Origin of the sequence: uncultured Paracoccus sp. (assembly GCF_937873615.1) — a bacterium.
Taxonomy (GTDB): Bacteria; Pseudomonadota; Alphaproteobacteria; order Rhodobacterales; family Rhodobacteraceae; genus Paracoccus.
On the sequence record NZ_CALMYP010000056.1, the window covers coordinates 1 to 56,597 of the forward strand.

51 protein-coding genes and 2 pseudogenes (1 of these 53 running past the window's edge) are annotated in these 56,597 nt (G+C 63.1%); 20 read left to right on the forward strand and 33 right to left on the reverse strand.

Annotated elements, in window-relative coordinates:
* The 6 genes from Q0330_RS12910 to Q0330_RS12935 all read left to right on the forward strand — a co-directional run.
* Positions 1-605, forward strand: a 605-nt coding sequence (locus tag Q0330_RS12910) for a TetR/AcrR family transcriptional regulator (RefSeq protein ID WP_299479872.1), incomplete at its 5' end; no start/stop codon positions are given.
* Between the two features lie 160 nt (positions 606-765).
* Entirely contained in the window at positions 766-1,731 is a 966-nt protein-coding gene (locus tag Q0330_RS12915; RefSeq protein ID WP_161905878.1) for an efflux RND transporter periplasmic adaptor subunit, read from the forward strand.
* Between the two features lie 84 nt (positions 1,732-1,815).
* The gene (locus Q0330_RS12920) at positions 1,816-4,893 is read left to right on the forward strand and encodes an efflux RND transporter permease subunit (RefSeq protein ID WP_299479881.1); all 3,078 of its coding nucleotides are present in this window, start codon (positions 1,816-1,818) and stop codon (positions 4,891-4,893) included.
* A 294-nt stretch (positions 4,894-5,187) separates the two neighbouring features.
* Positions 5,188-6,120, forward strand: a complete 933-nt coding sequence (locus tag Q0330_RS12925; protein WP_299479883.1) for a toll/interleukin-1 receptor domain-containing protein — start codon at positions 5,188-5,190, stop codon at positions 6,118-6,120.
* A gap of 53 nt (positions 6,121-6,173) precedes the next feature.
* Complete coding sequence (locus Q0330_RS12930) at positions 6,174-6,821, forward strand: hypothetical protein (RefSeq protein ID WP_299479886.1); 648 nt, start codon at positions 6,174-6,176, stop codon at positions 6,819-6,821.
* 184 nt (positions 6,822-7,005) lie between these two features.
* Positions 7,006-7,875, forward strand: coding sequence for a hypothetical protein (locus tag Q0330_RS12935; protein WP_299479889.1), 870 nt, complete (start codon positions 7,006-7,008; stop codon positions 7,873-7,875).
* 181 nt (positions 7,876-8,056) lie between these two features.
* Here Q0330_RS12935 and Q0330_RS12940 read toward each other — a convergent pair whose 3' ends face one another.
* Together Q0330_RS12940 and Q0330_RS12945 are read right to left on the reverse strand one after the other, a co-directional pair.
* On the reverse strand, positions 8,057-8,380 hold the full coding sequence (locus tag Q0330_RS12940; protein WP_299479892.1) for a DUF736 domain-containing protein: 324 nt from the start codon (positions 8,378-8,380) through the stop codon (positions 8,057-8,059).
* An 811-nt stretch (positions 8,381-9,191) separates the two neighbouring features.
* Positions 9,192-9,614, reverse strand: a complete 423-nt coding sequence (locus Q0330_RS12945) for an antirestriction protein (RefSeq protein WP_299479895.1) — start codon at positions 9,612-9,614, stop codon at positions 9,192-9,194.
* A 165-nt stretch (positions 9,615-9,779) separates the two neighbouring features.
* Between Q0330_RS12945 and Q0330_RS12950 the strand changes: the two are divergent.
* Positions 9,780-10,070 (forward strand): annotated as a pseudogene (locus tag Q0330_RS12950) (hypothetical protein).
* Positions 10,071-10,112: 42 nt separating this feature from the next.
* Here Q0330_RS12950 and Q0330_RS12955 read toward each other — a convergent pair.
* The 13 genes and pseudogenes from Q0330_RS12955 to Q0330_RS13015 form a co-directional block, all read right to left on the reverse strand.
* The gene (locus Q0330_RS12955; protein ID WP_299479898.1) at positions 10,113-10,757 is read right to left on the reverse strand and encodes an antitoxin of toxin-antitoxin stability system; all 645 of its coding nucleotides are present in this window, start codon (positions 10,755-10,757) and stop codon (positions 10,113-10,115) included.
* 61 nt (positions 10,758-10,818) lie between these two features.
* Positions 10,819-11,382 carry a hypothetical protein gene (locus Q0330_RS12960; RefSeq protein WP_299479901.1) on the reverse strand — a complete coding sequence of 188 codons (564 nt, stop codon included), beginning with the start codon at positions 11,380-11,382 and terminating at the stop codon, positions 10,819-10,821.
* A gap of 168 nt (positions 11,383-11,550) precedes the next feature.
* A complete protein-coding gene (locus tag Q0330_RS12965; RefSeq protein WP_299479904.1) occupies positions 11,551-12,384 on the reverse strand; it encodes a hypothetical protein in 834 nt (277 codons plus the stop codon).
* Positions 12,381-12,818, reverse strand: a complete 438-nt coding sequence (locus Q0330_RS12970) for a hypothetical protein (protein ID WP_299479907.1) — start codon at positions 12,816-12,818, stop codon at positions 12,381-12,383. Before Q0330_RS12970 ends, Q0330_RS12965 begins: the two co-directional genes overlap by 4 nt.
* Before the next feature lie 76 nt (positions 12,819-12,894).
* Complete coding sequence (locus Q0330_RS12975) at positions 12,895-13,101, reverse strand: hypothetical protein (protein ID WP_299479910.1); 207 nt, start codon at positions 13,099-13,101, stop codon at positions 12,895-12,897.
* Between the two features lies 1 nt (position 13,102).
* Positions 13,103-13,342 (reverse strand): annotated as a pseudogene (locus Q0330_RS12980) (hypothetical protein); the annotation flags it as partial.
* A 156-nt stretch (positions 13,343-13,498) separates the two neighbouring features.
* Entirely contained in the window at positions 13,499-13,936 is a 438-nt protein-coding gene (locus tag Q0330_RS12985; RefSeq protein WP_009179456.1) for a hypothetical protein, read from the reverse strand.
* On the reverse strand, positions 13,933-16,080 hold the full coding sequence (locus tag Q0330_RS12990; protein ID WP_245890327.1) for a hypothetical protein: 2,148 nt from the start codon (positions 16,078-16,080) through the stop codon (positions 13,933-13,935). The genes Q0330_RS12985 and Q0330_RS12990 overlap by 4 nt, the downstream gene beginning before the upstream one ends.
* Positions 16,077-17,903 carry a hypothetical protein gene (locus tag Q0330_RS12995; protein ID WP_299479926.1) on the reverse strand — a complete coding sequence of 609 codons (1,827 nt, stop codon included), beginning with the start codon at positions 17,901-17,903 and terminating at the stop codon, positions 16,077-16,079. Before Q0330_RS12995 ends, Q0330_RS12990 begins: the two co-directional genes overlap by 4 nt.
* Positions 17,900-19,321, reverse strand: coding sequence for a tyrosine-type recombinase/integrase (locus tag Q0330_RS13000; RefSeq protein ID WP_039983874.1), 1,422 nt, complete (start codon positions 19,319-19,321; stop codon positions 17,900-17,902). Before Q0330_RS13000 ends, Q0330_RS12995 begins: the two co-directional genes overlap by 4 nt.
* A 186-nt stretch (positions 19,322-19,507) precedes the next feature.
* Positions 19,508-19,660 (reverse strand): hypothetical protein, encoded by a 153-nt coding sequence (locus Q0330_RS13005; protein ID WP_299480047.1) that lies wholly within the window; start codon positions 19,658-19,660, stop codon positions 19,508-19,510.
* Positions 19,661-19,670: 10 nt separating this feature from the next.
* Entirely contained in the window at positions 19,671-20,099 is a 429-nt protein-coding gene (locus tag Q0330_RS13010; RefSeq protein ID WP_299480041.1) for a DUF6878 family protein, read from the reverse strand.
* Positions 20,100-20,324: 225 nt separating this feature from the next.
* Positions 20,325-20,489, reverse strand: a complete 165-nt coding sequence (locus Q0330_RS13015; RefSeq protein WP_299479935.1) for a hypothetical protein — start codon at positions 20,487-20,489, stop codon at positions 20,325-20,327.
* 537 nt (positions 20,490-21,026) lie between these two features.
* Here Q0330_RS13015 and Q0330_RS13020 point away from each other — a divergent pair.
* The gene (locus Q0330_RS13020; RefSeq protein WP_299480044.1) at positions 21,027-21,401 is read left to right on the forward strand and encodes a helix-turn-helix transcriptional regulator; all 375 of its coding nucleotides are present in this window, start codon (positions 21,027-21,029) and stop codon (positions 21,399-21,401) included.
* Positions 21,401-22,681, forward strand: a complete 1,281-nt coding sequence (locus Q0330_RS13025; RefSeq protein ID WP_299479938.1) for a HipA domain-containing protein — start codon at positions 21,401-21,403, stop codon at positions 22,679-22,681. Before Q0330_RS13020 ends, Q0330_RS13025 begins: the two co-directional genes overlap by 1 nt.
* Before the next feature lie 125 nt (positions 22,682-22,806).
* On the opposite strand, the gene Q0330_RS13030 is transcribed toward Q0330_RS13025, so the two are convergent.
* Both Q0330_RS13030 and Q0330_RS13035 read right to left on the reverse strand, forming a co-directional pair.
* Positions 22,807-23,130, reverse strand: a complete 324-nt coding sequence (locus tag Q0330_RS13030; RefSeq protein ID WP_299479892.1) for a DUF736 domain-containing protein — start codon at positions 23,128-23,130, stop codon at positions 22,807-22,809.
* A gap of 773 nt (positions 23,131-23,903) precedes the next feature.
* Complete coding sequence (locus tag Q0330_RS13035; RefSeq protein WP_299479941.1) at positions 23,904-24,380, reverse strand: MarR family winged helix-turn-helix transcriptional regulator; 477 nt, start codon at positions 24,378-24,380, stop codon at positions 23,904-23,906.
* Positions 24,381-24,598: 218 nt separating this feature from the next.
* Here Q0330_RS13035 and Q0330_RS13040 point away from each other — a divergent pair, with 218 nt between their 5' ends.
* A complete protein-coding gene (locus Q0330_RS13040; protein ID WP_299479944.1) occupies positions 24,599-25,756 on the forward strand; it encodes an FAD-dependent oxidoreductase in 1,158 nt (385 codons plus the stop codon).
* 399 nt (positions 25,757-26,155) lie between these two features.
* Here the strand turns inward: Q0330_RS13040 and Q0330_RS13045 are convergent, their stop codons facing one another.
* From Q0330_RS13045 to Q0330_RS13055, 3 genes are all read right to left on the reverse strand, one after another.
* Positions 26,156-28,303 (reverse strand): ParB/RepB/Spo0J family partition protein, encoded by a 2,148-nt coding sequence (locus Q0330_RS13045; protein WP_299479947.1) that lies wholly within the window; start codon positions 28,301-28,303, stop codon positions 26,156-26,158.
* A gap of 112 nt (positions 28,304-28,415) precedes the next feature.
* The gene (gene radC, locus Q0330_RS13050; protein ID WP_299479950.1) at positions 28,416-28,859 is read right to left on the reverse strand and encodes a DNA repair protein RadC; all 444 of its coding nucleotides are present in this window, start codon (positions 28,857-28,859) and stop codon (positions 28,416-28,418) included.
* Positions 28,860-28,984: 125 nt separating this feature from the next.
* Entirely contained in the window at positions 28,985-30,184 is a 1,200-nt protein-coding gene (locus tag Q0330_RS13055; protein ID WP_299479953.1) for a DUF932 domain-containing protein, read from the reverse strand.
* A 235-nt stretch (positions 30,185-30,419) separates the two neighbouring features.
* On the opposite strand from Q0330_RS13055, the gene Q0330_RS13060 reads away from it, so the two are divergent.
* Positions 30,420-31,493, forward strand: a complete 1,074-nt coding sequence (locus Q0330_RS13060; RefSeq protein WP_299479955.1) for a hypothetical protein — start codon at positions 30,420-30,422, stop codon at positions 31,491-31,493.
* 90 nt (positions 31,494-31,583) lie between these two features.
* Here the strand turns inward: Q0330_RS13060 and Q0330_RS13065 are convergent, their stop codons facing one another.
* Entirely contained in the window at positions 31,584-31,988 is a 405-nt protein-coding gene (locus tag Q0330_RS13065) for a single-stranded DNA-binding protein (RefSeq protein WP_299479958.1), read from the reverse strand.
* 425 nt (positions 31,989-32,413) lie between these two features.
* Here Q0330_RS13065 and Q0330_RS13070 point away from each other — a divergent pair, with 425 nt between their 5' ends.
* From Q0330_RS13070 to Q0330_RS13080, 3 genes are all read left to right on the forward strand, one after another.
* Positions 32,414-32,734, forward strand: a complete 321-nt coding sequence (locus Q0330_RS13070) for an H-NS histone family protein (RefSeq protein WP_250045560.1) — start codon at positions 32,414-32,416, stop codon at positions 32,732-32,734.
* Positions 32,735-32,943: 209 nt separating this feature from the next.
* Positions 32,944-36,066, forward strand: a complete 3,123-nt coding sequence (locus tag Q0330_RS13075; protein WP_299479970.1) for a TrlF family AAA-like ATPase — start codon at positions 32,944-32,946, stop codon at positions 36,064-36,066.
* Positions 36,067-36,084: 18 nt separating this feature from the next.
* Complete coding sequence (locus Q0330_RS13080) at positions 36,085-37,023, forward strand: DUF2971 domain-containing protein (RefSeq protein ID WP_299479973.1); 939 nt, start codon at positions 36,085-36,087, stop codon at positions 37,021-37,023.
* Between the two features lie 214 nt (positions 37,024-37,237).
* Here the strand turns inward: Q0330_RS13080 and Q0330_RS13085 are convergent, their stop codons facing one another.
* From Q0330_RS13085 to repA, 6 genes are all read right to left on the reverse strand, one after another.
* The gene (locus tag Q0330_RS13085; RefSeq protein ID WP_007803240.1) at positions 37,238-37,402 is read right to left on the reverse strand and encodes a hypothetical protein; all 165 of its coding nucleotides are present in this window, start codon (positions 37,400-37,402) and stop codon (positions 37,238-37,240) included.
* 388 nt (positions 37,403-37,790) lie between these two features.
* Positions 37,791-38,264 carry a hypothetical protein gene (locus tag Q0330_RS13090; protein ID WP_299479986.1) on the reverse strand — a complete coding sequence of 158 codons (474 nt, stop codon included), beginning with the start codon at positions 38,262-38,264 and terminating at the stop codon, positions 37,791-37,793.
* A gap of 99 nt (positions 38,265-38,363) precedes the next feature.
* Positions 38,364-40,535 (reverse strand): ParB/RepB/Spo0J family partition protein, encoded by a 2,172-nt coding sequence (locus tag Q0330_RS13095; RefSeq protein WP_299479990.1) that lies wholly within the window; start codon positions 40,533-40,535, stop codon positions 38,364-38,366.
* A gap of 168 nt (positions 40,536-40,703) precedes the next feature.
* Entirely contained in the window at positions 40,704-41,915 is a 1,212-nt protein-coding gene (gene repC, locus Q0330_RS13100; RefSeq protein WP_299479993.1) for a plasmid replication protein RepC, read from the reverse strand.
* A gap of 212 nt (positions 41,916-42,127) precedes the next feature.
* Complete coding sequence (gene repB, locus Q0330_RS13105; RefSeq protein ID WP_366518334.1) at positions 42,128-43,060, reverse strand: plasmid partitioning protein RepB; 933 nt, start codon at positions 43,058-43,060, stop codon at positions 42,128-42,130.
* Positions 43,044-44,237 (reverse strand): plasmid partitioning protein RepA, encoded by a 1,194-nt coding sequence (repA, locus tag Q0330_RS13110; protein WP_299479999.1) that lies wholly within the window; start codon positions 44,235-44,237, stop codon positions 43,044-43,046. The genes repB and repA overlap by 17 nt, the downstream gene beginning before the upstream one ends.
* A gap of 209 nt (positions 44,238-44,446) precedes the next feature.
* Here repA and Q0330_RS13115 point away from each other — a divergent pair, with 209 nt between their 5' ends.
* Both Q0330_RS13115 and Q0330_RS13120 read left to right on the forward strand, forming a co-directional pair.
* Positions 44,447-44,674: an AbrB/MazE/SpoVT family DNA-binding domain-containing protein gene (locus Q0330_RS13115; protein ID WP_299480002.1), complete on the forward strand. Its 228-nt coding sequence runs from the start codon at positions 44,447-44,449 to the stop codon at positions 44,672-44,674.
* Positions 44,664-45,059 (forward strand): PIN domain-containing protein, encoded by a 396-nt coding sequence (locus Q0330_RS13120; protein ID WP_299480005.1) that lies wholly within the window; start codon positions 44,664-44,666, stop codon positions 45,057-45,059. The genes Q0330_RS13115 and Q0330_RS13120 overlap by 11 nt, the downstream gene beginning before the upstream one ends.
* A 20-nt stretch (positions 45,060-45,079) precedes the next feature.
* Here Q0330_RS13120 and Q0330_RS13125 read toward each other — a convergent pair whose 3' ends face one another.
* Positions 45,080-45,964, reverse strand: coding sequence for a recombinase family protein (locus tag Q0330_RS13125; protein WP_299480008.1), 885 nt, complete (start codon positions 45,962-45,964; stop codon positions 45,080-45,082).
* Positions 45,965-46,084: 120 nt separating this feature from the next.
* Here Q0330_RS13125 and Q0330_RS13130 point away from each other — a divergent pair, with 120 nt between their 5' ends.
* Together Q0330_RS13130 and Q0330_RS13135 are read left to right on the forward strand one after the other, a co-directional pair.
* On the forward strand, positions 46,085-46,330 hold the full coding sequence (locus Q0330_RS13130; protein WP_299480011.1) for a type II toxin-antitoxin system ParD family antitoxin: 246 nt from the start codon (positions 46,085-46,087) through the stop codon (positions 46,328-46,330).
* Entirely contained in the window at positions 46,317-46,625 is a 309-nt protein-coding gene (locus tag Q0330_RS13135) for a type II toxin-antitoxin system RelE/ParE family toxin (RefSeq protein ID WP_299480014.1), read from the forward strand. The genes Q0330_RS13130 and Q0330_RS13135 overlap by 14 nt, the downstream gene beginning before the upstream one ends.
* 20 nt (positions 46,626-46,645) lie before the next feature.
* Here the strand turns inward: Q0330_RS13135 and Q0330_RS13140 are convergent, their stop codons facing one another.
* Together Q0330_RS13140 and Q0330_RS13145 are read right to left on the reverse strand one after the other, a co-directional pair.
* Entirely contained in the window at positions 46,646-47,548 is a 903-nt protein-coding gene (locus Q0330_RS13140) for a tyrosine-type recombinase/integrase (protein WP_299480017.1), read from the reverse strand.
* A gap of 126 nt (positions 47,549-47,674) precedes the next feature.
* A complete protein-coding gene (locus tag Q0330_RS13145) occupies positions 47,675-48,802 on the reverse strand; it encodes a tyrosine-type recombinase/integrase (protein ID WP_299480020.1) in 1,128 nt (375 codons plus the stop codon).
* A 114-nt stretch (positions 48,803-48,916) separates the two neighbouring features.
* Here Q0330_RS13145 and Q0330_RS13150 point away from each other — a divergent pair, with 114 nt between their 5' ends.
* Together Q0330_RS13150 and Q0330_RS13155 are read left to right on the forward strand one after the other, a co-directional pair.
* Positions 48,917-49,834 carry a DUF1403 family protein gene (locus Q0330_RS13150; RefSeq protein WP_299480023.1) on the forward strand — a complete coding sequence of 306 codons (918 nt, stop codon included), beginning with the start codon at positions 48,917-48,919 and terminating at the stop codon, positions 49,832-49,834.
* A 2-nt stretch (positions 49,835-49,836) separates the two neighbouring features.
* Entirely contained in the window at positions 49,837-50,472 is a 636-nt protein-coding gene (locus tag Q0330_RS13155; RefSeq protein WP_299480026.1) for an SMC-Scp complex subunit ScpB, read from the forward strand.
* A gap of 27 nt (positions 50,473-50,499) precedes the next feature.
* Here the strand turns inward: Q0330_RS13155 and Q0330_RS13160 are convergent, their stop codons facing one another.
* The 3 genes in view from Q0330_RS13160 to Q0330_RS13170 are tightly spaced (each overlapping or abutting the next) and all read right to left on the reverse strand, a layout consistent with a single transcriptional unit that may run on beyond the window.
* Positions 50,500-53,628, reverse strand: coding sequence for a DEAD/DEAH box helicase (locus Q0330_RS13160; protein ID WP_299480029.1), 3,129 nt, complete (start codon positions 53,626-53,628; stop codon positions 50,500-50,502).
* On the reverse strand, positions 53,618-55,474 hold the full coding sequence (locus tag Q0330_RS13165) for a phospholipase D family protein (protein ID WP_299480032.1): 1,857 nt from the start codon (positions 55,472-55,474) through the stop codon (positions 53,618-53,620). The genes Q0330_RS13160 and Q0330_RS13165 overlap by 11 nt, the downstream gene beginning before the upstream one ends.
* Positions 55,464-56,597 carry the 3' portion of a DUF6361 family protein gene (locus Q0330_RS13170; RefSeq protein WP_299480035.1) on the reverse strand. Its footprint extends 51 nt past the window's final position, so the window shows 1,134 of its 1,185 coding nt (coding positions 52-1,185); the start codon falls outside the window, past its right edge — the gene reads right to left on this strand; the stop codon is at positions 55,464-55,466. Before Q0330_RS13170 ends, Q0330_RS13165 begins: the two co-directional genes overlap by 11 nt.

Consider the following 56,597-nt stretch of genomic DNA (forward strand, 5'->3'; position numbering starts at 1 on the left):
AGCAAAATCAGGCGATCTTGAAGTCAAGCGGCAGGCCACTTGGGGAATGTCGGTTGAAGAATGGATCGCAAAGCCGACGGAAAAACGCAAGTGCGCGCGTGTTAACGGCCGCGCGCGCAATCGCCGCGCGCGAGGGTGTTTCACATATCTCCTTCGATGCGATTGCGCGGGAAGCAGGACTGAGCAAAGGCGGTGTTCTTTACAACTTTCCGACCAAGCGCGACCTCATGGCGGCGCTGCTGAGGGACATGCTCTCCGAGCATGAGTCCCTAGAAGCGCGCCTGCCGCAGGACTCGCGACAACGCACCCTTCGTCGCCACCTTTGCTCGCTCCGCACCCTCGACGCAGCGGCTTCCGACGTTTCCATGGCGATCCTAGCCGTCGCGGCGGCCGAACCGGACCTTCTTGACCCGCTGCGTGACGCGCTTGAGGTCGATCTTTCCTGCATCGAGGCGGAAATGAAGGACACAAGCCTAGGGCGTCTGATCTTCTTCGCGCTGCAAGGACTACGTTTCCATTCGCTCTTGGCACTTCCAGATGGTGGGCCATCGGTTCGCAACGAGCTTGCACAGAAAATTGAGGAGATGATCGACAATGCCCATTGAAGGCAAAGCGAGAGCGCTGCTTGGACTTGGTGTCGCAGGCTGCGTCTGTGCGCTCCTGTTTGCCGTGCCGAGTTGGCAGATCCATGCGCAGGATCGGGAAGCGGCGAGCAGCAGTGACGTTGCCGGCCCTCCGTCAGGTGCTGAAGCGTCTGCGTTGCCCATGCCCGTCGAGATCACTCAGGCTGTCGCGTATTCCGAGGCCAGAACCCGATCCTTTGCCGGGACAGTAGAGGCGCTGAAAACGGTGGATCTCGCCTTCCAGGTTTCCGGGCAGCTTGTCGAGTTTCCAGTCATTGCCGGTGATCGGGTGACGACCGGCGACTTGATAGGACAGCTCGATAAGGCCGATTTCCAGCTTGCGCTGGACCGCGCGCGTGCCTCGTACGATCTGGCGCGCAGCGAGTTTACCCGCGCCTCCGCCCTGTCGGATCGCGGGGTCGCCACCGACGCGCAGCTCGACGCGGTGCGCGCGCAGCTTGCCCAGGCCGAGACGGCGCTGCGCGAGGCGGAACGGCGTCTGACCCAGACCGAGGTGCGCGCCCCCTTCGATGCCATCGTTGCCCGCACCTATGTTGAAGCCTATGCCAACGTGACGCCCGCCCAGCCGGTGGTGCGCCTTCAGGACGTCTCCGAACTCTTGATCCGCATTTCGCTGCCCGAGGATCTGGCCGCCGTGGCCCGCGTCCAGCCCGATCTGTTTTCGGTGACGGCCACCTTTCCGGCCGCGCCGGGCTATCGTCCGACGCTGGAGCCGCGCAGTTTCGCGGCCGAGGCCAATTCCTCGACCCGGACCTTCGATGTCGAGTTCAGGATCGCAGGCGATATCGACCCGCGCATCCTGCCGGGCATGACGGCGAACGTTGCGGTGGGCGAAATCGAAAGCAGCCGTCCTTCGCAGGCGGTGACGCTTCCCGTCTCGGCAGTGGACACGACCAGCCGGGCCAATCCGACGGTCTGGATCTACACTGCCGAGGACAGCACGGTCTCGCGCCGCGATGTCCGGCTGGGCCTGCCGCGCGACAACTGGATCGTCGTGCTGGAGGGGCTGGAGCCCGGCGAAACGGTGGTCGCAACCGGCTGGTGGCGCCTGCGCGACGGGGCACGAGTTGCGGTCGTCGGCCTTTGACGGCAGGCGCTTTGACCGCCGTCCAACACACTGCGGAACGGGAGAATGACCGCCATGGCATCTGAGACGGTTGATGCAGCACGCATGAGCATCGCGCGCGGCGCCATTCGCCGCCCCGTCGCCGTCTGGCTTGCGATCCTGTTCTGCCTGCTTGGCGGGCTCTGGGGGCTTGCCAATGTCGGCCGTCTCGAGGACCCGAGCTTCACGCTCAAGACCGCGCTTGTCTTCGTGCCCTATCCCGGCGCGACCGCCGAGGAGGTAGAGGAAGAAGTCGCCGATGTCATCGAAACCGCACTTCAGCAGATGCGGCAGCTTGATCGCGTGCAGTCGAAATCCATGCCCGGTATGGCGCAGATCACGGTCGAGATCGACATGCGCTACGGGCCCGACGAGATCCCGCAGATCTGGGACGAGATGCGCCGGCGCATCGGTGACGTGCGCGGCGAACTGCCCGCCGGCGCCCGCGCTCCGATCGTCAACGATGATTTCGGCGATGTTTACGGGCTGTTCTATGCCGTGACCACCCAGGGCCTGACGCCGACCGAACAACGCGATCTTGCCACGCTTTTGCGGCGCGGGCTGGTGACGGTGGACGGGGTGGCCAAGGTCGAGGTCCAGGGCCTGATCGAGGAAGAGATCACCATCGCGATCGACCCGGCCCGCTTGGCCGGTCTGGGCCTGCCGCCCGACCAGTTGATCGGCGTGATCGCCAGCGAGAACCAGGTTTTCGCCAATGGCGAGGTCACCGCCGACACCGCGCGCATCGCGCTATCCGTGCCGCAAGGCTATGCCACGGTTGAAGGGATCGAGACGCTGCGCCTCGGCGCAGCTGGCGAGGTCGGGCAGGCCACGGTTTTCGATATTGCCGCGGTCAGCCGCCACGAGGTGGAGCAACCCTCCCAGATCATTCGCCAGAATGGTGTCCGGGCCTTCACCATCGGCATTTCCGCACTGACCGACCGCAACGTCGTGGCTGTCGGCCAGGCGGTCGAGGCGCGCCTCGCCGAACTCGGCGAGCAGCTTCCCGAAGGAACAGAACTGGTTCCGATCTACGAACAGACCAAGGTCGTCGATGAAGCGGTGTCGAGTTTCCTTGTTGGTCTCTTGCAGTCGGTGGTTATCGTGGTCGGCGCGCTGATGCTTACGATGGGCTGGCGCGCGGGCCTTGTGGTGGGCGCCACTCTGGGCCTGACGGTGCTGGCCACCGTCTTCTTCATGGCGGTCCTCGGGATCGAGATGGAGCGTATCAGCCTGGGAGCGCTGATCATCGCCATGGGGATGCTGGTGGACAACGCCATCGTCATCGCCGAGGGCATGGTGATCGGCATGGCGCGCGGCCAGACGCCCGAGGACGCTGCCGCCGAGACCGAGAGCGCGACGAGCATTCCGCTGCTTGGCGCCACGGTCATCGGCATCATGGCCTTTTCGGGTATCGGCCTGTCGCCGGATGCGACGGGCGAGTTCCTTTTCTCGCTCTTTGCCGTCATCGGGATCTCGCTGTTGCTCAGCTGGGTTCTGGCAGTCACGGTCACGCCCTACCTGGGCAAGCTTCTGCTGAAGGCCCCGCGAGACATGTCGGCCGATCCCTATCGGGGGCTCATGTATCGGGCCTACCGCGGGATCCTGCACGGCTCGCTGCGCGCCCGCTGGCTGGTGATGCTGGTGATCGTGGGGATCACAGTCGCCTCAATCATGGCCTTCGGTCAGGTCAAGCAGGCCTTCTTCCCTGCCTCGAACACGCCGCTGTTCTACGTCCAGTTCCAGATGCCGCAGGGCACTGACATCCACACCACCGACCGCGCCATGCAGCGGCTGGAGCAGATTGTTATGGCCGAGCCCGATGTGGTGGCCGTGACGACGCTGGTCGGGCGCGGGGCCAGCCGCTTCATGCTGACCTACAACCCCGAACAGGCCGACCCCAGCTATGGCCAGCTGATCGTGCGAACGCGTGACGCCCTGGTGATCCCGGAACTGGCGGCCCGGCTGAACCGCGAGCTGGCGATGGAGTTCCCCCACGCGCTGGTGCGCACCGAGGAACTGGTCTTCGGCCCGCCGGCGGGGGCTGCGGTGGCGGTGCGCTTCTCGGGGCCCGATCCGCTGATCCTGCGCCAGCTGGCCGACGAGGCGCTGAAGATCTACGAGGCGGCCGGCACGATTATCGAGCCGCGCACCGACTGGCGCCAGCGCGAATTGCGCGTCGTGCCGATCGTCGATGAATCGCGCATGCGCCTGACCGGCGCCACCCGCCAGGCGATCGCCGACACGGTGCAGTTCGGCACCTCGGGCCTGCGCGTGGCCGCCCTGCGCGAAGGCGACGCCGAGGTGCCGATCTACCTGCGCCTGCCCGAACCCCAGCGCGACGGCATCGACCGCGTGCAGGACCTGCCGGTGTGGTCGCCGGGGGCCGGTGCCTATGTGCCGATGTCCAACATGGTGACCCGGATGGAGGTCGAGCTTGCCGAGGCGCTGATCCACCGGCGCGACCGCGAGCGCACGATCACCGCCCAGGGCGGCAAGCGGCCCGATCTGACGGCCGACCAGGCCTTCCGCAGCGTGCGGGCGCAGATCGAGGCGATGGAACTGCCCCCCGGCTACCGGATGGAATGGGGCGGCGAGTTCGAAAGCTCGCAGCAGGCTCAAGAATCGCTAGGCAAGCAGTTGCCGCTGGGCTTCCTCGTGATGCTGACGATCTCGATCCTGATGTTCAACAAGGTGCGCCAGCCGCTGATCCTGTGGCTTGTAGTGCCGATGTCGGTCACAGGGATGGTGCTGGGACTGCTTGCCAGTGGGATGCCGTTCACCTTCACGGCTCTGCTGGGCTTCCTGTCGCTGTCGGGGATGCTGATGAAGAACGCCATCGTTCTGGTCGAGGAGATCGACCTCAGGCGCGCGTCCGGGGCGGCGGATTACGACGCCGTGGTGGATGGCTCGGTCAGCCGTCTGCGCCCGGTGGTGCTGGCGGCGGGGACGACGATCTTCGGCATGCTGCCGCTGCTGCCGGACGCCTTCTTCGCCTCGATGGCGGTCACGATCATGGGGGGCCTTGCCTTCGCATCGGTTCTTACGCTGCTGGCAGTTCCAGTGCTCTATGCGATCTTGTTCCGCATCCGGCGACCCAACGCCGCTTCGGCACGGGAAATCCCCTCCGGTGCCACGACATGACCGCTTCGAAGCTGCCTTGCGGGGCGGCTTCGCCTGTCCGCATGATTGCGGACTTGTCGGACATCGAAGGGCCGCAACCTGACGCAAATCGGGGCAGGAGGACCGGATCGGCGATGACGGAGCTTTCGTCCCGGACGATCTGATGCCGTCAAACGTATTGCCGAGACCCGGTCGCGGGACGCATCACCGGCAAAGTCCCACGGAGTCGAGGCGGCAGGGCGGCGGGAAAGGTTCGGCGCAGGGGGCGGGCCGGGCATCGGGCGAAATCCCGGCTCCGAGCGCGATACATGAAGCTTGTCGCGATGCAGAAGGCGGCAAGGCTCGGGGCGCCGACGATCCGGGCCTTGCCTGCCAGCCCCTTTTTGGGGAACGTCCGTTGAAACGTGGTATGACCGCGACATCCTGGCAGGAAGTGACCTGAATGCCGAGATCGAACGGGAACTTGAGTCAGCAGACATTTTCCTGCTCTTGGTAAGTCCCGACTTCATCGCATCCGACTACTGCGTCGAACGTGAAATGGCACGGGCCCTGGAACGCCACGCCACCGGAAAGGCCCGTGTGGTGCCCATCATCGTGGAAGAATGCGACTGGAAGGCGATGGGCGAGTTGCGCCAGCTAAAAGCCGTGCCGACAGACGGAAAGGCGATCAGTGAATGGGCCAACGCCAACACAGCCTATCTGAATGTAGTGCAAGAGCTTCGCCGCATCATAGACGCTGAGGGCCAGCCAGCGGCCGCAGCGAAGGCAGCCCCTGAGCCAGCTGCCATGCGCCCCTCACTGCCGCGATATCGCGCAAAGCGGCAGTTCGACCAAATCGACCGAGCTGACTTCCGCGATGCTGCGTTTGCCACCATCAAGAATTACTTTCGACGCGCGGCCGAAGAAATCGACTCAATCGAAGGATTGCGAAGCCGCTTCGTTGAAAGGGGCACAACCTCGTTCGGTGCGACGGTGGTGAACGGCAGCCATCGGAACGGCACCGCCCACATCACGGTACACTGTCGAGATTCGCAGGTCGCTCTGGGTGACATTTACTACTCGTTCAGCGAAAACGCTGGCGCGAACACAGCAAACGGCGGCTTCAACGTATCGGCAGATGACTACGAGCAGTTCTTGGTCCAGACGATGAATATGTTCGGCAAAGCTGACGAGCGGCTGAAGCCCGATCGAGCGGCGGAAGTGCTCTGGAACGAGTTCATAGGCAATGCAGGCGTCACCTATGACTGAGCGCATTCGGTTCCGGTGCAGCAACTGCGGTCACCGCTTCGAAGCGGAGGTGCTTGACGAAGACGAGCGACGCGAGGCTCGGCGAGAAAACAGGCCGACCAACGCTTTGCATTGTCCTGAATGTCATCGAACGGAAATTCGGCGAGGGTGGGACTGATGATGATTCAGGGAGAACACATATGCGAAGCACATTGAAAGCCAGATCAGCGAATCTGGTCGATGAACCAAAAGGCGCACTGTTTCTCATCAAGAGATATGGCCATCAGCCCATCTTTGGCATCAAGCTTTCTGAACCTGTGGATCAAGCAAACGGCAAGCCGACCGTCTTGCTCTTGAATCCTGACTTCGGGCGCGATGGGGAACCGAATTGGCACCGGATCTTTCTATGGGAGGCGACGGAGCCATGCGTGTCCTTCGGGACTGACTGGGTAATCGAGCCTGACTTTTCGCCTGCCTCGCTGTCTGACGCAGACGATCCGCAGAAAGGGGCCTGCCTGACAATTGGACGCGACGGCATCCATTTTCGTGCAGCGCCTGGCGAGGGCTTCCGGCCGAACTATCGCCATTTCATCCATGTGGAGACGCTGGATCCGACTAAAGACCTCGGCAACGCACCTTTCCACCTCACAGGATACCGAATTTTCCTGAACCACGGGGATCGGGACAAAGGGCGACCTCCGATCTTCCAGCACGGCGCCTAGCCCGCAACCGGGGTGCCCTTGGGACCGAAGAAGGTGATAGGGTCGTGGCGCCCAGTTCTTCCCGGAGTCGACGGCGGAGAACCCATCCCTCCCATTGAGCCCACCGAATGTGGCCTGGCAAGCGGCGGCTTCGTCGGTCTCCACCGCCCGAGGCTTCTGCCACCTCCATGAAGGAAGAGCACCGATGACGGCTAAGGAATACGGCGATATCGTCGCCGCAATGAGCGCCGAGGACCTCGCCCGCGAGATCGCCGATCCGCGCAAACTGCGCTTTGCCGCCACGAAGTCCGGATGGCGTCGCATCGAGATGGCTTGGGCCCCCTTCGATCCGATGAATAAGCAGGCCAAGATAGCCATTTTCGGGATCACCCCCGGTCGGACGCAGATGGAAAACGCTCTGAAGGTCTACCAGCGCGAACGTCAGCGCGGCGCTACGCATCGCGAAGCGGCGATAATCGGCAAGAGGCAGGGTGCCTTTTCCGGCGATATGCGTCTGACGCTGATTCGCATCCTGAACGAAGTCGGAATACCAGATTACCTTGGAATCTCCGGCAGTTCCACCCTCTGGGGGAATGATGCGGACAAGGTCCACTTCAGCTCGGCCCTACGCTGGCCGGTCTTCGTGGAAGTGAAGGACAAAGACGGGGTGCACAGGATGGAGAACTACACTGGTAGCACACCCGCAGTGACTAACCTGCCAATATTCAAGGAGACATTGAGGGGCGTACTGGCGCCGGAACTCGATGGGCTACCCAAAGACTGTCTGATCGCACCGCTCGGCGTCGCTGCGACAAAAGCTGTACTCTTCGCCACAGAACATGTTCCGGCCCTCGATCGCGATCGGATCCTAGTCGGACTGCCACACCCGGCAGGATCCGCGCGCGACGTGTCGAGCCAGTTCCTCGGCAATCCGGTGAACCCGAAACGGAAGAGCCCTCTGAACCCGGAATACCGGGAGACCGCGCTTCGTCTCCGCGCCCAAGTGCTCAAGCTGGCCGAAGCACGCGAACCGGTCAACCCGAACGATCGAGACTTTGGGCTGTCGCCTTCGTAGTCGAAGCTCCAATATAGGATCCTTCACTGGTTCCGCGAAGGTTCGGCTTCGCGACGTACTGCAGTTCATCGTCTGCGCCATTTATAGTCTGCCTTCCGCCCAAAGTGTTGTTTGAGAGCGCCAGAACGAACAAGATGCCCTTAGGCCCCGGTCTTTCGACCGGGGCCTTTACTTCTTGCGATCAGTCGCCGCGGCGGGTGTTGGGGCGGGACCAGATGAGGCTCGCGCCCTCGCCGTCTTCGTCATCGAAGAGGTTGGCGTAGATCGGGGCGGCAAAGCTCGGATCGTCGAGCTTCAGGCCCAGGTATTCGCGGCCCTCGTTCGATTTCTTCGTCCAGGCGGCGCCGATCTCGGCGCGACCGACCAGGACCCGGTGCGAGGGCGCGTTCTCGCCCGAAGCGCGCAGGTCGGGGACGAGGCGCACACCCTTGGCCTGCAGGCTGAGGGTGAAGATTTCGCCGGTGTATTCGGTGCCGGTCTTCTTGAAGGTGCCGATGGTCGCCATGATCTTTCTCCGTTTTCTCTCTGTTTCGGGCCCGCGTCCTTGCGGCCTCGATGGCGATCGAAGAGCCCGGAGGCGACCGATGGCGCACCCCCTCCAAGGGGGCTGGACAGCACAGGAGGAATTTTCTTGCCTCGCGAGGAATGACGGTGCCAACCCTCGGGGCCCCCATGCGACCTGTCGCATGGGGTGGGGGTCCGGCAGGGGAAGAAAGTTGTGACGACGCTGTTGCGCCAAAGCGGTCGAGGCGAAGACGTCCTTCGGGCAGATCAGCCCATCACCAGAGGCCGTTTGGACGCGGGCTGGGACAGAGGGGGAGAGGAGATCAAGGCGACCCTGAAGGCCTGTCAGGAAAGACAGGACAGACACCTCAGGCGATTTGAACCATCTCAGCGGCCGTCGGGTTCCTGTGCGCATACCCCTGACCTGATGCCTCGCGGCAGTCGCTGCTTCGGGTCTTGGTCGGCCAGCGTGACGGCCAGTTCAGAGACGAAACTCGATCATGGGTCACGACCGGGCCATGGCGCCGGCCGATCCGATCTGCCGTGCCAAATCCTGACTGCCAACCTGGTGACGATCCGGCGGCGTGGTCCTTGCCAGGCTCCATGCCCCACCAACGCCGCACAGTGATCGCTTGGCAAAGGCCTGTCGAAAACCGGGGCCGAACGGCCATGGAAATCCGCAAAGACCGGAGCGCGACTTGACGTGACCTGTGCAGCCTGGCCCACCTGCATACGCCAAATGCAAATACCCCCCGACGAGACCGCCGGAGGGGGCAAGTGTCAGATTGCAGTGGCCCGAGCGATTCTCGCCGTCAGTCGATCGCCTTGAATATCTCGCCAGCCTCAGCATGCTCGCCCGCGAAGCCATAGAGCCGCAGATAGGCCTCGGACAGCTGGTCGACCTCATGCCGGAAGGAGAGATGCGACAGCGCAAAGAGGGTGGCGATGATCCCCGCAGCCTCGGCCGAGACCTCGCCGACATAGCCGTTGGTCTCGCAGAAGAGGCGGAACCGCTTGTCGGTCGCGGGTGAGAGGAAGAGCGGCTGGCCGTCTCGTTCGTGGAACTGCCAGAGCCCGCCAGTATAGTCGTCGGGGGCGAGCCAGGACATGAACTGATAGACAGCGCGTTCGCCGATCAGCATCAGCGCCGGGCTGAAGAGGGCGGGCAGGAAGGCCATGCGACGCGCCTTCGGCACGAGGGTCGCGAGGCCTGAGGTGGTTGCAGTGTCGGTCATCGGAAATCCTCCGGATCAGGGGTGAAACGCGCGCTCCGGCGGCTCCCCTGACCCGCCCGAACACCCCCGATTTCCAACCGAACTCTCCCTCTTTGATGGGGGTGAGGTTGATTTTGTTCCCTTTATGTTCTATATTGGTGAGACGATCCGCATGGGAGACCCATCATGGACGCTGCCCCTTTCGCCCTGCCCGCCACCGAACGCCAGATCGCCTATGCGCGGTCGCTGGCCCTAAAAAACCAGAGCCTCCTGCCTTGGGAGGTTCAGCAGGATCGGCGCTCGCTCAGTGCCTGAATCGAGGCGCAGGCGAAGCTGAAGCCTGCGGACAGCGGCCAGCCGACCTCGAGACAGGTGGCCTTTGCCGAGCGGCTGGCGCGGATCAAGCGCCGCGCCGTTCCGGACGAATGCTTTCGCGACCGGCAACTCCTGTCGCGCTGGATCGACAGCAACCGGTGAACGGGCGGCGCCGTCAACCCGGGGCATCCGGATTGCGGGGCGCTAACCGAACCGGCGGCCTTCCTCGGTGAATGTATAGCCATTGGCGATCAGAGTTTCGTCGACCGCTTCATCCGACGTCAGATAATCGTATTCCCGCTCCAACTGTCGGTAGAGCCAGCTTGCCAGATCGCGCAGGGCATCCACAATGATCGCCTCGGCATCCCCGGCGATCTCCTGTGAAAACGGGCCGTCGCGGGTCACTGCGATATCCATGCTGTAGGCATGGTAGTAATTCCCGCGATGGGTGACCTTGGCGCTGAGCTGATAGAAGTTCTGCCGCTGCGCCGCCTGTAGCCTTCCTGCGATGCGGTGCAGGGTCTGGTCCTTTGGCGCATAGACGCGGAGATCGGCGGCAGAAGATTTCCGGTAGGAATAGACGCCGGTCCAGCAAGCGCCATCGCCTTGGGACCAGAAGCCGCTGAACCAGATGCAGGGATCCTCACGGGTGTGTCCGCCAACGAGGCGGACGGTGCGGGTGTTCAGGCGGATGCCGAGGATTTCCGCGATGCGCTCGAAATCCTCATAGACGGCATCGAACCAGTCGTGGTCGAAGCCGCCCTCACGATACCAAGCGCGAGCGCAGTTTTTCGCGCCTGCGGGCAGTTCATTCAAGTGATAGACGGTCGTCGCGATAACCTGGGGCATGGGAACGCCTTTCAAGCTCGACCCAGCGGCACGCCGGGGTGAAGTTCCGGGAGAGGGGAAGTCAGGCAGCCAGGGCCTGATCGACAGCGCTTTGCGCGAGATCGCGCCAAAAGGGATCGACAAGGCGACCCTCCAGCGCACGAGCCTGGGCGCGTCGTGCTCCAGCCAGCGAGGAATCTCCGGCATCCACAGCGGTACGGGCTTCGGCCCGAAGGCAGCAGGCTTCGCCGACGACCCGTCGGGCCTCGGCATCTGAGCGAACCGGATCGCACCAGCAAACCCCGCCGGATTGGACCGCGCCCGCCAGCACGAGGCAGCCTTCGGCATCGAGGATGGTGACGAATTGCGGCACCAACCGCAGATCCGGGTCACGATCCGCAGTGATGTGGCCGGAGATGACGGCGGAAACGACCCGCGCCATGGCCATCGAGAGGGAGCCGAAGGTGCCCAGATCCACCTCGCGCTCGATCTGCAACTGGTCCAACGCCGGGTCATCCCAATGCGCCAGGCAGAGGCAGCGGACGCGAAGCGGCAGGCGATCCGCGAGGCGCAGATGGGCGAGTGTTTCGCCGACAAGGATATCGCGCGCCGCGCGAAAGGCGGACTGGGGCAGCGGGAAGTTCATCGGGATCACTCCGCGACGGGCGGAAGGAGACTCTCTCCCACCCTGAAACCCGTCACAAAACCCCGAGCCCGGCTCTCCCTCCTGACGGGCGCCCGGCCTGAGACCGGGCACCTGACAGCAAATTAGCCCCCTGCCCTGCCCCGCCAACCAATGAAGCTCGACGGACATTCATAGACGGCCATGGCGCGCTTCATCGATGACGAAGCCGAAGGGGCCAACTTCGTAGTCCGCAGAAGGAATCAGAAAGTGACGCTCCTCGGCAGCCGGATCGCGCCGCCCGCCGCGCGTCGCAACGACCTCGGTGAAGCCGGGACGGTGATCCGAATAGATCGCCGAGATCACGACCCAGTCGTCGGCGTGGAGCCGGGCGAAGGCCTCGGCATCGCGGGCGCGAGACTCGCCGGGGCGCAGCACCCGGTCGTGGATCGCCTCCCAGGCATCCGGCCAGCTGTGGCGCAAGGTTTCCTCGGCCTGCCGACGCTCAAGCGCCGTGAAGAGATCGGGCCAGGCCGTTGCAACGGCAGCCCAGGCGGCGTCCTCTTCGTACCAACCGCCCGCCTCCCGCAGCAGGGGATGGACCCTCGCGTTTCGCTCGGGCGAGAGGTGGAACCCGCCATGACCGGAGGTCGAGTGAAACGCGACGCCTTCGCCATAGCGGACCGCGCCTTGCGATCGCCCCCAGGGCGTGCTGGCATAGGCGCGGAATTCCTGCCGGCCGAGCGCGGCTTTTTCGGCCTGATGCTCGGCCTGTTCCTCGACGAAGGCGCGGAACGCGGCCTCGTCAGCGATGTCGCCGCCATGGCCGTAGAAGTCGGAGCGCTTCCACTCGACGAAGGGCCTGGACAGTCGCCAACCGCTGCCGAGGAAGTTCCCGCCATCCCGCTTGGGGAGCATGGCATAGGCGGCATCGCCGATCCGGGCGACCGTCAGGCCATCAGCACTCTGGCCGAATTCCGGGATGGGGAAGGAAGCGGAGGTGCGGGGTGCGACAGCGGTGCTCATTGGACAAGCGCCTCCACCGCGTCGATATCTTCGCCATTCAGCGCAGCGGTCAGCCATTCATGGGTGCTGATCCAGCCGATGCTCTTTCGGGCACCGAGGTCGATGACCTGCGCGCCACCGCCGAAAGCCTCCAGCCGGGGACGCGAACAGGTGAATGAAGAGTCAAAACCCCAGAGGCCGGTCAGGTCGATCTCGGCGGCAAGGCGCAGCACGAAGGCGATGAGCCCTTCGACATCGCCCTGCCCGTCATCGTGGAACCAGAGGACCGAAGTTCCCGGGCCGTCCTGCAGCGCGATGGCGAAACCGGAATACTCCGGATCGTCGCTGCCCTCGTCTTCCGCGCAGAGACGGGCGTGCAGATCGAGCGCCTGGACGGCTTTCTCGGGCGTGCCCGCGTCCAGAACGCAGGAGAAGTGCGTGAAATAGTCAGCCACGATGGGCTTCCTTTCAGAATGAAAAGACCCGGGCGCCGATGGCCCGGGATCGAGTTGGGGTTAGGGAAGAAAGTGGTCAGTTCGCTTCGGGGGGCTGCCGATGTTCGACGGCATTCCGCGCCGCGGCGTGGGCTTGCAGAAGTTCGCGGTAATAGCGCTTGCGCGCCTCACGCCAGCTGCGGACAGCGAGCGTGTCAGGATGCAACCGCCGGATGGCAATGCGCAGAACCGCAAGGTTCGACAGCCCGGGCGGCAGGCCGAGGTTCAGATAGGCGCGGCTCATGTCAGCTGATCTCCCGCACGGGGAGGACCAGATGCGGATCGACTTCGGCCTCGATCTTCTGCGTGCGGCCCATCCAGGGCTCAGCCCGGATCGAGCGCGCCCAGTCCGCGAAACTGGGAATGAAACCGAGGTCTTCCTTCACATGCTGCTCGCCGACCCAGCGGGTCGGGATCACCCGACCGGAGGACAGGGTCAGGGTCTTGCCGTGGATCTGCTCCAAGAGGAATATCCCTTCGGCATGTTATCTGGACAGTCAAGTTGTCTCTTTTTGAAAACTTCCTGCCATCATTGGGGTTTTCCCGAGTGGCATCGGTGAGACAGTTCATTGGGGCTCCCTCTCTTCTCATCCCTGTTTCACCCCCACCCAGATCACCTCTTCCTCTCCCTGATCGCGAGCTCAGGTGCCAGCTCCGGACGGTGGCCTGAATGGCAGGACTTTCGGGTCAGCCCGCGCGATCTGCTCTTCAAGAACCGCGAGCAGGCGGCGTTGTTCTTCACCCTCAAGCGCGAGGATCTGAATTTGTTGCGCCAGTGTTTTGATGGTCGCGCGCAGCTCGGCCATCTCGCCACTGCGTGCGGCCCGGAGGTCGGCTTCGAGTTCGCGGATACGCTCCTTCAAGCCCGCGACAGATCCCGACCGGAACCGCGCTTCCGCCGCACGAAATTCCGCGAGAACGGCGGTGGCCCGGTTGGCCGTTGCGCGGCTGACACCGGCCTCGCGTGCGAGATTGGCGACGGTGAGGCACCCGTCGGTATGGACGGAGGTTCCTTCGAGCAGTCGCATCATGGCGGCGCGCAAGGCGTCTTCGGTCTTCTGACTGACGGGCCGTGTCATACCTTTGGGTCCTCCAGATGAGCGATCAGCCGGCGTTTTCGATCATTGTCCTGCGCGATTGCGACCTTCTGAACCGCTGACAGGGTGTTACCCTGCAGGAGGCGCTCGCCGTCCTCGATCGAAGCCCGCCAGGGCGCAACGTGGCGCGAGGTCAGACAAGAATTGGGGCAGCGGTCCGGGCTGCAGCGCGAAATCACCGGAGCCGCCGGCCTGTCGTCGGACCGCAGGCAGAGGGCGCTGGCGGGATCGAAGAAGCAATCGTTCAGAAATCCGACATGCAGCGTCTTTCCAAGATGCGCCAGCATCGTTCGCAGGCGCTTCTGATCGAGGATGCGCCCGGGCAGATCACCGAGGGTGTCCCGGACGTGGTCGAACTCCTGCTTGAGGCGGGACGATGCCGGTCCGCCGGGCTCGTCACCCTGCAAGTAGGCCTCATAATAGGCGACGACATCGTCCAATTGGCCAAGGGCCCGTTCCTGCTCGACTGCCCGGCGAAAATCGCCATGCGGCGCACCGGCATAGCCCTCGAACATCGCCACGGAGGCGTGCTTGTACTGGATCTTGCCAGCGATCACGCCGAAGGGGCGGTTCGCGATGTACCATGCGATGGTGCGCCGGAACTGCCGGGTGCTGAAATGCCAAGCGCGCCCATCGACATGTGGAATTGCGGGCGGGTTTACGACCTTTGCATCCAGACCGTCTCGAAACATCTTGATGATCGGCGACGCCTGCGCGGCCAGGTAGTCCGCAGTCCAGTCCCATGGCTTCAGCGAGACCCAGAGAGATCGAAGATCGCGGTCGCCGCGCGCTCGACGCGACAGGGCTTCCATGGCCTCGACGGCACGGGCGACCGGAGCGATGGTGATCCAGTCGGCGGAAACACCCGCCGCCTCGCGGTGCTTATAGACGTAGCTGCGTACCCGATAGCGCTCGATCAGGTTGTCAGCACTGCGTTCAACCGAAACGCAGCCCGGCTCCATGTCCTGCAACTCGCTGTCGCGCATGCCCGTCAGGTAGGCACAGACGATGTAGCAGGCCGCCTGCAGCATCTGCTCTTCATGTGGCAGGCTGTCCGTGTCGAAACGCTCCCGCCAAGGCAGGCCGGTATCGGGATCGAGGGTGATCGGGGTATCCATGCCGCCGACCTCGGTTCCCATCTCACCCGCCATCTGGTCCAGCATCCTCACGGTCGCGGTGGAACTACTGAGGTTCCCCGTTTGAGGACAGCCGATCTGAAGGCACATCAGCCTGAAATTATACGCGTTGCCTTCCTTAACATCGGGGACACCGCGGGTGGTGTTTGGACGGCGCTCCCAGATTGGCACGCCCCTCCCTTCCGCCCGGCGGGCCTCGAGCCAGGTACGAAGACGGTAGCGAAACCGTTCGTGGCGGGTTCGGCGCGCATCCTCGGCAATGATCTGGGCAGCACGGGCTTCAAGGCGATCCAGCTCTTCGCGCGCCGCGAGGATATCCGGGGCGAAGACATCGACGTATCGCATCGACCAGTGGAGCAACGCGCCGATGACCGGCTCGGGGATCCGCGGCGTGGTGTTCTCCGAGCTCGTCCGGCTCCGACCGCTGACATTACTTGCCGTGCGCCCGCCCCAGGGCAGGAAGGGAATGCCACCCCCGGTCACCCATGGCCCGAAATGATGGAGGTCGATGGGGACATCGACATAGAGGCGGATCTGTTGCGATGAACGTGCGCCGTCTCCCCCCAGATGCGCCAGATACGCGTCCAGCACTTGCTGGTCGACGCGCGCCAATTCGACGGAACCGATACGATCGTGCAGGAACTCTCCGAAATGGCGCAGGAACAGCAATGTGCCCTTGGCGGTCGAGGGGCCGCAAGGGCCCCGGTAGCTGCGCAACGGCGCCTGAAGGCGGGCAAGCATATACTCCTTGGCGAGCCGTCGAAGCGCGGGGTCTGCAATGGCCCCGAAATCCACACGAAACGCGGCCGGACGCGCGTTGGCGCGAAACATTGCCGGACTGAGATCCCAGACATCTTCGCCGAAGCGAGACAGCATCGAGTGCTCCGATCCCGGTCTGAGCGGTCTGCCTGCGAGAATGTCGACGTCGTCGGCATGGATTGCCGATGGCAGCGATGGCCTTGCGGTCGTGATGGCCGGATTTGCGCTCATGCGAGACCCGCCTCCGGGGGAAGGTAGATCTGTGCCGACTGACTGGCTGCGAGGGCACGCGCGGCGGCGAGATCGGGTTCGGAGAATTGCGGTAATATCTGCGCAGATATCCTGTGGTGGACCCGCCCGAACTTGGCCCGCCAGTCGACCTCGGTCAGCACCTTCCGCTGGTCCACAACGAAATCCAGAAACGCCATCAGCGCGGGAAGCTTGCGGGTGGTGATGACACCGTTGCGGCATTCGATGCAGCCCCAGAACGGCACCGGGCAGGCCTCGCCCGAGGAGGCGAACGGGCTGCTGTAGAAGCCGGAACAGCTTGCCAGCCACACATCCTGTTCGCCGGCCGGCAATGCCGGAACATCGGTCGCCAAACCCTGCGGAAAACCGGGCTGAGCCGAAGACGGAGCTGCCAAGACGTTGGCCTCGGCCTCCGGGGTCAACACGGTAGGCTGCAACGCGTCTTCGACAGCGTCCATCAACGCCTCGGCGATGGTAGCTTCGTGGATCGGCCGCAAGGCGGGAATGTCCCCATAGTGGTTCGCGGCAACCTCGACTGTATGTCCAACGGCAAACCGGCGCAGCTGACCGCCAGTCTTGCGATACCACGCAGCCTTGTGGGTCTTGCGCAAACGCGGGAGGCAGAGCTTCAACGGCTTACCATCATCATCCTGCAACCCGTGGCGTTTGACCCAGACCTTTCTAGCGGATTGCATCGGCAGAACGACATCGGTCAGGCGGCCGCGGCAGTAATACGTGAAAAGCTGTTCGCTCTTGAGATGACCGCGCGCCGTCGCGGTCCACTGAATTGCGAGGCGCAGGAGGCCGCCCGGGGTGCCTGACCCTCCGTCCCGAACCCGCAGCCGCTTCCACTCGGCATGACGGGCGCGGCGCTTGCAATACTCGATCTCGACATAGCCGCTGGACGGGTTCTTGAGGCAGTCGGCACGCAGGGTCTTGATCGCCTCGATCTCGAGACCGGTCTCCAGCGACAGCAGAACGAACAGAGCAATCAGATCGCCGAGGAGCAGATGCCGCGTGCCATGCATCCAGTCGCTCAGCCCCTCATTCGAAATCCCTGCATAGTTCCGTGCCCCGTAGAGTTGACGAAAAAGGTCGTTCTTGACGGTAATGAAACCGACACGGTCGATCTCCGCGAAGGCGTCCATCTCCAGCCGGTCGATGCGTGTCTCGCACTCCTGTTTAAGCGCCGGACGGAATCGCTGCACGATCGCTGCAACATCGGCACGTGCGGCCGCCTTCAAGGCCACCCGGACACTGTCGCTGTAGGCATCGCGCGGGTGCGGTGGAACACCCGGGCGTGTACTGACATAGAATAATCGGCGGGAAGCCTCTTCGGAAAGGCGGCCTGGTTCGCCCGCATCCGCCAACCGCAGCAGCATCACTACATCTCCCATCTGGTGGCGGCGATGGTTGGGATGCTGCCCGCGCTCATCCATCCAGGCGTCGAAGCCTTCGATGGTAGCGACATCAATCTCGGCAAGCGCCTGTACGGATGAGTCTGTCGCATCGAGATAGCGCCAGAACCGATGGATGGCTTCGGCCAATGACATGGCGGTGCGGACGGTGCCGGCGGGGCCACCGACCTGACACGCCTGCCAGAGTGCTTGCGTGAAGGAACGCGCAAGCGAAGCCCGACCCGGCAAACGCGTCAGGTCCATCGTCGCGGTCCGTCCGGCCAGGGTAATCTCGAAACGGCCCGCGGCGATGGCACTGGCCGCGGCGGGGCCGGGATCGGGAAGGTGTTCGGGAAAGCTCGCCCTCCGTCCCGGGCGGGGATGAGCGACGCCGAATCTGCCGGTCATCGGTCATCCGCCATGAGTTCGGCAGTCCAGCGGTCCGCTGCTGCGTCGACGAGTTCCTGCGCCTCGGCAAGGCTGTCGAGATAGATGTAGGTGCTGGTGATGTTCGTGTGGCCAAGGAGGTGTTGGAGATGGCGGAGCGGATCGCCGAGCATCTGGCGATAGGCGGCGCCGTGCGCGTCGGTCGGGTTAAAGATTGCGCCAACCTGTTCACGGATCAGCATCGACAGCATGTTGACCGCAAAGGTGTGCCTCAGCATGTGGGGCGTGACAGTAACATCGAGACCGAAGATCTGGCATCGCTGGCTTGCCCTGCGAAAAGCAACCTCCCAGGTTCCGGACGACACGGGTTGACCACGCTCAGTGAGCCAAAGCGATGCGTGTTCAGGCATCCCATCAGGCGATCGCAGTAACCGTTGGCGGTCTTGCGGACGGAGCCTGGTCAGCGCGACGCGCCGACCGCTGCCATTGATGGCGTTGCAGCCATCAGATGACAATACGAAGGGGACGACCGGAGGAGGCGGCGCCTTGGCGGCGGCAACGTGGCGCTCGATATCGCAATAATCCCCGATCAGCTTGAGCACACGGCGCGGCAACCGGATGCGGCGCGGGCGTTCGCCCTTGGTGATCGCGCCCGGAAGATCGAAAAGAAGTATCCGCGGGCTGTCCGAAGTCAACCGAGGCAGTTCGTCGATGATTAGGCTACCAGCCTCACCGAGGCGCATCCCCGTTGTTACGAGCAGTTCCGCGAAGACGGCATTCCGCTCGCCATTGCGGCCGCGCCAGGCTGGGTCCTCGGACCCGTCCGGCAATCTTCCTCTCAGGCCGATATCCCGGAACGCGAGGTAGCGGCCGATATCGACGAATTGCATGTCATGCCGACGTGCGGCACGTTCCCGGGCCCTGTTACCCTCGACGACCTTGGGCGCTCCCCGCCCATGACCATGACGAAAGAACTGGTCGTATCGAAACGGCGAGGATGCGATCAGGCCCTCTTCGAGCGCCCACCGATACAGTTTGTCAAGCGCCGCGATCGCCCTGTTCCAGCTGGATGCCGAAATCCGGAACGGTGCATCCGACAAACGCCGTGCATGGTGAAACGCGATGACATCGTTGTAATCGGCACGCCAAAGCTGCTTGCCACCACGCCGTTCTTCCAGAAACCGAATCCAGACGAAGATGTCATGGGCGTAGGCGCGCAAACTGTGCCGCGAACGCACCCCCATGGTCGGACAGGCGCGAAAGAACCGGTTCACTTCATGCAAGTAGCTTCCGTCCCGATCCAGAAAGAACGGCATGCCATCCATCAGGCCGATCCTGCCAGCGGCCTCGGTCAAGGAAACGGAAAGATCGACCGGAACGCCTTCGACCGAAACGGGCGCGCGCAGCGCCGATCCGTCGGTGAAATAAAGCTGCGTCATCCATCCTCCAAAGGCGTTCGCGTCCAGCAAACGACGCCCGCGACTCCAGTCGCGCTCAAACCGAAACGCCGCCAGCCCCGTCCCTACGGCCCTTTTGATGGAGAGCGGGCCGGGGCTGGCTCATCTCTCAATCCCAAGGCTCGGCATAACCCGAACCGTGCACAGGAATAAGACGCATCGATAGAGTCAGGATAAGGCATGGTGGCGCAGCGCCCGGTGCCGAAACTCCGCCAGAATGAGTTTCGAGGCGTCGAAGAACTCGTGAAGGGCGAGATAGTCCTCGACCGAGCCGCCCCATTTCTTCACCGAGGACAAGGCGTGGTGATACGGATGTGCCATCGCCGCCCCCTCAGAAATCATGGGTGAAGAGTTCGGACGACGTGAACCGCTCGTTGAACTCGAGATGGATCGACCGGGCGCGGGCGTCGATGCAGAATTCGCCATAGGCGCCGTCGTTGTTTTCCCAGCCGCCGTGGGTGTCGGAGAGAAGGTCGTAGACCAGGTCTTCGACGGCTGCCTCCAGCGTCAGGCGGTGCTCGATGGGCGTCCTCGTCTGCCAGTCGATCCCGGCGAAAATGATCTGTGCGGCCGGAAGGCTGACGTGATGATCGGCATCATTGCGGGCATCGATGCTTTCGATCTGGCCGCTGTCGCCCGAGCCATCGAAACTGACGAGGACATGGGCGATGCCGGCAAGGCGCAGCCCGTCGAAGAGCACTTCCTTGTTCTGCGCGCGAAGCGTCATCTCCAAGGCGCTACGCTCGGCCTGTTCGGCCATGAACCGCGCCAGATCGGGCGCGATCTCGACCGGGGCCGCAGCGCGGCCGGGAAGGTGGATGGTCATGTCTGGATCTCCGGGAGAGGGTGGAAGAGGGATAAGCCCGCCGCCGCTCTCTCTTTCCCCGGCGGGCTCCCCCTGCCCGCTCCCTTCTCGACCTCTCCCTTGCCGGACCCTTCGGTTCGGCACCGCTGCCCCCGAAAGGGGGTGAGGCGCTTGCGCGCCTCATTGCCAGGGATCGATTTCCAGCGCGACGAGCGCCTCGTCGCCATCGTATTCATCGGACGGCATCGCCCCGTGGGTGCCGTCCCCGGCCTGAAACACGACGATCGCGACCATCAGCGTGGCGGCGAGGCTGGCGGCGTAAGCGGTGGCATCCTTCTTGGACATGGGGTCGGCTCCTGTCTTTGGGGGCGGAGGACCATCCCCCGCGCAACAGGCGCCCGAAGTGTCTGACCGGATCTGCAATCACCCTCGTGCGTTCGGCCCAGTCCTTTCTATTCGGGGCCGAATCCGCGAGGGCGGCACGCTCGCGTAGCCGACCCCCCCAGCCTGATGGGAAATCGGGGTTGAGTGTCGAAGAGACGGATCAGACCAAGGACAGCGAATGGAAGCGGGGGATGGGGCTTTGACCCTGCGAGGAGCCCCGGCCCCGTCCGAGGATGCCCACCGCTCGCCAGCCTTGCCGCCACGCGGGTCGCGGAAGATCGGCGCGGTTCAGGCCGGAAAAGGAAAAACGGAACGCTGCACCAGATGACTACGGGCGGGCCTGCCCGCCACCTGGAAATCCCTGGCATCAGGTCGAAGCGCCGAACCCTTCGGCACCGCTTGCCTTCCGGCGGGGCCAGATGTTGCGTGGCCTTGGCAGGTGACATTATACGCCATATATGGCATTATATCTTTATTAGATTGCCGCGTGAGACATCTATGTCAAATCTGAGAGCCAATCGCTCCCTCACTGACCTCGGTCAGAACCTTCGTCAGGCGCGCCTCTCGCGCCGGTTTTCGATTGCCGAACTTGCTACCCGGGCCGATGTGTCCGAGCGCACGCTGATCCGATTGGAAAAAGGCGATCCGGGCGTCGGGATAGGCAATTTGGCTGCGGTTCTGGCGGCCTTGGGCAGCCCTGAAAGCCTTGCGGAGATCATGGCCCCGGAAAATGACCCTGTCGGCATGTCGCGCGCACTCGACGCTGTGCCGAAGCGCGGGCGCAGTTTCAAGGCCGGAAAGGCGACGATGCCTGCGGAGCGTGAACCCGTTGAAGCGGTGCCGAAGTCCGAGCGCAAAGGGATCTCCTTCTGATGGCGGATTCAGACCAACCTACCGTCCGCAGGTCGCGCACAGCTCCTGGCAAACAAGAGGCCGAGGTCCACCTTGGCCAGAGTCTGCTGCATGTCGGCAAACTGCGCTTCTCCTATGAGCGCGGTCGCCAGCATTCCGAATTCAGCTACAGCCCAAACTGGGTTGATGGCGACCCTGGATTTGCCCTTGCCCCCGATTTGCCCCTCGGCCTTGCGCCGTTCTTTGCATCGTCAGGGCGAAGCGGCGATCAGCGGGAAAGCCTGCCCGGCGTGTTTCAGGATGCCGCCCCCGACGCCTGGGGCCGCATGTTGATGGAGCGTCTGCACGGCGCGGGTCTGTCCGAATTCGACATGCTGACCCTGACGGATGACGCCACCCGCCAGGGCGCCTTGCGGTTCTGCGATGCACAGGGGCGGGTCATCACGGGCGACAGCGCTCCGGTCCCCCGTCTGATCGACCTTGAAGAATTGCGCAGCATCGCGGCCACCATCGAGCGGCGCGGCGAAGTGTCCAATGCTGCGCTGCGCCAGATGGCCGGGGCCGGGGGTTCCATCGGCGGGGCCAGGCCGAAGGCCAATGTCCTGGATGATGGCCAGCTCTGGATCGCGAAATTCTCCTCCGCGACCGATGCCAGCCCGGTCGAGCGCATCGAAGTGGCAACGCTCCAGATGGCACGGGAGGTCGGTCTGAACGCTCCGCAGGCGCGCCTGATGCTGGAGACGACCGACAGCCCGATTGCGCTGATCCGGCGGTTCGACCGCGAGGGACCGGCGCGCATTCCCTACATGTCGGCCCGGACGGCCCTGCAGCGGCATGGGGCCGAACAAGGCGCCTATACCGAACTTGCCGGGTTCATCCAGCAACACAGCGACGATCCCCGCGCCGATCTGGCCGAGCTCTGGATGCGGATCGTCTTCACCGTTCTGGTGACAAACACCGACGACCACTTGAAGAACCACGGCTTTGTCTATGCCGGGGATGGTCAATGGAGCCTGTCGCAGCTCTTCGACGTGAACCCGCAGCCGGAGCGTCATCGACTGCTGAAGACGGCAATCATCGAGGGCGAGCCCTTCGAGGCGTCCATCGAGATGGCGATTGAGGCCGCGGAATTCTTCAGTCTCGCCGGACCCGAAGCGCGTGAAATGGCAGGCAAAATGGCACGCAAAATCCATGCGTCATGGCAAGCGATCATGCGACATCACGGGGTAACGGATCGCGATCTTGGTCATCTTGCGCCAGCCTTCGAACATCGTGAGATGGAGAAGGCTTTGGCGCTATAGGATCAGATTTACTGCCGGATACGGCACTCTAAATCACGAAGTTTGCCATATTTGGCATACTTCTGAAGAGAAATGCATCAGAGCTTCGGCCCCGGTCATTTGACCGGGGCCTTCTGCTTTGGCGATCAGTCGCCGCGGCGGGTGTTGGGGCGGGACCAGATGAGGCTCGCGCCCTCGCCGTCTTCGTCATCGAAGAGGTTGGCGTAGATCGGGGCGGCAAAGCTCGGATCGTCGAGCTTCAGGCCCAGGTATTCGCGGCCCTCGTTCGATTTCTTCGTCCAGGCGGCGCCGATCTCGGCGCGACCGACCAGGACCCGGTGCGAGGGCGCGTTCTCGCCCGAAGCGCGCAGGTCGGGGACGAGGCGCACACCCTTGGCCTGCAGGCTGAGGGTGAAGATTTCGCCGGTGTATTCGGTGCCGGTCTTCTTGAAGGTGCCGATGGTCGCCATGATCTTTCTCCGTTTTCTCTCTGTTTCGGGCCCGCGTCCTTGCGGCCTCGATGGCGATCGAAGAGCCCGGAGGCGACCGATGGCGCACCCCCTCCAAGGGGGCTGGACAGCACAGGAGGAATTTTCTTGCCTCGCGAGGAATGACGGTGCCAACCCTCGGGGCCCCCATGCGACCTGTCGCATGGGGTGGGGGTCCGGCAGGGGAAGAAAGTTGTGACGACGCTGTTGCGCCAAAGCGGTCGAGGCGAAGACGTCCTTCGGGCAGATCAGCCCATCACCAGAGGCCGTTTGGACGCGGGCTGGGACAGAGGGGGAGAGGAGATCAAGGCGACCCTGAAGGCCTGTCAGGAAAGACAGGACAGACACCTCAGGCGATTTGGAACCCACGGCAAGCCTCAGTCAGCATGCGCATCCCCCTGCCCTGCCACCTCAGGACACTACCCGCTGCACTGGGTCTTGGCCCGCAAACTCGATGGCAAGAACACTGACGAGATCGAACGGGTGCCGTGACTGGGCCAATGGCTGGTCGATCCGAGATACTGCGTCGGGATGCACCCGCCCGAACCGGTGATGATCCGACGGCGTGGATCTCCTCTAGTCCCCCTGCCCGGCCGCCGCGCCTCTGATCGCTCTGCAAAGACCCGTCGAAAACCCGGGTCGGTAGAGTTCGGTTTTGCCTATCATAACGAACGATGAGCCGGCTTCATCGCACGCCAATTCCACAGCGTTCCAGGTAAGCCAATGGATCGTAGCGACGATAGCTCCATAGCGGATCAGCCGTGCTTGTCAGCGTCGTTCACTCCTTCGAGTTTTTGCTGAAGCGCCAGCAAGACGCGGTGCGCGGTTTTCATGTCTTCAACCGAAAGCCCCTCTGCCAGCATGTTGGCGCGCGGGTAATAGGAGCCAACCGCTGCGTCGTAGGTCTGCCGGCCTTTCCCGGTCAGCACGACAAGATGCGCCCGGCGATGGTGTGGATTAGGCTGGAACTCGACCAGGCCCTCTTTTGCCAGATCGTTGACGATGCGCTGGACGTTCTGGCGGTTCGCGCCCAGATCACGGGCAAGCCATGCCACGGGCTGCGAACGGTCGGCCAGGGCGATGGCGCCGAGAATCTGCCACCGGGCGCTGGTCAGCCCAAGCGGCCCGACGATCCGGTCGCCCCATGTCAGCGTCAGGTTGTTCACCCGGAACATGGTGAGGATCAGTTCGGTCAGGGCGTCGCCTTCAGGGCTGCGTGCTGTGTCGTTCATGTGTCACCTTATGACCCAGTTGACATGATGATGTCAATTCGATATGTCGCCATTGCTACGAAATGACATCATAGAGTCAAAGTGAACGATAAGCCATCCATGTCCCTTGTGAGGCCTCTGGACGAGACGCTTCCTGTCGAACGCCAGCCTGGCATCGACACTGCGGATGGCCTGGGTTTCTGCGGCCTGTGGGCCATCAGCCAGTGAAAGGAACCACCATGCCAAGGATCATCCACCCGCTCGCCGGTATGATCGCCCTCCTGACGATCGCGACCTTCTGGCTTTCGACAGCGATTTCCGAACTGTTCCTGTCCGAAGCGGCGGTGGTGGCCGTGAAGACCACCATCCCCTGGGGCTTCCTGCTTCTGGTCCCGGCTCTGGCCGCGACGGGCGGCTCGGGCTTTTTCCTGTCGCACGGCCAGCGCGCGGGGCTGGTGGGCGCCAAGCTGAAACGGATGCCCTTCATCGCCGCCAACGGGCTGCTGATCCTGATCCCTGCGGCGCTGTTCCTCGCCTCGAAAGCGCGGGCCGGTGACTTCGATACGACCTTCTATGTCGTGCAGGGCATCGAGCTGCTTGCCGGGGCCACCAACATCGCGCTTCTCGGCCTCGGGATGCGTGACGGGATGAAGCTGACCCGATGGAAGCGCGGGAACTTCCTGCGCCTGGCGGCAAGCCACACGACGACACTTGCAGGCAAGGAAGAGGTTGCGCGCGACACCTTCGCCTTTCGCCTGCAAAAACCTGAAGGCTTCACCTTCAGGGCGGGTCAGGCTGTCTATGTGACCCTGCCCGGCCAGAAGGAAACCGACAACAAGGGCAGTATCCGCACCTTCTCCATCGCCAGCGCACCACAGGAGCCGGATCTGGTCATTGCCACCCGCATGATCGGCACCGCCTTCAAACGCTGCCTTGCGGGCCTGCCGGCCGGATCGCCCGTCGACATCGAAGGCCCCTATGGCGATCTGACGCTAGACGGCGACACGCGACCGGCGGTGTTCCTCGCCGGGGGTATCGGCATCACCCCGTTCCGCAGCATGATCGTCGATGCGGCGGCACGGGGCCTCTCCCGCGACCTTACCTTGTTCTACAGCAATCGCAGCGCCGACGATGCCGCTTTTCTGTCCGAGCTGGAGCAGCTTGCGCAGCAAAATCCCCGGTTCCGGCTGGTTGCGACGATGACCGAGGCTCCCGACTGGCAAGGCGAGCAAGGCTTCATCACCCGAGACATGATCGAGCGACATGCAGGCGACATCGCCAGGCCGATATTCTACATCGCCGGTCCTCCCGCAATGGTCGCTGCGATGGAACGCCTGCTGAGGGAAGCGGGGGTTTCGGTCGAAAACACCCGGGCAGAAGAGTTTGGTGGATACTGACGGGTTCCGATGAGCGCCCGTCTACCCGGATACTGCACTCCAGCCAGCCAGAGCGAAGGCAGATTTGGGTCGATCTGGGGTCAGTGGTCTGGTGATGTTGCACCATGTCGTAAGTTCGCCGCTCCACTGGGTCTTGGTCTGCCGGCGTAGTGGCAAGCTCAAAGGCGAAACCCGACCAGATGCCGCGACAGGTTCATTGCGACAGATCCCAACTGCCAACCCGGTGACGTTCCGATGGCGTGGTCCTTGCCAGGCTCCATGCCCCATCAACGCCGCACAGTAATCGCAAGAAGCAAAGGCCTGTCGAAAAACGGGGCTGAACTGTTCCCCAGGCGCGCAAAGGGAGCCTCGATCAGGCCACATGGAAAAACGGGGTGGCCGAAGCCACCCCGTCCTGGGTCATTCCGCGGCGATCAGGTCTTGCCGCTCGTCTTCCTCATCGGCCTGCGGATCGTCGTCCGCCGTCAGGAAAGCAGGCAGGTCATCGCTGGTACCTTCCGTCACGGCTGCACCCTCCGCATCCGGATCATCCATCCGCAGCGGTTCGGGCAGCCAACCGGAGCCATCCAGGAGCCGTTCGGCCTCCCGCGCCATGTCGCCCTTCTTCAGATGGTCGATCAGCTGTGCCGCACCCTCGCCCACGCCTTCGCGCACCGCCTCCAGGATCCGGCTCTTGGTGACGCGGCCGAGGTAGTTGGCGACGGTCGGCCTCCAGCCTGCTTCGACCATGTCGAGCCGGGTGGTCCGCGCAAGGCGGTCAGCCTCGCGCAGGCGGCGGTCGAGGCCTTGCTGGCTTAGCCCCATGCCGCTGTAGGGGTTCGGACGCTCGTAAAGCGCGGTCACCCCGAAGCTGAGGCAATGGGCGAGGAGCGACTGACGGCTGGCTTCATCCAGTGCATGCAGCCAGTCCCAGATCACGTCATCCCCCTGCCCCAGGGGCATGTCCGCGCGCCAGCCAGCGTGCCGGGCGTCGATGTTCTGGGCAGGATAGCTGTCGGCCAGGTCAGCGGCCTGCACCGGCAGGTGAATGTCGCGCACCGACGCTTCGACGGCTGCACCGGAACTGCGGCTGCCGAAGCAATCCAGCACCAGCTTGTGCAGAAGCGCCGTCATCGCGATGCGCGGATTGTTCGCCACCGCGTCGCGCAGGGCCAGGGTGCGGTGCGCGGTCAGTTCGATGACAAGCCGCTCGGGCAAGGGCTTGATGCCGTCGCCTTCCTCCTCATCCTCCTCGGTCACTCGCGGCTCACCAGTGACGCTGATCTGGGTGACATGCGCGGGGCGGTGATCGCTGTCGGCATCGTCGGCATCATCCCCTTGAAGGGAAGAGGGGCCGCCGTGCTGGCCTTCGGGGGCCGCCCGCACCTCGTCCTCGGGCCGCACGAACCCGCGCTCGACGAGCAGACTGCCGTCACTGTCGATGCTGACGAAGGCCCCTGCCCTGCCGACCTGATCCGGGTCGAAGGCCATCGGGCGGCTGTCGAAGGCATCGAGGCCGCGCTCGATCTCGCCAAGGCGATGGTCGACCTCGTCGGGCAGTTCCTCGGCCTCGCCATATTCCGCTTCCAGACGGTCGTATTCGTCGCGCAGCGCCTCGCGGGTGGCCCGCTCCTCGTCAGTCAGATCGATCGTGGTGCCCAGAAGGTCGCGAAGGCCCATCCTGTGTCCATAGGGGAAGCCAACGGCGACCTCGATCCACTTCCATCCCTCGCCGGCGATGGCTTCGGCCTCAAGCTTCAGCTTCTCGCCCACCAGCCGTTCGAGCAATACCGGATCCTGCAGCCAGCCACCGTCGTCCTGCTGGAAGAGGTCACGCAGGACGAAACCACCGGCCGCCTCATAGGCATCGAGCCCCAGGAAACGGGCGCGCTTGTCGGAGGCCCGCACTGCGGTCTCGGTCAGCATCCGGCGGATCTGGTAGGGTTCCTTGGACCAGGAGTTCCGGACCGCGTCCCAGACCTGCTCCTGCCGCGCATGATCGCCCGAAACGGTGAAGGCCATTAGCTGTTCCAGGGTCATGCCATCCTCGGCGTAGGCCTCGAGAAGCGACGGTGCGACCGAGACCAGGCGCAGACGCTGCTTCACGACCTTCACATCGACGAAGAAGGCCGCCGCGATGACCTCCTCGGTCATGCCCTTCTCGCGCATGGCCTGGAAGGCGCGGAACTGGTCGAGTGGATGCAATGGCGCGCGCTCGATGTTTTCCGCAAGCGAAAGCTCGTCGATCAGCACCGAGTCATCGGCGGCGCTGACGATGCAGGGCACCGGCGCAGTCTTGGCGAGGCGCTTCTGCTTGACCAGCAGTTCCAGCGCCCGGTAACGGCGGCCACCCGCCGGAACTTCAAAGGTGCCGGTATCCGCACCATCCTCGCCCAAGACAGGGCGGACATGCAGGCTCTGGATCAGGCCGCGGCGGGCGATCGACTCGGCCAGTTCATCGACCGAGACCCCGGCCTTCACACGTCGGACGTTGGACTGGCTCAGCACCAGCTTGTTGAACGGGATGTCCCGCGAGGACGCGAGGGTGATTTTCTGCATATTGGTCATCGGACCGATCTCCCGACGGGTCCCGAGAGCCTCTCTCTCGGTCCAAACCCGTCGAAAACCCCCTGCCCTTCTTTCCCTCTCTGACCCGCCCGGACCGCACGCCGACGGGCGGTCATTCGAGATCACCCCGACCGCGCAGGCTGACCTCCCGGCCCGCGCCGGTGATGATGTGGTCGTGCAAGACCAGGCCGAGCGCAGCGCATGCCTTCTGCACCTCCTTCGTCATGGCAATGTCGGCATCCGACGGCTCAGGATCACCCGACGGGTGGTTGTGGATCAGGATCAGGGCGCTGGCGTTCAGCATCAGCGCCCGCTTTATCACCTCACGCGGATAGACCGGGACATGGTCAACCGTGCCGGTCGAGAGAAGCTCATCGGAGATGATGCGGTTCTTGCGGTCGAGGTAGAGCACGTGGAACCGCTCGATGGGGCCGCGGACGGTCAGCGCGCAATAGTCCATCAGCGCCTGCCAACTGCCGATGACCGGGTTCTGGCTGAGGTATCGGCCGAGGATGTCGCGGGCTTCGAGGACGATGGTTTCTTCCTGGGGGGTCATGGGTGTCTCGCTGAAATGCGCAGGCCAAAGCCCCCCGCCCTCTCGGGGCGGGGCCACTGGCCTGCATTTGGAAAGGGAATGCGCGACCGCCGCGCGCGAGGGCGGTCGCGTTGTCGGGTCCGGCGTCAGCCGACCCGGTCGAGGAGCTTCTTGGCGCGCCCCTCCATGTCGAGGCGGGCATCCTGCTGGGTCTTGTCGCGCGCAAGCCGCGTGATGCCCTGCACGAAGTCGAAGATGCTCTCGGGCGGGCGGCCCTCTTCCATCAGCACTTTCTCGATGATCTTGCCCGACTCCGCCTTCGAGAAGCCGCGCTTGCGCAGGAAGTCATCCCTGTCCTCGTCCGTCCGCGCGACGATCTGTTGCCGCGCCGCCTTGATGCCGTTCACGAAGCCCTGCGGCGAGGAATTGGCAAACCGCGTCAGCGCCGGGGAGGCCTCATGGGCGAAGCGCGAGGCGGCATATTTCGAATGCCGGATCCGGATTTCCTGAAAATCCTCGACGCCCCATAGATTCCTGTTTTGACACACGGCCCGCAGGTAGAAGCTCGCCATGCCGAGGGTCTTCGCGCCCACCTCGGAATTCCAGCAGTAGAAGCCCCGGAAGTAGAGGTCGGGGGAGCCGTCGGGCATACGACCCGCCTCGATGGGGTTGTGATCATCGACCAGGAACAGGAAGACATCGCGGTCCGAGGCATAGAGCGTGGTCGTGTCGCGGCTGATCTCGACATCGGGGTTGTAGACCCCGGTCGACCAGTCGAGCACGCCCGGCACCTTCCAACGCGTGTCGCCGGTACCATTGCCCGCGATCCGCTGTACCGCCTCGACCAGTTCATGGTCGTGGATACGGCCATACTCGGGGCCAGTCACCGCGCGCAGTTCGGTGCGGCCATCTTCCGTCTCGAAGGTCTTCACCTGCTCAGCGCGGTGGTTGGTCAGACCGTATTGCAGGTTGATGCCCGCCAGTGGCGCGGGCAACTGCCGAAGGTAGGAGGCCGGTGCGCCGACGATGCTGGCCAACTGGCCAAAAGCCCAATGCGTGGGTGCGACCGGTTCATGTGCCTTCGGCAGCATCAGATGCAACCGCTCGGGGTTGTCGCGTGCGGCCTCGACGCGGATGTCGGCGGTCTGCACCACCCGGCTACGGCTGCGTTCGGAGCGGCTCTTCACATTGGCCCAGAGATCGTCGAGCGACAGATACCGCTCGTCATCCGGCCGGTTGAACCATTCGGACGACACCCGCCCATTCCGCTCACCCCGGCTCACGTCCACTTTCCAGCCACCCGTCCGCGTAGGTGTGACCGGATCCAAAACTTCCACAACGCCCATCGGCTATCTCCCGTGACAGGCGCCGGGAGCCACTCTCCCAGCCTTTAACCTGTCGCGAAAGCAACCAGCCTTTCTCTCACTCTTCAAAAGAAGCACGAGCGTCGGCAATGCGGGACGAAGCGGGCGCTCGCTGCGATTGCGCCATCGCCGAATTTCCTACCCAGATTCGGTTGTGACAGCGCAGTAAGGGTCCATATCTAGATGTGCGTGGGAATCTCAGACTTAGGGGTGAAGGGTGAGCAAGTTGCAGGATGAAGAGGGCAAGACCGACGAACTGCCACAAGGCGTTACGATTCCGAGCGATCTTCAGTTTTCCGCCAGAATGTTTCCAGACGAGGACTACGCCAAAGAGGCGATGTACAAGTTGCATTCCGTTCTCAGCGTCATCAGTCAATCCATCGACCTAACCAATCTGGATGGCGTGACGGTCGCCTTCGACTACGACGAAGCACTGGCTGATCTTGATCGTGGATATGAGACAACCTACACACTCACTGCCACCAAAGGTGTCGCCATCGGTGTTGCAATGGCGCCCACGGTAATTCGCGGAGGTGTGATCAAAACGCATCTAGTACTTAACGCGAACTACGCGCTTAGCATCCTAGAAGGACCTGGGGAGGAAACCGAATACTTTTGGCAATCACTTCATCTAATTGCACACGAATGCGCGCATGTGGAGGTGACAGCAGCATTTGACAAGTCGTTCCCAGGTTTTCTTCTTCAGAAAACACACAGCAATATTCTAGATAACATGCGCTGGCAGGTTATTCTGGCAACGTGGGATGAGTATGCTGTATGCCGCATCGCCGGCTCTATCGGATATGACCCCGCAGAGGGTTACCTCGAAACCTTGGTCAAGGTGTTGGGCGATACCAGGGGCCAATGCTACGAGCTGATCAAAGCATATCGGACCCATGGGGATGTTGGGCAGATTGTAGGGGAAGTGTATGGGAAGCTCGGCGATCTGCTGAAGTATTCATCTTACTTTGTGGGTGCTGCAGCGGCGCAGGAAACCCCAGAAACGCATCCGCCTGCTCTCACCGATGAGGCTGAGTTTGGGTGGTTTTCTCCGTTCTACGAACGCTTGCTTGAAGTGCACGAGGCGCTTTGGAGCGATTTTGGGAGATGGAAGAATTTGGATGCCTTCGAGGCCATCGGCGATATCTTAGAGGACATGGCTGAGAGCATTGGTGTCGAAGCGTCGCGCGAGTCCGACGACGTAATCCGATTCAATATTCCGTACCGACCGGAAAGCATGCCTGACATTGCCATGACGAACCCCTTAATGCGTGCACTGCTCGGCAGATAGCTGGATTGCATCATCGGCCAAAGTGGGCTCGAAGCTACATTGTAGCAGCTCAGCGAACCCGGCGGGTTTCCCCGCCGGGCGAGCCCGCCGTCAGAACGGGATCTCGTCGTCGCGGTCGACCAGCTCGGGGTTGTCGTTCTCGGCCGACTTCGGGCGGCTCAGGAAGTCGACCTTCTCGGCGATGATCTCGCAGCCGTAGCGGTCGTTCCCCATGCTGTCGATCCACTTGGTGTAGTGGATGCGGCCGTGGACGAGGACCTTCATGCCCTTTTCGCAATGCTCCGCGACGGTCTTGCCGAGACCGTTGAAGCAGGTGATGCGGTGCCATTCGGTGTCCATGACCCGGTAGCCGTTCTCGTCGCGCAGGACGCGACCTTCCGAGAGGCGGGGGCGGGAGGTGGCGAGGCTGAAGTTGGTGATCTTGGTGCCGCCCTGGGTGGTGCGGACTTCGGGGGTCTGACCGATGTTGCCGGCGAGGATGACGATGTTCTGCATGGTAAGCTCCTGTGTGTCCTGTCTTCGGGACCGTCCCTTCGACAAGACCCGGAAAAAGCCCGTCGGGTGACGCGTGCACGGTGGACGGAACGGACGCCGGAAACCCCCAGAGGACCGGGGTGGAGCGGGCAGCCCCGAAGGGGCAACACGGCCCGGACTGACGCGGGGTTGCGCGCAGGAGCCCGAACGGGATTAGGGGATTGTCAGTCGAAGGGATGGCCCAGAAGACAGAGATGCGCGGGGAGCCCATGCCAGACCCTGTCACCCTGCTCATCGGGGCAGCCTGACCCCCAGTCCAGCACCTCACTGGCGCCGAAAACGGCGATCACCAGCCTTTGCCACCCCTGCCCTTGCCCTCCGGGAGTTGCGGCACCCTGCCGCGACGGGCTATCGATACAGGGACATTCAGGACACGGACCGCATCAATGGCTGATTACGATCTCGAGGCACTGTCGCTCGGCGAGCTGAAGAAAATGCAGAAGGACGTCGCCAAGGCAATTTCCACATTCGAGGACCGGCAGAAGGCGGAAGCCCGCGCCAAGGTGGAAGCTCTCGCACGGGATCTGGGCTACTCTCTGGCCGAACTCGTCGGGCCCGAGACGAAACCCTCGCGCGCGCCAGCAGCGGCGAAGTACCGGCACCCTGAGAACCCGGCGCTCACCTGGTCCGGCCGTGGGCGCAAACCGCAGTGGTTCGTCGAGGCTTTGGAGGCGGGAAAGACCGCGAGCGACCTGGCCATCAGTTGAAGGCTTGACCTACACGATCGGCCCAAGGCGGACATTGATACCGAGTGCGAGAAATGCTTTGAACAGTCAAACCCGCCCTTCGAAACGTTTGGCGAGTTTCAGTTGGCTGACCACCACCAGTCCGATATCGCCCCCGAAGTTCCTTCGTACTTTGCTGGTACTATCACGTTTCCACTGGGAAGAACGACATCCCTGCGGTAATCACTGACTTGAGCGAAGCAGGAGATACGACCGCCGCACACTTCAATGCGCACCTTTCAAGGGCCTTGACGGCGTCGCCGAAAGCAACAGTCGGGGGAAACGGCGTGACCGGAAGCAAATGGCCGCGGGGTGCGGAGTGGCGGAAGTGGGACCTGCATGTCCACAGCCCTGCATCGCACGGGTTTACTGGCGACTATAACCAGTTCATCATCCAGCTCGGCAACGCCGATTGCGACGTGATCGGCATCAATGACTATTTCTCGGTCGCGGGCTACCGCGAAGTAGTCCACCGGCTGGCCAATCCGGCTGGCGACACGGAAGGCAACGCAGCCTACCGCGACGCCTTGGAAAAGCTGCGCAGGAAGATTCTGCTGCCGGTTGTCGAGTGCCGCATGACGAATGTGCTGATGAATAAGCAGGGCAAGGGCGGTCAGCGTCTAAACTTCCACCTGATATTCGACCCGGCACTCGAGCCGGAAGATATCGAGACGTTCCTCAAGAATCAGCAGGCAGGCGGCAGCTCGATCGGGGCACGCTATGCCAGCAGCGAGTTCCTGCTGAGCGTGCAGGTAGATTTCAACGAAATCCTGAAGAAGCTGCGCACGGACGGCAGCTTCCGCGGCCGGTATCTCGTCTGGCTGCCCTATGACGAATATGGCGGCATAGACAACATCGACCCGAATACCGATGTGATGCTCAAGCAGCACCTGATCCGCGACGCGGATATCCTGGGGTCGGCCAACAAGGCGCAGGCCGACTTCTTTCTATGGAAGAACCCCAAATATAGCGAAGCTTCCTACCGCGAGTGGTTCGGAAACCGGAAGCCATGCGTCAAGGGCAGCGACTCCCACAACGTCAACGACGAGCTCGGCAAGCTGAAGGACCAAGACTCCAGGCCGACCGACAAGTATTGCTGGATCAAGGCCGACCCGACCTTCGCCGGACTGCGCCAGATCATCAACGAGCCGGAGGACCGCGTCTATATCGGCCGCATCCCGCCCAAGCTCGAAGAGGTGCGCGGCAATGCCACGCGGTTCATAGACCGGCTTCACATCCGAAAAATCGCCGACGCCGAAACTGCTGATACTTGGTTCGACAGCGAACTGCCGCTCAACTCCGACATGGTCGCCATCATCGGTAACAAGGGCAGCGGCAAGAGTGCGCTCGCCGACATCCTCGCGCTCGCCGGCAACACGCACTGCGACCCGGTGCATTTCTCGTTCCTCGTCAAGGACCGATTCTGCGAGCGTAGCGGGAAGCTCGCCAAGCAGTTTACGGTCCGCCCTGTCTGGGCCGACGGCACGGAAACAGCGCTGCCGTTGAACGCGAAGCCCGATACCACCGGCGTCGAGCGGGTGCGCTACATTCCGCAGACCTATCTAGAGAAGGTCTGCACCGAGACGGAGCCCGGCCAGCAGAGCGAATTCCAGGCCGAGCTGCGCAAGGTCATCTTCTCCCATATCAGCGACGCCGACCGGCTCGGTCAGCAGTCGCTCGACGAGCTGATCGAATACAAGACCGAGGAACTGAAGGGACAGATCGACAACGCGCGGCGCGAGATCGAGCGCGTAAACGGCGAGCTTGTGCGCCTCGAAGAAAAGGCGACGCCTGCCTACGCCGCTCGGATCGAGGCGCTGCTGCGCCAGAAGCAGCAAGAACTGAAGGCGCACAAGGAGATCGAGCCGGCGAAGGTCGAGCAGCCGGGCGAAGTCAGCCCCGAACAAAAGGCCGCTTACGACGTCATTGCGGAAAAACTCGCCGGCGAGCGTACCACGCTCAACCGGATCGACGCGGAGACGGCGGAGAAGACGCAGCGGCAGAAGACGCTGACGGAAAAGATCGCGCTCGCCCGGAAGGTCGAGGGCAAAATCGACAATTTCGAAAGCGAGTACGCCCGTCTCAACCGCGAGACCGCCCCCGATCTCGAAAAGCTCGGATTGTCGCTTTCCGCCCTGGTCTCCATTACTGTCGATAAGACGGTCCTTACGACCGCGCGTGATAAGCTCATTGACGAAAAGACGCTCGTCGATACCGCGCTGGATGATGTCGGCGCCGGCAGCCTTCCTGCGCAGAAGGCGGCGTGCCTGCAACGTATAGCCGGGCTTCAGGGGCAACTCGATGCGCCAAACAAGCGCTTTCAGGAGTACAACGAGGCGCTCCGGGCCTGGCAGGAGAAAGGACTTCTGATCGAGGGCGCCGCTGACAAGCCTGACACGCTGAAGGGTTATGAAGCGCAGCTGTCCTACCTCAAGACCGGCCTTCCCGACGATATAGAGAAGCTGCGCGTGCAGCGCCGGGAGATCGCTCGCGGCATCCACAAATGCGTCGCCGCGATCCGCGACGCGTACAAGGAGCTGTTCTCTGCGGTGCAGGAGCTGATCGGCTCCAGCGTCGTTATCAAAGAAGGATTCAAGCTCACGTTCGAGAGCACCATCATCGAGCGTAACCTCGAAGGCGACCTATTCGACAAATTCGTTTCAACGGGCGTCGCCGGCTCGTTCTACCGCAAGGAAAAGGGCACGGCGCTCGAAGAAATCCGCGCGGATTTTGACGTCAACGACGAAGACGATGCGCTCGCCTATGTCGAGAAGATCATCGCTCATCTAGAACGCGATATGCGTACGGTGCAGCAGACGCCCACAGGCATCGCCGGCCAGCTACGCAAGAATGTCGAAGTGAAGGCGCTCTACGATTTTCTGTGGAGTCTCGGTTACCTTGAGCCGGAGTATTCGCTGAAGCTAGACGGCAAGGACCTCAGCCACCTCTCGCCCGGCGAACGCGGTACGCTCTTGCTGGTCTTCTACCTGCTGGTCGATAAGAGCAACAAGCCGATCATCGTCGATCAACCGGAAGAAAATCTCGACAGTCAGACAGTGTATCGGCTGCTGATTCCGGTCATCAAGGATGTGAAAAAGCGCCGTCAGATCATCATGGTGACGCACAGCCCTAATATTGCTGTGGTCTGTGATGCGGAGCAGATCATTCACGCCCATATCGACCGCGCGGCGGGCAATGCGGTCATCTATACGATGGGCGCCATCGAGTCGCCCGCCATCAACCGCTTCCTCGTCGATGTCCTAGAAGGCACACGGCCCGCTTTCGACAATCGCGACGCCAAGTATTTCGTGTGATAGGGGACGGAAATGGCAATGAGGAAAATTCCGGAGAGGCTCTATAAATACCGTACTTTCAGCAACCGCACACTCGATGCGCTGATCGCGGATCAGGTATTCTTTGCTGACCCGAGCACATTCAACGATCCGCTCGACACGAAGCCCACTCTCGACACGGATATTGACGCCGACGCGCTAGCAGGAATCCTTTCCCGCCTTGTCGAGCAGCGTGTCAATGCCGAAATGAGTGCGGCTGCAAAAACGATACGGTACAGAGGGCCGAAGACGATCAGCCACATAGCGGCCCACAGTCGGCGGCGCGCGGAACAGGTAGTTGCCGAAATTCGCTACCATGCGACGAACCCCGAATACGATATCGAAGATCCGGCCCGCTTCCTCTTCGGGCAATATATCGAGGAAGAACTCCTGAGGCGCTACGGCAAAGGTATCTTTTCACTTGCCGAACGGGCCGACTGCCCGCTGATGTGGAGCCACTATGGCGACCAGCACAAGGGCGTGTGCATCGGTTATTCGATACCCCCGCGGGCAGCGGGCGACCTGCACAAAATCAGCTACGGCGGCAGCCGGTTGATTGCGGCGAGCGCGGTCGCCGCAATGCTCGACGGCGACGAAGAAGCCCGCCATCAGGTAGATGAGGCCGTCCTAACGAAAAAGGCCGTCGACTGGCGCTACGAGCGCGAATGGAGGCTCGTCGGCCCGCGCGGCCCGCATGACTCCCCGCTTGAGATGGAAGAAGTCGTTTTCGGGATGCGTTGCTCGCACACTGTAAAATTCGCCATAGTCAAAGCGCTCACGGGCCGCAGCCGACCGGTGCGATTTTATGAGATACGCGAGCGCCACGGGCGATTCCTGCTGGGCCGCTACACGCTCGACGTCGATGAGCTTTCCGCATCGTTACCGAGGCGCGCCCTCGAAATGTATGACCATTTCGACGATCTGTCCGGCGAAGCATAAAGGCCAAGCGGAGCAGTGCACCCGACGTCCGCTATCGCGCATCTTGCTCATTTGTGCCTTTCGCAGTGAAGGTTCGCTCCCCGCCCATACGCACCACGATCTGCGCAGGCGGCGCACTGTGTTCCCAAGAGCGACGCCGCCGATCACTCTATCGGCGATAGGCCCGGAAGTGTAACCGCGCCGTGCCGGGCCCTCGGAAAGTGAGGCCGAAGCCTCACCCGAAGGGATCGTATTCCGAGACGATCACGACCTCGTCTCCGTCGATTTCGTCGGCGGGGACGGCGCCAAAGGTTCCATCCCCTGCCTGAAAGACAACGATCGAGACCATGAGCGTGGCGGCGAGGGAGGCGGCGAAGGCGTGTGCATCTTTGCGGGACATCTGTTTGGCTCCTGTCTTGGAGGCGGGGGACCATCCCCCGCGCGACAGGACCCCGCAGGCCCGAAGACTGGCTGACATCACCGGGTGCGTTCGGCTTGCCCGAATCCACCCGGCGGCACGGGCTTGCCCGTAGTCCGACCCCTCGCGGGTTGATCTCGAAGACAGGATTCGGGGCAAGGAAGGGAATGGCGAGCGGGGGATGGTGCCCCAACGTCAGGAGCCGGTTGTCCCGCTCATGCTTGGAACGCCGCCAGCCTCCCGGGCAGGCTGTTGGTTGAAGACCTCCGTCTGTGGTGATGGATCCTTTGGCGCCCCGCGGCATCGCGGGACGAGGGTATGATTGGTGAGAGGCCTGCCCTTCAGAAGGCCCCTCATGCATTGTCAGGGCTCAGGCGGCCAGGTCTGCGCCCCCTGCCCTCTCGCCGTCCTCGGCACCGACGATATCGAGCCTCGCGTTGCGATAGCCTTCCCGTGCAATCCAAAGCTCGGCCGCAGTGATGGATTCCGCCAGATGCAGCAACTCGGTGTTTCCACCGAAGTCCAGAAGTACGCGGACCTGCCCGGGCTTCGGTTCCTCGGCCACCTCAAAGATCAGACGGCTATCCGCCGAATGGCTGCGCATGATGGTGACGAGAATGACCCCGTCCGAGGAGAAGTTGCCCTCATGCAGCGTGAAGGAGGCCGGAGCCGTCCAGGTGGGATAGACCCGCGGCAGTACCTTCTTCACGAGGCGGCCGACGCCGTTCGATCGCTCCCAGGCCGCGAGCTTCTTCGTGAAACGTGCCGGCGGTCTGGGACTGCCGTCGGTGTAGCGGATCAGCGCCCCCAAAGGGGCCGAGTCGATGATGTTTGTTGCAGACATGATTCCTCATCCCGAATGCGAGAATTCGCATTCATCATATTGATATTGTTGTATATTGTGAGAGTGAGGGCGAGTTTCCTCGCCCCCGGATGGCTCAGATCACTCCGCCGCCATCATCGATGCATCGCCGTCGGGCAGATCAGCCGTCAGGAAAGCCGGGAGATCGATGTCGTCGGGCTCACCCGCGTCCTCCCCCTGCCCTTCCGCGATCGCCTCACCATCGCGTGCCGCCAGATCGGCCCGGCGCAGGACCTCGGGCAGCCAGCCGCTGCCCTTCAGAAGTCGCTCGGCCTCGGTCGCCATCTCGCCTTTCTTGAGGTGATCGAGAAGCTGCGCGGTCCCCTCCCCCTTTGCCTCGCGTACGGCTTCGAGGATCCGTGCCTTGGGCACACGGTTGAGATAGGCATCAACCGTGGGCTCCCAGCCCGCCTCGACCATGTCGAGATCGAGCGCGCGCGCCACGAGATCGGCGTGCGCCATGCGGCGGGTCAATCCAGTGGCCGAAATGCCAGCCCCATAGGGGTTCACCTTCTCATGAAGCGCGTTGACCCCGAAGCTGAGGCAATGCGCAAGAAGAGCGAGACGACTGCCTTGATCGAGCGCGGCCAGATAGTCCCAGAGGGCGGCATCGTCGCCGAGGGGCAGATCGGCCTCCCAGGCTGCGTGACGCTCGTCGACCAGCTTCGCCACCACACTGTCCTTCAGGTCCGGTGCCTGCGCCGACATGTAGACGTGACGCACCGAAGCCTCGAGACAACTGCCAGTGGCCGAGGAGGTGCGGAAGGTATCCGTCACCAACTTCAGGAGCAGGAGCGTCAGCGCGACGTCCGGCGACCGCCCGATGGCCTCACGCAGCGCGAGGGTCCGGTGGGCAGTCAGTTCCATGACCAGCCGCTCGGGCAACGGCTTCAGCGCACCGTCATCTTCCTCATCGGACGCATCCGCCCCGATCGGCTGCCCCCCCGAAGTGATGACGGTGCACCCGGCGGAGGTCGCCGACAGTTTCCAACTGGAACCGCCGACATCACCCCCCTGCCCCATGGCATCCACACCATCGCCATCCTGGACCGCGGTCTCCTCGTGCGGCTCGTCCTCTGGCCGAACGTACCCACGATAGATCGCAAGACTGCCATCCCGATCCAGCGTCACGAAGACGCCCGCGCGCGCAATCTCGGTCGGGTCGTAGATCAGAGGCCGCTGTTCGAGCGCTTCCATCGCCATCTCGAGTTGACCCAGCCGGGCATCGATTTCCTCGGGGTACTCGTCCTGGCCGGAGTATTCCTCCTCCAGCTCGCGGTACTCGGCGAGGAGCACAGCGTGGGCAGCGCTTTCCTCCTCGGTCATCGGTGCCGGGTCACCGGCCAGGCGCCGCAGACCATGGCTGTAGCCATAGGGCAGGTCGGTCGCGACCTCGATCCACTTCCAGCCCTCGGAGGCCAGCGCCTCGGCTTCGGCCTGGAGCTTCTCGGAGACCAGCCGATCGAGCAGGGCAGGGTCCTCAAGCCAACCACCGTCATCGCCCTGAAACAGATCGCGCAGCACGACACCGCCTGCCGCCTCATAGGCATCGAAACCCACGAAGACCGCACGGCGATCCGAGGCCCTGATCGAGGTCTCCGTCAGCATGCGCCGGATCGCATAGGGCTCCTTGTTCCAGGAGTTCTTCACCGTATCCCAGACCTGCTCCTGACGCGCATGGTCCGGGTTCACGGTGAAGGCCATCAGCTGTTCCAACGTCATGCCGTCCTCGGCATAGACCCCGAGCAGGGCAGGGGCCACAGAGGCGAGCTTCAGACGCTGCTTGACGATCTGCGGCGTCACGAAGAAGGCCGCGGCGATCGCTTCTTCACTCTGACCCTTCTCGCGCAAGGCCACGAAGGCGCGGAATTGGTCCAGCGGGTGCAGAGCGACGCGCTGCATGTTCTCTGCCAGCGAGTCGTCCTCGGCCAGAATGTCGGACGCAGCATCCCGCACGATGCAGGGGATCGGCGCGGTCTTCGCCAGTCGCTTTTGCTTCACCAAGAGCGACAGCGCCTGGAAACGACGACCGCCGGCGGGGATCTCGAACGTGCCGGTTTCGACCCCGTCGGCATCAAGCACGGGCCGGACGTTCAAGCCCTGCAGCAGGCCGCGCCGGGCGATGTCCTCGGCCAGTTCCTCGACCGATACGCCGGCCTTGATGCGCCGCACGTTGGACTGGCTCAGCACGAGCTTGCCGAAGGGGATGTCCCGCGACGGGGACAGGGTGACTTTCTGGGCTGCTTTCGTCATCAGATCTTCTCCACGACGGGCGTCGGAAGCCACTCTTCCGATCTCACTTCCCGTCACCCCTCAAACCCCCAACCTCTTCCTCTCGAACATCCTGTGACTGCCAACAGGCGACTTAACAGCTGTTAAGTCATGACGCGCGAGCCATGGACAATCTGAACTTAACAGCTGTTAAGCCGCACTCCGCCGACCGATCAGCGCCATGACCATCGGTCCGCAGGAGAACTCGCCAGCTGCGGCTTTGGATGTCAGCGCGCGGAGATAGCCACCCGGGGATCTGATGTCGGCAAAGCGTTCCAGCATGGCGACGACGACGATTGACGCCTGCTCAGGGCCCATGAGCCGCTGCGCTTCTTCCCAAGCTGATGCACTGATCCCCATGGCGGGCCGGACGTGGCACGCCGCGTCGAAAAGCTGATGCCAGTGCCGGATATCACCTTGGTAGAAGGTCTTGAGGGAAGGGCAGGCGGCAAGTACCAAGTGGAGCGGGATTTTCGGGACTTGTCGAGTATCCAGCTCTTCAACGTCAGCAACAGGCGCATCGGTATCATCATCTGGCGCGCCGGCCGCCGCCCCGCCTTTTTCTAAGGCAGGTTCAAGATCTATAGATTCTTTATTTGAATTATGATGGTGACGCTCAAAACGAGCATCATTGGTGTTCATTTCTTCTGTTTCAGGCCCATCGATGAGGTTGCGAGCCTGATCGAGGAGAGCTTCAAGTTCGGCCCGATAGGCCGAGAGGTCCTCAAGCGACAACTTGCGGCGAAGCGCGCGTGCCGTGAGGGCGGCCATGTCGCGCAGCTGATCCCAGAGGCCAAGGCCAGGCCGGATCTCCTCTCCGAACTCCGCGAGGGCTGCGAGATCGCGCCGCATGAGGCTGACGACCTCCCTCAACCGCCTGACACGCTCCTCGGCCTCACGCACGGCCTCTGCGGCCCGCGCGATCTCCTCGGACCGGCAGTAGAGCGGCGAGAGCTCGAAGCCGAAAGCCACATGCTCTTCACCGTGCTTGCGGACGTAGCGCTTCCCGTTGGGGCTATCGCGTCGCATCAGCAAGCCGGCCTCGACCAGGCGGGCCAGGTGACGGCGCATCGTGGAGCAGGGCATGCCGTTCAGCCGCTCGCAGATTGCCTTGTTGGACGGGAAGACGACCATCTCGGCGTTCCCGCCAAGCGCATCATCGGGAAAGAAGCTGAGCAGCCCCTGGAGAACCGTCAGATCGCGCTCGGAAACCCCAAAGGCAGCCTGCGCCTTGGACAGCTCACGCAAGAGCTCCCACTTATTGACGGGCTTGCCTGAAACGGACGCTTCGGGTCGCTCGACCACACGCAAATGGGCGTGCGAAATCGGCCGCATAAACGGCGAAATAGGTGTGTACTCCATGATTTTCGTTCACGAAGGCAAAATTTCCCTGGCCCGCGAATCGCTTTGCGCTTGCGGGAAAGGGGCCAGATCGCTACATTCAGAGGTGCGAAAACTGAAGTTTTGTAGCGGGCTGGTCCCGTGCGAAACCTAAGAAAGGTCTCGTGAAGCTTGCTTCTCGGGGCCTTTTTCTTTTCTGCCTGTCTCGTGCCTCCTTTGTTTGTTGCTCTTCCTCAGTCTTCCGAACGCTTCCAGCGCTCGTGAAGCTCGGCGATCAACTGCGGGGCATGTCCCTCCAACCAGCTGACGAAATCACTGTCCTCGGCCTTCAACTCGAGCTTGAGTTGCTTGCCACGACGTCCAGTCGTGACAGTGGCTGCACCGACGCCCGGAATGACCGTGCCAGGCTGCCCGAGAGGGCGAGACGAAGACGCGGTCTGTTCAGGCTTTCCTGCAGCGGAGAGGACAGCCAAGAATGCATTATCGGACTTCTCGTTTATCCCGCCTTGGTGGGTGTTCTTCGCCTCACCGGCCAAAGCGGCAAGCCGTTCGCGATCGACATCTTTAGATCCAAGCAACTTCTTGAGCTCTTCCCATCGCGGCCTTCCGATGCCCGGTGCCGCGCCAATGGCCAGGATCAAGTCCTCTCCCACGGTGCGAACCACGCTTAACAGCTGAGAAACGCCTGCCTCAGTCAAATTGAGAACCTCGGCGACACCCTTGTTTGTGCGTTCGGATGCGGTCAGATGATCACCGTCAAGCAAGGCGGCGGCGACAAGCGCGCGTTCGATGAAGCTAAGGTCCCGACGCTCCTGGTTCTCCAAAAGCTGATCGCGAAGCGCCTGATCGCCCTCCATCTCCGTGACGATGGCGCGGACCTTGATCCCGAGTTCCCTGCAAGCTTCCAGACGACGACGGCCATAGATTAGGCTGTAACGCTCACCCTCAAGCGGCCGGACAAGGATAGGCACGCGCTGACCATTCTTGGAAATCGAGGCTTTGAGACCCTCGGTCTCGATGTGCAAACGGTCATCAAGCCGACCTGCGGTCTCGATTTGGTCAGGCTCGATTTCGAAGACGCCGCCGCGCAGCCTGCGCCCTTCCAGTGCGTCCGGCGCGTTGCGCAGGGTCTGCAACGGCAGCCCGAGTTTAGGCTTTCTTGCCATTTCGGCCCCACGTGTTCTGGATGATCTCAGCGATCTCGTCGTTGACAGCGTTCATGGACTCGATTGCGCGGTCGAATGTCTGACGCGTGAAGTCCTTCTTGTCGGCCTCATAGAGCGTCTGCTTGGTCAGCCCCGCGTCAGAGATAGCCGTCGACTCAACCATATGGTTGGTCAGGACTGACCTACCGAACAGTCCACGGATGAAGGCAATGACCTCGGTCTGTGGGGCATCGCCCACCTTGTATCGGGTCGGTAGGAACCGCAGCCAGTCGAAACGAAGATTTGCACCGGCATCCCGGATGACACCGAGCAGATCAGCGGTCATGCGCAGGAACTGCGACATGGACATTAGATCGAGCATCTGCGGGTGAACGGTTACAAGGACGCCGGAGGATGCCGATAGGGCGGACATGGTCAGGAAGCCGAGCTGCGGGGGACAGTCGATGACGACGACGTCGTAGTCTGCTTCGACACTGTCGAGCGCATCACGCACCCGCGCGAAAAAGGCGCGCGCACCACCTCGCTGAATGGCGGCCGGCGTCTCGTGCTCGAATTCCATGAGTTCGAGGTTGCCGGGAATCAGATCAAGACCGCGGATGTAGGTCTTGCGGATCACATCCGAAATCGGAACCGGCTCATCGTAGCGCACCGCGTCATAGAGGGTCCCGCCCTCCATCAGGTCCAATTCAGGCTGGATGCCATGCAGCGCGGAAAGGGAAGCCTGTGGATCAAGGTCGATCGCAAGCACCCGATATCCTTTGAGCGCCAAGCGTTGCGCCAAGTGCGCTGATGTGGTCGTTTTGCCTGACCCACCCTTGAAGTTGACGACAGAGATAATCTGAAGCTCATCCCCGCTACGACGTCCCGGGACGTAGGTGCCAGGCTTTTTTGCATTTGCCTCAAGGGCGTGGCGGATGTCCCAGACATCATCCAGCGTATACCGACGGTGACTTCCCGCAGTCGTCTCGACCTCAGCGATCTTTCCTTCTCGATGTAGCTTGCGAAGATAGGTATGGTCGACCCCAAGCAACTCGGCCGCTTCACCGCTGGTCAGGCTGCGCATGACCTTCTTGGCGTCAGGAGGGAAATGAGCCGCACGTTGCGCGTGAAGGTTCGACGCGAGAAGCTCTGCGTAGTGCCCGATGGCAATGTCTAGGTCCTGCTCAGCGTCGCTCATCTCTGCCTCGATCCGTGGGCGCGATTTTTATGTGACCACGCGGTATTTTTCGAGACTATTGCCCGACATGCCAGATTCGCGCAAGCTCTTTCTAAATCTGGTGTCAGTAGCTGCGTCGTGCACAAGAGTGGCTACGGTTTGGTGGAAGGCTTGTTCTTGTAGCCCTTCGGATATACATTACTAAGAGTATATCCAACCAGGAGGCCACAATGCAGGTCGCAAAATGGGGCAACTCGCTTGCCGTCCGTCTGCCCGCGGAGCTTGTTCGCGAACTTGGCTTGAAGGAAGGCGATCAGATCGACTTGGTCAAGGACGACGGCCAAGTGAGGGTGCGACGCCACGCGCGTGCGGACGAGGTGCTGAACGGCCTGCGCCGCTTCCGGGGCAAGCTACCCGCCGCAGAACGCCTGAGCCGCGACGACGCGCATGAGCGCTGAATTCGCGGACACGAATGTCGTTCTATACCTGCTCGACGACGGCCCAAAGGCCGATCGCGCCGAGGTCATCCTGGGGCAGGGACCGCGGATCAGCGTTCAGGTCCTGAACGAGGCGCTGGTGAACTGCCGCCGCAAGGCTAGCCTCAGTCGGGAGGAAGCAGCAACATTTCTCGAAGGCGTACGCGCCTTGTGTCCCGTCGAAGAGCTGACCCTTCAGACACATGACGTCGGTCGCGCCTTGGGGGAACGCTACGGCTTCTCGATCTATGATGCGATGATCGTGGCGAGCGCCCTGATTGCGGGTTGCGCCACGCTGTGGAGCGAGGACATGCAAGATGGACTGCTCGTTGAAAACCAGCTGCGGATTGTGAACCCGTTTGCATAAGGGGTGGCGGTCCGCTGCGTCTACCCCAGCAGCCCTAGCCTTTCGGCCCGCTCCAGCAGCATCTTTACCGACGAGGGCTGCCAGCTGGTCCGCCCACGCGGCGTCCGCTCCCGCATCTTCTCGAGCCGGTTGCAGATTTCTTGCAGCGTAATTTCCGGGTTTGCGCCCTTGATGCCGGCCACGATGGCGGGCAAGCGGTCGTCGGTATCGCGACGACCGGCACGGCCCAGAACGGTTTCCGGCAGGAAGCCGTCGCGGACATAGGCATTCACGGCGCGTAGCAATCGGCTTTGTGTCCACTGGCGCTCATGGGGCAGGGGGCCGTTGACGATGCGCACTACGTCTTCCCAGGCCAAGTCCGGGCGCAGGCGACGGACATGGGGAACCCAGTCCTGCGCCGTCTCGTTCAGGCGTTCCATGTAGCCATCCTGCCGCGCCAGCCGCACCTTGCGCAACGCCGCCGGATCGCGGGCGCGCAAGCCCGGATTGCCGCCGATCCGGCCCTTGCTGCGCGCGCTGGCCAGCCCCGCCTTGGTGCGTTCGCGGATCAGGGCGCGCTCGAACTCGGCCGCGGCGCCGAGAATTTGCAGGGTGAACTTGCCCTGCGGCGAAGACGTGTCGATCGGGTCGGTCAGAGAGCGGAAGAAGGCACCCTTCGCCTCCAGCCGCTCGATCACCTCCAGCAGATGCGAGAGGGATCGCGCCAGGCGGTCGATGCGCACGACGACCAGCGTGTCGCCTTTGCCGATCCGTTCCAGCACGCGGGCCAGCACGGGCCGCGCGCGGTTCCCGCCAGAGGCCTGCTCCTCGTGGATCTCGACGCAGCCCGCAGATTTCAGGGCCTGCGACTGGGGCAGGGGGGTCTGATCTTCGGTCGAGACGCGCGCGTAGCCGATCAGGGGCATCAAAACAGGCCGTTTGCAGTTTCACATACCATCAATAAACGACCGATTGGCTGGCACGGCACAGGGCACGCTTGTCGCACGGCAATCTTTGCCATAAGTTGTGAGCTGAAGGAGACCGCCATGGGCACCATGAACATCTCGCTGCCGGATCCCATGAAGAGCTGGGTCGAAGACCAGACCAGGTCAGGTCGCTACGCCAACTCCAGCGACTATGTGCGCGATTTGATCCGTCGCGATCGGGAACGTCTGGACGCCATCGCCGAGATTCAGGCGGCCGTCGATGCTGGCCTGGCGAGCGGACCTGCCAAGCCGCTTGACCGGCAGGGGTTCAAGGCCCGAATGCGCGCACAGCATGCAGGGAAGTAGCGGCTGGGTCCTGCGACCTGCTGCGGAAGCCGATCTTTCGGACATCTGGCTGCAGGGGGCACTGGCGTGGGGCGTTGATCAGGCCGAGCGCTATGCCGACGGCCTGTTCGCGCTCTTTGATCTTCTGGTCGAGTTCCCCGAGATCGCCCACGAGCACACCGAGTTCACGCCCGCGGTGCGGATCCATCCCAGCGGCGCGCATCTAGTGATCTATAGGCAAGCAGATCAGGGGATAGAAATCATCCGCATCCTGCACGGCCATCAGAACCTCGCCGCCTACCTTTCGAACGGCTGATCGGCATCCAAAGTGACCCCTCAGTCCCCCAACAGGTCTGCCGCCGGGTTCTCGCTGATCTCGACATCGGCGTAGTATTTCTGGGCTTGCACGGCCGACCTGTGAAGGCTCAGCTTCATCGCGGCCGCCAGCGGCGCTCCGTCCAGCGCGGCCTGGGTTAGGAAGCCTGCCCGCAACCCGTGCAGCGTAGCGAAATCCACCGGCAGACCTGCCAACTGCAGCCGGTAGCGGAGTATGGTCCGTAGAGCGTCGGAAGCGAGACGCCGGGGCAGGGGGCGGTCGGCCTTGCTGACCGGGCGAAACAGCGGGCCGTCCTTCAGCCCGGTGACTTCCAGCCAATGGACGACGGCACGCGCGCCGCGGCCCTTCAAGGGCAGCTTCGGCGCTTGGTCTTTCTTAGTGGTCTTGGTTTCCAGGAGGCGAACCCAGAGGAGGCCCTTGGCCAGGAAATCATCCCGGCCAATGTCCTCGACGTTCAGCCCCGAGACTTCTGACCGCCTCCGCCCGCCCGAGGCGAAGGCGAGCATCAGCATCGCCCGATCGCGGATGCCACGATGGGTGTCATCGCAGGTGGCAAGCAGCGCCTCCAGGATATCCCGCGTGACCGGCTTCGGTGACTTCGGGGTGCGTGGCTTGGCATTCGCCCGGCGGGCTTTCTGCCGCGCCTGCTGCACCAATGGGGTCGAGAACGGCGACGTCAGATTGCGCATCCGGTGGAAGGCCTGCCAGGAGGCGATGCGGCGGTCGAGCGTGGCCGGGGAGGGGCAGGTCAAAGCAACCCGCAGGCCGATGGCGATCAGCTCCAGCGCCACGTCCTGCGCCGGGCCGGGCTTTTCGGTCAGGTCCTGGGCATGGTCCAGAATGAAGCGCAGGGCGACCTTCTCGTCCTCCGGCCAGGCCAGTGACTTCCCGAAGGCCGCCATCTTCCAGGCGGAGATGTAGGCCTGTCGCGTTTGGTTCCCGATTTCAATTGAAGCGATTAGGCGAAACCTGAGCGGTCTGGTTGGAGCTTGGCATTTCAGCAAAAGCTCGTCGGAAGGGCAGGGGGCTTACAAGCCTGCGGCCTTGGTCAGGTTGACGCGGAACCTGTCGCGGCGTCGCTGGTAGCGGCGGGTCATCTCTGCGCTTGCATGACCGAGCTGTTTTTGAACATAGCGCTCATCAACTTCCGCGCTGCTGGCAAGGCCCGCGCGCAGGGAATGGCCGGAATACAGCGCCAGCCGCTCTGCTTTTGACAGCTCCGGGCGCAGACCGGCTTCTTCGACGGTCTGCTTGATCAGACGGGCAACGTGTTTGTCGGAGAGCCGCTCGCCGGTCGCCTTCCGCCCGTTACGGCTGACGGCCACAAAGAGCGGACCAAAGTCGATGCGGGCATAATGTAACCATTGGTTCAGGGCATGAACCGGGCAGGTCTGGTCGGACGACCCGCGGGCAATCTCCACCTCGCGCCAGCCGGTCTTGCCGCGCAGGGTGAGGAGCACGCCGTCCTCCAGGATCTCGACCCAGCCGCCGCTGTCGGGCGTGTCATCCTTGCCGTGATCGAGGCTGACAATTTCAGACCGACGCAGGCCGCCAGCAAAGCCGATCAGCAGGATCGCCCGGTCGCGCAACCCGCGCAGATCGTGGGGCAGGGTGGCCAGCATGTCGCGCAAGTCCTCCGGCAGGATGGCCTCCTTCTGCACCGGAGGGCGGGCGTGCCTGCGGCGGATGCCGGCGAGGACAGTGGCGATGTGCCGGTCCTTGCGGTCGAGGCGCTCACCGCGCTGCGCATAGCCCCAGGTCAGGCCGGAGATCCGCCGCTCTATAGAGGAGACCGCAAGGGGTCGGAACGCCGACTGCGACGGGGTCGTGCCGCCCGGTGCTGCCAGATCGGCGATGTAGAGGCCGATCAACTGGGACGACGGGGGCAGGGGGTCTGCGCCGCGCATCCGGCACCAGCGGGCGAAATGGGCCCAGTCCTTGGCATACGCCTTTAGTGTGTTCTCCGACGCCGCCTGCCTCGCATAGTCTCGCGCGGCCTCAATCAGGCGGTCGAGTGTGGCCGAGCCAGCGATGTGGGACGGCAGGGCGATCGTGTCGCGCTCCGGATCAGCGCTGTCGTCCCCTTCCTGGCGATCGGGGAGTTCCGGGGGTTCTAGGGGCGATTTCTCGGGTGTTTCGGTCATGCTTCTGAGCATATCTTCTTTGCGTCCGATAAGGCAAACTTATTGGACATCATCTGAAAGTGACAGGCGCGGCGCTTGGTCGCGAAAAATATGGTAGTAACCGCCGCCATCTGCTAGCCTGCCGCCATGCCGCGCGATCAGAAACCTGCTCCTGTCCCCCGTTCCGATCCCGCGCTACCGCGCTGGGTCCGGCAGGGCGCGGGTCGGGAAGATGTTGAGACTGTGCTGTTTTCGGCGGGTGCGGCGCTGGCGCTGCTCGATCCCTTGACCCGCTCCGAAGACCCGGTCGGAACCCTGTGGCGCAAGCGGCTGGCGCTTTCGGCAGCGGCGGCGGTTGCCGCGCTGGAGGGGCGCCGCGAAGCGGAGGGACAGTTGCGCGACGCCCTCGCCCTCTGCCGTCCCGGGGATGACCCCGGCCCGGGTGGGCGGCTGCTGATCGCGTGGCGACATCTGGGCGCGGCGCGGGCGCTGCACTCGGCCGACTGGCCAGCGCGGTTGCCGGGGCTGTTCGATCTGCCGCCGCACCCCCTCACTGACCTGCTGCGCGATCTGGCCGCGCGGTTTGCCGGGCGCATCCCGCCCTTGCGGTTTGCGGCCGAGGCGGCGCGCGACGTGCTGGCCCTTGGTCCGGCGCATCGCGGCCTGGCGCTCTGGCTGGCCGATGCGGCTCTCGCCCGCGCGCTTGGCTGGGATCGCCCGCTGCCGCTACTGGCGGCGCATCTGCCGCGTGCGGCTTTCCGGCTCGAGGGCGAGGCGTGGTTGGCCGCCTGTGCCGCGGCCTGGGGCAGGCGGGCCGTGGCGGCGTTTGATCTGCACACCGACCTGGCCCGCCGCGCCGCTGCGCTCCGCGCGGTCGCTCCGAAGTTGCGCGGCAAGGATGCCGCCGCCATCATTGTCGCCTTGCTGAGCGAGGATGCGCTGGCTGCCCAGGCGGGCGCGCAGACCAGCGACCGCGCCGCGCGGCGGCTGTTCGAGCGGCTGACCGGGCTTGGCGTCGTGCGCGAACTGACCGGCCGGCCGACCTTCCGGCTTTACGGGCTATGACGATGGCCCGAAAATCTACCGAACTGCTGGATACCGAATTGGCCGATCTGCCGCAGGCTTTGCGCTGGCGCGAGTGGATGGCGCGGGTCGAGGCGGTGCTGTTTGCCTCTGCCGATCCGGTGAGCCGCGACATACTGGCCCGCGTGGTCGGCCGGGACTGTGCCCTCGATCTGCTGATCGAGGATATCTGCGCCGAACTGGCCGACCGGCCCTATGAGATCGCCCGCGTCGCCGGCGGCTGGCAGTTCCGCACCCGGCCGCGCCATGCCGAGGCGATCCGCACCGCGCGTGGTGATACCGACAGCCCGCGCGACCTGACCTCGACCGAGGCGCTCGTGCTGACCATCGTCGCCTATCTGCAGCCGGTGACGCGCGGCGCGATCTCGCGGCTCACGGGGCGCGAGGTCAGCCGCGACCTGATCGCCCGGCTGCACCGCCAGGCCCTGATCGCCCGCGGCCCGCGCAGCCCGGAACCCGGCGCGCCCTACACTTACGTCACCACGCCGGGGTTTCTGGAGCAGTTCGGGCTGGAGACCCTGCGTGACTTGCCGGATATTGAGGCGCTGGAGGATGCGGGGTTGCTGAAGCCCGCCGCGGATGTCGCGCTGGATCTGCCGATCGCAAGTGAGAGCAATTGAATGCCCGAACCTATAATCGGCACGATTTCACGGTTGGAGCCGGATTTGCAAGTCGGCGAGATCCTCAGCCGACAAGGTGGTTTCCATGAGGCTATGCAAATACTCCAGCAGGTCTTCCTGGCGCGGCTGGCCGAAAGCAAGACGATAGACGGTCAGGCTCCGCTTGAGCCACCCGAGTCTGCGCACCTCGCGGCTGAACGGGAGCAAGGGCACGCGGCGTTCAACCTTCACCGGTCCTTCGTAGACCCAGTAGGGAATGAGGTCTGAGTCGTGGTCGGTCTCGACGCGGGCGGCGTCGAACATGATCTGCCAAGGATCATCGTGACCTGTCTCGCGCCCACGCACCACATCGACCTGCCGGTGCGCCAGATTGAGGCGGATCGCGTGACCCTTGAAACGGTGGACACGCCCTTCGCGCTGTTCCAGATCGACCGGATTTCCGGGCAGGTTCCAGTGATAGAGGCGGTAGCAATAAGGGTGAAAGTCGAGGCCCTCCTGTCCGACGGACGTCGTGGCCAGCGCAAATGGCCGGAAGGGTGAGTTGAAGGCGTCCCGAACGCTTCCCAGGCGTGCAGCCCCGCCTTCCTCGTCCTTGTAATCGGCCAGGCGCATGGCAAATCGACCCCGCATCTGGAACTTGTTTATGACAAGTTCTTTGCCAGCGACGGTCGGATCCTCGACGTCGATCTGCGATGGGCGAATGGCCAACGCCTCCGAGATCGCTTTGCTGATCCCAGCGATGCGATCTGCGGATGGCTTGGCGCCCAAGCCCTCTGCGTCGAGCAGATAGTGGACATATTCGTCGAGAACCGCTTGGAGGTTGTGCTCCACCCCGTAGGTGAGTACCTGGCGCCAATAGCGGTCATCGTCGTCCTTGCGGAGCAGAGCGACGGCCTCATGCTGGTTGAAAAGCGTGCGGAAGCCCCAGGAGATCTGGTTGGCCGCCTTCAAGAGCCGATGATCGTCCCAAGAGAGATCGGGCGAGATCCGATGCAAGGCGCGCAACGCGCAGACAGCAGGGCTACCCAGAGCGACGTCTACCAGCAGATCAATCAGCGTGTCCGGTACAGGCCCGAAAGTGCGCTCGGTCGTCACGGTGCGCAGTTCGGCGACATGCTCCTTGAAGCCCTCCTCACTGCCGAGCAGCGCGAAGCCGTAAGGAGAGTTCACCCAAGCGACAGAGTTGGCTTTCGCCATGGCGTCGATGACGGCGGGGGCAGCCCATTCCCAATCGCGGCCGTCGGCTGCGTCGCCTGATCGCTCGGCGAGTGCGGAAACGCTCTCGCGAAGGCGGTCGGCGACGGCCTTGCGCATTTCTTCGACCGACAGGGTTTCGTTCGCCACCGCGAAGATCGCAAGCGGGTCGGCGAGGCGTGCCAATGTCGGCGACGGATAGACCAGGTGCATCGCGCGCATGGCGACAAGTCGGCCCTGATTTTGCCGGAACTGGATCGGGCGTGGGCGAACATGGCCGAAATATCGCTGCCCCGAAGCACCGACGCCCATACGCCGTTCGGCTTCGTAGGACAGGATTGCCGCGATCGCATCGGGCACCATCGACCAAGATGAGAAGATCAACGCCTTGGTCAACGGCGGCCCGGATCGCTCGGGACCGTAATAGGGTAGGGATGGCGGAATCCACAGATGCTGATCAAGACCATCGCCGAACACATCATCCATGACGCCGCGCATCCGACCATTAGCGGGTTCGAGCGGCTCGTAGGCGTCTAGCCGGTCGTGATCCAGCATGGCGGGCCGTGCGCGTTCGAGCGCCGCGCACAGATTGGGCGCCGGATTGTCGAGCTGTTCTTTCAACAGCCGCTTGAGCGCATAATCGCGCATGAAGTTCAGGAGATAGGGCGCGGACTTCCAGTATTCGGTGATCTCCGGCGCATCCAGCGCGCGCGCAACGTCCGACACTGCTGCGGCTTGGCGCAGATCAGCTGGCAGGATCGTGATGACCATCGGCGGCTCGCTTACCATTGAGTCGCGCTCGATGGTGCTGGCCACGCGTTCGGTGCGCGCCATCACCTTGCGGAGCCGGTTCTCGACGACATGGCGTGCGCTGATGGCCTCGTTCCGTGCGCCGGGCATCGCGTGAAGGAAGCCGCGAAACTCGCGCATTTCGCGTTCCAGCGCCTTGGCTACGTCGGGACCGTTGGTCCGACCGTAGAGGAAGGACAAGGTCTCCAGAAAGTCACGGTAATGCTCGCCGTCATCGGGTTCATCTCCCGATAGAGTCAGCATCCGGTAGGGCGTTGCGGAAAGCAGGAGCGTGCGTGCTGCATGACCCTTGCCGTCCGAATAGTCGAACAGCTCGCGAGCCAGGTCAGCAGCCGGGGTGTCGCCGTGGAGCAAGTCGCGGAACCGTTGAAACTCGTCCATGATGATAAGATCGGGTTTCAGGGCGTCGATGCAGGCGTGCGAGAGTTTGCCGCGAAGGCGACCGACCAAGGCGTTGCGCCGCTGGTTCAGCTCTTGTGGATAGGTCTCACGGCGACGCGGGAAGAGGTCGCATACCGCCACCAGTTCCGTGAACAGCTCAGCATCTTTTTCGACGTCGCGGCGGAAGCGATCAATGATCCGTTGATCGACACCGTCTAGGGACAGCTCGCGGACGGCGCCATTCCAGCCATCAACACCGGCGGATACCTGAAGCAGATTGTGCAGGCCGCGCGGTCGCGGCACCCGGTCTTCGAGCATTCGCAGCAGTAATGCGCGCTCCTGCGTAACGCCTGTGGTCGAGCGCAGGTCAAAGGTCGTACCCGGTGTCAGGCTGATGAAATTGACCTTGTTGGCGTCGAGCCCATGATGGCCCCGGACCTGTAGCGGTATGAGTGTCATGCGGGTCGGCAACGCCAACTCGCGCCGCCCAAGCACGTTGAGGCGATTGATGTTCTGAGCTGCAACCGCCTGATTGGAACAGATATAGAGGATATCGATCCGGTCGGTGCTGTCCCAAAGTGTCTCGATGGTGCGGGCGATGACGCCGCGCGCGACCATGGTTTTGCCAAGGCCCACTTCATCCGCGACGAGAAATTGCCTCACGGGATCCTGATCGCCGTAAAGCCGGTCAAACACATAATCGACTGTACGACGCTGAAAGGCTTTCAGCGGAGCGAGGGCAGCTTCAGCATCAAATCGGTTATCCGCCATGGCTGAGGCCCTGATCCTGGAGGGCGATGCGGAATGCATCCCAAAGGGTTCGGAAATCACTGGGTATCGGATCGGCACCGGTATCGTTGTCGGCCTCCAATCGCGTCATCAGGCGTTCGATCGCATGAAGCCTTTCGCCTCCCCGGCACATGGCGCGAACCATATCTTCGAGGAGCGGCGCGTCGTCGGCGGCACTGGCCCAGGCCATGCTGCCGGAACCTTCTTGCGCTGCCAAGGCTGCGCTGAATGAATCGCCGAGTTCTGACAAGAGGAGCCGCAGATAGCGGAAAAACGCATCACGGCTGTCGATCACCCAGCGAAGAATGGCGGCGTGGCGCTCGGGGGGCAGGCCTTCCATCACCAGACTGGTGCTGAACAGAGCTGATACCTGGGCGCTGTCTGCGGTCAACCGAAAGGCCAGAAAGCGGGTGAGATCGACGATCGGCATGGCGCCGAGATCGACGGCCGTTCCTGCGCGAAGGGCATCCAGAACATCACTGGCATGGCCATCTCCTCGGGTGATGGGCCAAACCTGCAGCGTGGCAATGCCGACAAGCGGCAACGGCTGAGTGGGGATGAGCCAGACACGCCACGGGTGCGAATCGCCGTCGATGCTTTCGAGTCGCTCACAGCGCAGGCACAATCCGCCGCGGCACAAGGCGCGGCGTGCGTCGTCGAGCCGGGCCTCTGCGGCGATGGTGGCGGGATCGATGGGTTCGAGCTCGCTGGCAACGAAGGTGCGGGTGAGGCGCCCAAAGCCTTTCTCGCCCATGATCTGTTCGACACTGCCGACCTTGGACCGCTTGCCTCTGAGCGAGGCGAAAAGCTCCACATTGTTTCCCGACAGCAGGGCGGGACGCGTGGCGTTTCCGGACCCGATTGTCAGGATCGTGTCCCAGCCCACCTCGGCGATGAACGCCTTGGCGTGTAGTCCCTGAAGCGCGCTGGTGGAGACCTCCTCGCCGTCTTCGCTGGCGGCCATTTCGTCAAGGACGGAAACGCGGTCAAAAGCGTCCAGCGTGGCGCTGTCGATGCAAGCCAATTGATCCGGGCGGCTGATGAGAACGGGCTTTTCCGCTGTCGGCAGTCCGCTGAGCAGGTTGAGCGCACTGGTATCGCAAAAGGGCGAGATGATCCCCAATCGAGCGCAGGACGCAGGCTGCCAGGATTTTCCCCCGAACCCGTTCACCGCGAAGCTGACGGCGTCGAACCGGTCAGGCACGGTCCACCGGGCGCGCCGAATATCTTCGGCAACTTCATCGGTCAGTGCGCGTGCACCGTCGGAGATGCCGGCGACGGCGAGGTCTGGCAGTCGGCTCAGAAGATCGAACAGTGGCCGGTTGTTCGCATCGGGGCGGCGCGTCAGCTTGCCGTCGAGGCGTAAAGAGATGTCCCAGGACCGATCTCGCGTAAGATTGCGCGAGAGCACCAGCAGCCGCAGGAGCGTCGGATCTTCGGCACGCGTCGGCCGATAGCGGAGAGCCCAAAGCTTGGGATGGAATGCGCCTTCTCGCGGTGCGGCGACTTCGACGATGATGCGTTCGAGCAGCGAGCAGAGGCGTGAATGAGGGCGGCTTTGAGCATGAAGATGTCCTGCATCGGCATAAACGACGAGGCGCCCTGCGATCCGTTCGGCGCCTTCGAGCAGCGCCAGCGGGTGGGTGAGAATGTCATCTCGATTTTCAGCCGCGAACAGGGCGAGACTGACGGGTGCGGCGAGTGCCGTTTCGAAATCGAGCGAGAAAGTCGTCGTGATCGCAGCGTCGAAGACGTAGCCCGGAGGGGGCTGAAGGCTGTCGCCGTAGAGAACGCGGGTTTCCGGATCGAGCGTCGTTCTATTCAGCACTGGCAAGATCCCGCAAGTGCGACTTGGCTTGTGCCCATCGGAAGGTCAGCGGCTCGACACCCGAAGCGCCTGTCCACCGGTCTCGCACGGTTCGGTTTGCAAAGCGGGACTGGCTTGTTTTCAGCCGTCGCTCGCGATCCTGGACGAGACGTGCGGCCGGCGTTAGCGCACCGTTCATGACGCTGCCCGAAGTCAACAGGCCAAGCCATTCGGAGACGAAGCGCTTGGCGGCAGGCTGGATGCTGTGCGCGGGATGATCGATCGCCGCCCAGAAGGCATCGAGTGACCAAGCCCGGATCGCGGCCATGTCCAGGCTGGACTGCCAATCGGCAAACCGCGCCTCATACTTCTCGATCCATTCGGCCCGATCACGTAGTCGGCTGAGCAGCAAGTTGTAGAGCAGCGAGGCGCCGTGCATCACGCTGGAAAACATCGCGCCATGCCCAACCAGCGTACGGGCGTTGTCAGGGAAGTCGGCAAGATTGGGGTGCTCCCAGATGTTGTCACATTCAGCTTGGCCGGACCCGCTTCGCGCTAAAAACGCCAGGAGGCTGTGCGGTTGATGTGCGACGAGCCGGTCGATGATGAACTGTGCCTCGTCGAGCGAAAGCTTGAACTGCGTCTGGTCGAGCAGGTCGGTGGGACGTGCCGGCAGCGTCGCGGTCCAGATCTGAAGTGCCTGGGCCTCAGACGCGGAGTCCTCGCTTTCGCGGACGCGAGGTCGCGCGCGCTGGAGATGGCGCATGGAGGAAAAGAGGTTGTCTATTGAGCCCGGGAAGAGACGGATACCCCATGTGCCGAGCCCGGCCCAGTAGACTGAACTGGGTAGTCTTTGGAGGTCTGCACCGGCGTCCCTACCAATGACGCCGTTGGACTCGCCGCCGACCTTGAGCGCGTTGGCGAGCCGGTTTTCGAGGGCGCGGGCTTCGCTCGTGAGTTGATCCGCCCCGACCGATGATCCTTCGAGCATCTGGAACAACCAAGGGATAAACAGCATGTAGCGCAGCCGGGTTTGGATCGTGCTGGTGCCAGGGAAAAGATGGTCGGCAATCGAATCGCGGATGCCACCCAAACCCAGTTCGTCGCGGGTTTCCCGCTCCTGGAATAACGCCATGATCCGCTG

What these genes read in the sequence shown, in the direction of transcription:
- Q0330_RS12915 (WP_161905878.1), top strand. Translation starts at nt 766, where the DNA reads ATGCCCGTCGAGATCACTCAGGCTGTCGCGTATTCCGAGGCCAGAACC.
- Q0330_RS12920 (WP_299479881.1), top strand. Translation starts at nt 1,816, where the DNA reads ATGAGCATCGCGCGCGGCGCCATTCGCCGCCCCGTCGCCGTCTGGCTT.
- Q0330_RS12935 (WP_299479889.1), top strand. Translation starts at nt 7,006, where the DNA reads ATGACGGCTAAGGAATACGGCGATATCGTCGCCGCAATGAGCGCCGAG.
- Q0330_RS12940 (WP_299479892.1), bottom strand. Translation starts at nt 8,380, where the DNA reads ATGGCGACCATCGGCACCTTCAAGAAGACCGGCACCGAATACACCGGC.
- Q0330_RS12945 (WP_299479895.1), bottom strand. Translation starts at nt 9,614, where the DNA reads ATGACCGACACTGCAACCACCTCAGGCCTCGCGACCCTCGTGCCGAAG.
- Q0330_RS12955 (WP_299479898.1), bottom strand. Translation starts at nt 10,757, where the DNA reads ATGCCCCAGGTTATCGCGACGACCGTCTATCACTTGAATGAACTGCCC.
- Q0330_RS12960 (WP_299479901.1), bottom strand. Translation starts at nt 11,382, where the DNA reads ATGAACTTCCCGCTGCCCCAGTCCGCCTTTCGCGCGGCGCGCGATATC.
- Q0330_RS12965 (WP_299479904.1), bottom strand. Translation starts at nt 12,384, where the DNA reads ATGAGCACCGCTGTCGCACCCCGCACCTCCGCTTCCTTCCCCATCCCG.
- Q0330_RS12975 (WP_299479910.1), bottom strand. Translation starts at nt 13,101, where the DNA reads ATGAGCCGCGCCTATCTGAACCTCGGCCTGCCGCCCGGGCTGTCGAAC.
- Q0330_RS12985 (WP_009179456.1), bottom strand. Translation starts at nt 13,936, where the DNA reads ATGACACGGCCCGTCAGTCAGAAGACCGAAGACGCCTTGCGCGCCGCC.
- Q0330_RS12990 (WP_245890327.1), bottom strand. Translation starts at nt 16,080, where the DNA reads ATGAGCGCAAATCCGGCCATCACGACCGCAAGGCCATCGCTGCCATCG.
- Q0330_RS12995 (WP_299479926.1), bottom strand. Translation starts at nt 17,903, where the DNA reads ATGACCGGCAGATTCGGCGTCGCTCATCCCCGCCCGGGACGGAGGGCG.
- Q0330_RS13000 (WP_039983874.1), bottom strand. Translation starts at nt 19,321, where the DNA reads ATGACGCAGCTTTATTTCACCGACGGATCGGCGCTGCGCGCGCCCGTT.
- Q0330_RS13005 (WP_299480047.1), bottom strand. Translation starts at nt 19,660, where the DNA reads ATGGCACATCCGTATCACCACGCCTTGTCCTCGGTGAAGAAATGGGGC.
- Q0330_RS13010 (WP_299480041.1), bottom strand. Translation starts at nt 20,099, where the DNA reads ATGGCCGAACAGGCCGAGCGTAGCGCCTTGGAGATGACGCTTCGCGCG.
- Q0330_RS13015 (WP_299479935.1), bottom strand. Translation starts at nt 20,489, where the DNA reads ATGTCCAAGAAGGATGCCACCGCTTACGCCGCCAGCCTCGCCGCCACG.
- Q0330_RS13020 (WP_299480044.1), top strand. Translation starts at nt 21,027, where the DNA reads ATGTCAAATCTGAGAGCCAATCGCTCCCTCACTGACCTCGGTCAGAAC.
- Q0330_RS13025 (WP_299479938.1), top strand. Translation starts at nt 21,401, where the DNA reads ATGGCGGATTCAGACCAACCTACCGTCCGCAGGTCGCGCACAGCTCCT.
- Q0330_RS13030 (WP_299479892.1), bottom strand. Translation starts at nt 23,130, where the DNA reads ATGGCGACCATCGGCACCTTCAAGAAGACCGGCACCGAATACACCGGC.
- Q0330_RS13035 (WP_299479941.1), bottom strand. Translation starts at nt 24,380, where the DNA reads ATGAACGACACAGCACGCAGCCCTGAAGGCGACGCCCTGACCGAACTG.
- Q0330_RS13040 (WP_299479944.1), top strand. Translation starts at nt 24,599, where the DNA reads ATGCCAAGGATCATCCACCCGCTCGCCGGTATGATCGCCCTCCTGACG.
- Q0330_RS13045 (WP_299479947.1), bottom strand. Translation starts at nt 28,303, where the DNA reads ATGACCAATATGCAGAAAATCACCCTCGCGTCCTCGCGGGACATCCCG.
- radC (WP_299479950.1), bottom strand. Translation starts at nt 28,859, where the DNA reads ATGACCCCCCAGGAAGAAACCATCGTCCTCGAAGCCCGCGACATCCTC.
- Q0330_RS13055 (WP_299479953.1), bottom strand. Translation starts at nt 30,184, where the DNA reads ATGGGCGTTGTGGAAGTTTTGGATCCGGTCACACCTACGCGGACGGGT.
- Q0330_RS13065 (WP_299479958.1), bottom strand. Translation starts at nt 31,988, where the DNA reads ATGCAGAACATCGTCATCCTCGCCGGCAACATCGGTCAGACCCCCGAA.
- Q0330_RS13070 (WP_250045560.1), top strand. Translation starts at nt 32,414, where the DNA reads ATGGCTGATTACGATCTCGAGGCACTGTCGCTCGGCGAGCTGAAGAAA.
- Q0330_RS13080 (WP_299479973.1), top strand. Translation starts at nt 36,085, where the DNA reads ATGAGGAAAATTCCGGAGAGGCTCTATAAATACCGTACTTTCAGCAAC.
- Q0330_RS13085 (WP_007803240.1), bottom strand. Translation starts at nt 37,402, where the DNA reads ATGTCCCGCAAAGATGCACACGCCTTCGCCGCCTCCCTCGCCGCCACG.
- Q0330_RS13090 (WP_299479986.1), bottom strand. Translation starts at nt 38,264, where the DNA reads ATGTCTGCAACAAACATCATCGACTCGGCCCCTTTGGGGGCGCTGATC.
- Q0330_RS13095 (WP_299479990.1), bottom strand. Translation starts at nt 40,535, where the DNA reads ATGACGAAAGCAGCCCAGAAAGTCACCCTGTCCCCGTCGCGGGACATC.
- repC (WP_299479993.1), bottom strand. Translation starts at nt 41,915, where the DNA reads ATGGAGTACACACCTATTTCGCCGTTTATGCGGCCGATTTCGCACGCC.
- repB (WP_366518334.1), bottom strand. Translation starts at nt 43,060, where the DNA reads ATGGCAAGAAAGCCTAAACTCGGGCTGCCGTTGCAGACCCTGCGCAAC.
- repA (WP_299479999.1), bottom strand. Translation starts at nt 44,237, where the DNA reads ATGAGCGACGCTGAGCAGGACCTAGACATTGCCATCGGGCACTACGCA.
- Q0330_RS13115 (WP_299480002.1), top strand. Translation starts at nt 44,447, where the DNA reads ATGCAGGTCGCAAAATGGGGCAACTCGCTTGCCGTCCGTCTGCCCGCG.
- Q0330_RS13120 (WP_299480005.1), top strand. Translation starts at nt 44,664, where the DNA reads ATGAGCGCTGAATTCGCGGACACGAATGTCGTTCTATACCTGCTCGAC.
- Q0330_RS13125 (WP_299480008.1), bottom strand. Translation starts at nt 45,964, where the DNA reads ATGCCCCTGATCGGCTACGCGCGCGTCTCGACCGAAGATCAGACCCCC.
- Q0330_RS13130 (WP_299480011.1), top strand. Translation starts at nt 46,085, where the DNA reads ATGGGCACCATGAACATCTCGCTGCCGGATCCCATGAAGAGCTGGGTC.
- Q0330_RS13135 (WP_299480014.1), top strand. Translation starts at nt 46,317, where the DNA reads ATGCAGGGAAGTAGCGGCTGGGTCCTGCGACCTGCTGCGGAAGCCGAT.
- Q0330_RS13140 (WP_299480017.1), bottom strand. Translation starts at nt 47,548, where the DNA reads ATGGCGGCCTTCGGGAAGTCACTGGCCTGGCCGGAGGACGAGAAGGTC.
- Q0330_RS13145 (WP_299480020.1), bottom strand. Translation starts at nt 48,802, where the DNA reads ATGCTCAGAAGCATGACCGAAACACCCGAGAAATCGCCCCTAGAACCC.
- Q0330_RS13150 (WP_299480023.1), top strand. Translation starts at nt 48,917, where the DNA reads ATGCCGCGCGATCAGAAACCTGCTCCTGTCCCCCGTTCCGATCCCGCG.
- Q0330_RS13155 (WP_299480026.1), top strand. Translation starts at nt 49,837, where the DNA reads ATGGCCCGAAAATCTACCGAACTGCTGGATACCGAATTGGCCGATCTG.
- Q0330_RS13160 (WP_299480029.1), bottom strand. Translation starts at nt 53,628, where the DNA reads ATGGCGGATAACCGATTTGATGCTGAAGCTGCCCTCGCTCCGCTGAAA.